General features: G+C 41.6%; 58 protein-coding genes (1 of these 58 only partly in view). 20 read left to right on the top strand and 38 right to left on the bottom strand.

The genetic code is table 11. The features are described from left to right. Window positions 1-132: 132 nt before the first annotated feature. From HII16_RS15490 to speB, 5 genes are all read right to left on the bottom strand, one after another. Window positions 133-483 carry a 5-carboxymethyl-2-hydroxymuconate Delta-isomerase gene (locus HII16_RS15490; protein WP_169131560.1) on the bottom strand — a complete coding sequence of 117 codons (351 nt, stop codon included), beginning with the start codon at window positions 481-483 and terminating at the stop codon, window positions 133-135. Between the two features lie 39 nt (window positions 484-522). Beyond that, the gene (locus tag HII16_RS15485; RefSeq protein ID WP_169131558.1) at window positions 523-1,269 is read right to left on the bottom strand and encodes an SIMPL domain-containing protein; all 747 of its coding nucleotides are present in this window, start codon (window positions 1,267-1,269) and stop codon (window positions 523-525) included. 291 nt (window positions 1,270-1,560) lie between these two features. After that, window positions 1,561-1,986: a TipAS antibiotic-recognition domain-containing protein gene (locus HII16_RS15480; RefSeq protein WP_169131556.1), complete on the bottom strand. Its 426-nt coding sequence runs from the start codon at window positions 1,984-1,986 to the stop codon at window positions 1,561-1,563. 18 nt (window positions 1,987-2,004) lie between these two features. Continuing rightward, window positions 2,005-3,933, bottom strand: a complete 1,929-nt coding sequence (gene speA, locus HII16_RS15475) for a biosynthetic arginine decarboxylase (protein ID WP_169131554.1) — start codon at window positions 3,931-3,933, stop codon at window positions 2,005-2,007. Window positions 3,934-3,936: 3 nt separating this feature from the next. Then, window positions 3,937-4,869, bottom strand: coding sequence for an agmatinase (gene speB / locus HII16_RS15470; protein WP_169131552.1), 933 nt, complete (start codon window positions 4,867-4,869; stop codon window positions 3,937-3,939). 319 nt (window positions 4,870-5,188) lie between these two features. On the opposite strand from speB, the gene HII16_RS15465 reads away from it, so the two are divergent. Genes HII16_RS15465 through HII16_RS15455 form a run of 3 tightly spaced genes read left to right on the top strand, consistent with a single transcriptional unit; the run spans window position 5,189 to window position 7,621 of the window. Beyond that, window positions 5,189-6,148, top strand: coding sequence for an adenosylmethionine decarboxylase (locus HII16_RS15465; RefSeq protein ID WP_169131550.1), 960 nt, complete (start codon window positions 5,189-5,191; stop codon window positions 6,146-6,148). Beyond that, on the top strand, window positions 6,138-6,998 hold the full coding sequence (speE, locus tag HII16_RS15460; protein ID WP_169131548.1) for a polyamine aminopropyltransferase: 861 nt from the start codon (window positions 6,138-6,140) through the stop codon (window positions 6,996-6,998). Before HII16_RS15465 ends, speE begins: the two co-directional genes overlap by 11 nt. Before the next feature lie 53 nt (window positions 6,999-7,051). Then, window positions 7,052-7,621 (top strand): glutathione S-transferase family protein, encoded by a 570-nt coding sequence (locus HII16_RS15455; protein WP_169131546.1) that lies wholly within the window; start codon window positions 7,052-7,054, stop codon window positions 7,619-7,621. A 125-nt stretch (window positions 7,622-7,746) separates the two neighbouring features. Here the strand turns inward: HII16_RS15455 and HII16_RS15450 are convergent, their stop codons facing one another. After that, the gene (locus HII16_RS15450; RefSeq protein ID WP_169131544.1) at window positions 7,747-8,928 is read right to left on the bottom strand and encodes a porin; all 1,182 of its coding nucleotides are present in this window, start codon (window positions 8,926-8,928) and stop codon (window positions 7,747-7,749) included. 257 nt (window positions 8,929-9,185) lie between these two features. On the opposite strand from HII16_RS15450, the gene HII16_RS15445 reads away from it, so the two are divergent. The 4 genes from HII16_RS15445 to HII16_RS15430 all read left to right on the top strand — a co-directional run bounded on the left by HII16_RS15445 (window position 9,186) and on the right by HII16_RS15430 (window position 15,225). Continuing rightward, complete coding sequence (locus HII16_RS15445) at window positions 9,186-11,498, top strand: aminotransferase class V-fold PLP-dependent enzyme (protein ID WP_169131542.1); 2,313 nt, start codon at window positions 9,186-9,188, stop codon at window positions 11,496-11,498. A gap of 144 nt (window positions 11,499-11,642) precedes the next feature. Continuing rightward, window positions 11,643-11,843, top strand: a complete 201-nt coding sequence (iscX, locus tag HII16_RS15440; RefSeq protein WP_169131540.1) for a Fe-S cluster assembly protein IscX — start codon at window positions 11,643-11,645, stop codon at window positions 11,841-11,843. Between the two features lie 110 nt (window positions 11,844-11,953). Then, window positions 11,954-13,648, top strand: coding sequence for an NAD-dependent malic enzyme (locus HII16_RS15435; RefSeq protein ID WP_169131538.1), 1,695 nt, complete (start codon window positions 11,954-11,956; stop codon window positions 13,646-13,648). A gap of 176 nt (window positions 13,649-13,824) precedes the next feature. Then, window positions 13,825-15,225: an amidohydrolase family protein gene (locus HII16_RS15430; RefSeq protein ID WP_169131536.1), complete on the top strand. Its 1,401-nt coding sequence runs from the start codon at window positions 13,825-13,827 to the stop codon at window positions 15,223-15,225. 90 nt (window positions 15,226-15,315) lie between these two features. On the opposite strand, the gene HII16_RS15425 is transcribed toward HII16_RS15430, so the two are convergent. Further along, window positions 15,316-18,153: a prolyl oligopeptidase family serine peptidase gene (locus HII16_RS15425; protein WP_169131534.1), complete on the bottom strand. Its 2,838-nt coding sequence runs from the start codon at window positions 18,151-18,153 to the stop codon at window positions 15,316-15,318. 140 nt (window positions 18,154-18,293) lie between these two features. Here HII16_RS15425 and HII16_RS15420 point away from each other — a divergent pair, with 140 nt between their 5' ends. The 5 genes from HII16_RS15420 (at window position 18,294) to HII16_RS15400 (ending at window position 20,762) form a co-directional block, all read left to right on the top strand. Next, window positions 18,294-18,656 (top strand): hypothetical protein, encoded by a 363-nt coding sequence (locus tag HII16_RS15420; protein WP_169131532.1) that lies wholly within the window; start codon window positions 18,294-18,296, stop codon window positions 18,654-18,656. Between the two features lie 81 nt (window positions 18,657-18,737). Next, entirely contained in the window at window positions 18,738-19,109 is a 372-nt protein-coding gene (locus tag HII16_RS15415; RefSeq protein WP_135439285.1) for a ribonuclease E inhibitor RraB, read from the top strand. A 27-nt stretch (window positions 19,110-19,136) separates the two neighbouring features. Beyond that, entirely contained in the window at window positions 19,137-19,355 is a 219-nt protein-coding gene (locus HII16_RS15410; protein ID WP_169131530.1) for a hypothetical protein, read from the top strand. A gap of 17 nt (window positions 19,356-19,372) precedes the next feature. Next, window positions 19,373-19,957, top strand: a complete 585-nt coding sequence (locus HII16_RS15405) for an acyl carrier protein phosphodiesterase (RefSeq protein ID WP_169131528.1) — start codon at window positions 19,373-19,375, stop codon at window positions 19,955-19,957. 139 nt (window positions 19,958-20,096) lie between these two features. Next, complete coding sequence (locus HII16_RS15400) at window positions 20,097-20,762, top strand: peptidylprolyl isomerase (RefSeq protein ID WP_169131526.1); 666 nt, start codon at window positions 20,097-20,099, stop codon at window positions 20,760-20,762. Window positions 20,763-20,832: 70 nt separating this feature from the next. Here the strand turns inward: HII16_RS15400 and HII16_RS15395 are convergent, their stop codons facing one another. Further along, the gene (locus tag HII16_RS15395) at window positions 20,833-21,507 is read right to left on the bottom strand and encodes a nitroreductase family protein (protein ID WP_169131524.1); all 675 of its coding nucleotides are present in this window, start codon (window positions 21,505-21,507) and stop codon (window positions 20,833-20,835) included. A 166-nt stretch (window positions 21,508-21,673) separates the two neighbouring features. On the opposite strand from HII16_RS15395, the gene HII16_RS15390 reads away from it, so the two are divergent. Beyond that, window positions 21,674-22,795, top strand: coding sequence for an MFS transporter (locus HII16_RS15390; protein ID WP_248289648.1), 1,122 nt, complete (start codon window positions 21,674-21,676; stop codon window positions 22,793-22,795). Window positions 22,796-22,798: 3 nt separating this feature from the next. Here the strand turns inward: HII16_RS15390 and HII16_RS15385 are convergent, their stop codons facing one another. The 14 genes from HII16_RS15385 to HII16_RS15320 form a co-directional block, all read right to left on the bottom strand. Beyond that, window positions 22,799-23,413 carry a LysE family translocator gene (locus HII16_RS15385; protein WP_169131520.1) on the bottom strand — a complete coding sequence of 205 codons (615 nt, stop codon included), beginning with the start codon at window positions 23,411-23,413 and terminating at the stop codon, window positions 22,799-22,801. A gap of 199 nt (window positions 23,414-23,612) precedes the next feature. Next, a complete protein-coding gene (locus tag HII16_RS15380) occupies window positions 23,613-24,158 on the bottom strand; it encodes a GNAT family protein (RefSeq protein WP_169131518.1) in 546 nt (181 codons plus the stop codon). Window positions 24,159-24,437: 279 nt separating this feature from the next. Beyond that, entirely contained in the window at window positions 24,438-24,800 is a 363-nt protein-coding gene (locus HII16_RS15375) for a hypothetical protein (protein ID WP_169131515.1), read from the bottom strand. 24 nt (window positions 24,801-24,824) lie between these two features. After that, window positions 24,825-25,313, bottom strand: coding sequence for a GNAT family N-acetyltransferase (locus HII16_RS15370; protein ID WP_169131513.1), 489 nt, complete (start codon window positions 25,311-25,313; stop codon window positions 24,825-24,827). 30 nt (window positions 25,314-25,343) lie between these two features. Then, window positions 25,344-25,700: a DOPA 4,5-dioxygenase family protein gene (locus tag HII16_RS15365; RefSeq protein ID WP_348981435.1), complete on the bottom strand. Its 357-nt coding sequence runs from the start codon at window positions 25,698-25,700 to the stop codon at window positions 25,344-25,346. A 42-nt stretch (window positions 25,701-25,742) separates the two neighbouring features. Continuing rightward, a complete protein-coding gene (locus HII16_RS15360) occupies window positions 25,743-26,351 on the bottom strand; it encodes an isoprenylcysteine carboxylmethyltransferase family protein (protein WP_248289647.1) in 609 nt (202 codons plus the stop codon). 74 nt (window positions 26,352-26,425) lie between these two features. After that, window positions 26,426-26,839: a GFA family protein gene (locus HII16_RS15355; protein ID WP_169131509.1), complete on the bottom strand. Its 414-nt coding sequence runs from the start codon at window positions 26,837-26,839 to the stop codon at window positions 26,426-26,428. Between the two features lie 24 nt (window positions 26,840-26,863). Beyond that, the gene (locus HII16_RS15350) at window positions 26,864-27,766 is read right to left on the bottom strand and encodes a PD40 domain-containing protein (protein ID WP_169131507.1); all 903 of its coding nucleotides are present in this window, start codon (window positions 27,764-27,766) and stop codon (window positions 26,864-26,866) included. 122 nt (window positions 27,767-27,888) lie between these two features. After that, window positions 27,889-28,503: a DsbA family protein gene (locus HII16_RS15345; protein WP_169131506.1), complete on the bottom strand. Its 615-nt coding sequence runs from the start codon at window positions 28,501-28,503 to the stop codon at window positions 27,889-27,891. An 8-nt stretch (window positions 28,504-28,511) separates the two neighbouring features. Next, window positions 28,512-28,865, bottom strand: a complete 354-nt coding sequence (locus HII16_RS15340) for a hypothetical protein (protein ID WP_169131504.1) — start codon at window positions 28,863-28,865, stop codon at window positions 28,512-28,514. 39 nt (window positions 28,866-28,904) lie between these two features. Continuing rightward, on the bottom strand, window positions 28,905-29,237 hold the full coding sequence (locus tag HII16_RS15335) for a hypothetical protein (RefSeq protein ID WP_169131502.1): 333 nt from the start codon (window positions 29,235-29,237) through the stop codon (window positions 28,905-28,907). 90 nt (window positions 29,238-29,327) lie between these two features. Beyond that, the gene (locus HII16_RS15330; protein ID WP_169131500.1) at window positions 29,328-29,669 is read right to left on the bottom strand and encodes a Fis family transcriptional regulator; all 342 of its coding nucleotides are present in this window, start codon (window positions 29,667-29,669) and stop codon (window positions 29,328-29,330) included. A 97-nt stretch (window positions 29,670-29,766) separates the two neighbouring features. Next, a complete protein-coding gene (locus tag HII16_RS15325) occupies window positions 29,767-30,111 on the bottom strand; it encodes a 5-carboxymethyl-2-hydroxymuconate Delta-isomerase (RefSeq protein ID WP_169131498.1) in 345 nt (114 codons plus the stop codon). Between the two features lie 56 nt (window positions 30,112-30,167). Continuing rightward, on the bottom strand, window positions 30,168-32,216 hold the full coding sequence (locus HII16_RS15320; protein WP_169131496.1) for a winged helix-turn-helix domain-containing protein: 2,049 nt from the start codon (window positions 32,214-32,216) through the stop codon (window positions 30,168-30,170). 215 nt (window positions 32,217-32,431) lie between these two features. Between HII16_RS15320 and HII16_RS15315 the strand changes: the two genes are divergently transcribed. After that, entirely contained in the window at window positions 32,432-34,426 is a 1,995-nt protein-coding gene (locus tag HII16_RS15315; RefSeq protein ID WP_169131494.1) for a serine hydrolase, read from the top strand. 193 nt (window positions 34,427-34,619) lie between these two features. On the opposite strand, the gene HII16_RS15310 is transcribed toward HII16_RS15315, so the two are convergent. From HII16_RS15310 to HII16_RS15275, 8 genes are all read right to left on the bottom strand, one after another. Then, a complete protein-coding gene (locus tag HII16_RS15310; protein ID WP_169131492.1) occupies window positions 34,620-35,957 on the bottom strand; it encodes a DUF4041 domain-containing protein in 1,338 nt (445 codons plus the stop codon). A 140-nt stretch (window positions 35,958-36,097) separates the two neighbouring features. Continuing rightward, window positions 36,098-36,565 (bottom strand): GNAT family N-acetyltransferase, encoded by a 468-nt coding sequence (locus HII16_RS15305; protein WP_169131490.1) that lies wholly within the window; start codon window positions 36,563-36,565, stop codon window positions 36,098-36,100. Between the two features lie 135 nt (window positions 36,566-36,700). Continuing rightward, a complete protein-coding gene (locus HII16_RS15300; protein ID WP_169131488.1) occupies window positions 36,701-37,087 on the bottom strand; it encodes a hypothetical protein in 387 nt (128 codons plus the stop codon). 161 nt (window positions 37,088-37,248) lie between these two features. Next, window positions 37,249-37,797 (bottom strand): hypothetical protein, encoded by a 549-nt coding sequence (locus tag HII16_RS15295; RefSeq protein ID WP_169131486.1) that lies wholly within the window; start codon window positions 37,795-37,797, stop codon window positions 37,249-37,251. Between the two features lie 153 nt (window positions 37,798-37,950). Next, a complete protein-coding gene (locus tag HII16_RS15290; protein WP_169131484.1) occupies window positions 37,951-38,304 on the bottom strand; it encodes a hypothetical protein in 354 nt (117 codons plus the stop codon). Between the two features lie 105 nt (window positions 38,305-38,409). Then, complete coding sequence (locus HII16_RS15285) at window positions 38,410-38,814, bottom strand: hypothetical protein (protein WP_169131482.1); 405 nt, start codon at window positions 38,812-38,814, stop codon at window positions 38,410-38,412. Window positions 38,815-38,932: 118 nt separating this feature from the next. After that, on the bottom strand, window positions 38,933-39,271 hold the full coding sequence (locus HII16_RS15280; RefSeq protein ID WP_169131480.1) for a hypothetical protein: 339 nt from the start codon (window positions 39,269-39,271) through the stop codon (window positions 38,933-38,935). A 132-nt stretch (window positions 39,272-39,403) separates the two neighbouring features. After that, entirely contained in the window at window positions 39,404-39,814 is a 411-nt protein-coding gene (locus HII16_RS15275) for a hypothetical protein (protein WP_169131478.1), read from the bottom strand. Window positions 39,815-40,174: 360 nt separating this feature from the next. Between HII16_RS15275 and HII16_RS15270 the strand changes: the two genes are divergently transcribed. Then, complete coding sequence (locus tag HII16_RS15270) at window positions 40,175-41,131, top strand: integron integrase (protein WP_169131476.1); 957 nt, start codon at window positions 40,175-40,177, stop codon at window positions 41,129-41,131. A 69-nt stretch (window positions 41,132-41,200) separates the two neighbouring features. Here HII16_RS15270 and purL read toward each other — a convergent pair whose 3' ends face one another. After that, entirely contained in the window at window positions 41,201-45,121 is a 3,921-nt protein-coding gene (purL, locus tag HII16_RS15265; RefSeq protein WP_169131474.1) for a phosphoribosylformylglycinamidine synthase, read from the bottom strand. A gap of 235 nt (window positions 45,122-45,356) precedes the next feature. Between purL and mltF the strand changes: the two genes are divergently transcribed. Next, window positions 45,357-46,757 (top strand): membrane-bound lytic murein transglycosylase MltF, encoded by a 1,401-nt coding sequence (gene mltF, locus HII16_RS15260; RefSeq protein WP_169131472.1) that lies wholly within the window; start codon window positions 45,357-45,359, stop codon window positions 46,755-46,757. A 106-nt stretch (window positions 46,758-46,863) separates the two neighbouring features. Further along, on the top strand, window positions 46,864-46,992 hold the full coding sequence (locus tag HII16_RS17095) for a hypothetical protein (RefSeq protein ID WP_282434753.1): 129 nt from the start codon (window positions 46,864-46,866) through the stop codon (window positions 46,990-46,992). On the opposite strand, the gene tadA is transcribed toward HII16_RS17095, so the two are convergent. Continuing rightward, the gene (gene tadA, locus HII16_RS15255; protein ID WP_169131470.1) at window positions 46,989-47,537 is read right to left on the bottom strand and encodes a tRNA adenosine(34) deaminase TadA; all 549 of its coding nucleotides are present in this window, start codon (window positions 47,535-47,537) and stop codon (window positions 46,989-46,991) included. The two genes, HII16_RS17095 and tadA, sit on opposite strands and share 4 nt — an antisense overlap. A gap of 170 nt (window positions 47,538-47,707) precedes the next feature. On the opposite strand from tadA, the gene HII16_RS15250 reads away from it, so the two are divergent. After that, window positions 47,708-47,926 (top strand): hypothetical protein, encoded by a 219-nt coding sequence (locus HII16_RS15250; RefSeq protein ID WP_169131469.1) that lies wholly within the window; start codon window positions 47,708-47,710, stop codon window positions 47,924-47,926. A 46-nt stretch (window positions 47,927-47,972) separates the two neighbouring features. Here the strand turns inward: HII16_RS15250 and hemW are convergent, their stop codons facing one another. The 6 genes from hemW to HII16_RS15220 all read right to left on the bottom strand — a co-directional run bounded on the left by hemW (window position 47,973) and on the right by HII16_RS15220 (window position 52,482). After that, a complete protein-coding gene (gene hemW, locus HII16_RS15245; RefSeq protein ID WP_169131467.1) occupies window positions 47,973-49,118 on the bottom strand; it encodes a radical SAM family heme chaperone HemW in 1,146 nt (381 codons plus the stop codon). A 9-nt stretch (window positions 49,119-49,127) separates the two neighbouring features. Then, window positions 49,128-49,718, bottom strand: coding sequence for an XTP/dITP diphosphatase (locus HII16_RS15240; protein ID WP_169131465.1), 591 nt, complete (start codon window positions 49,716-49,718; stop codon window positions 49,128-49,130). An 86-nt stretch (window positions 49,719-49,804) separates the two neighbouring features. Then, window positions 49,805-50,248, bottom strand: coding sequence for a DUF4426 domain-containing protein (locus HII16_RS15235; protein ID WP_169131463.1), 444 nt, complete (start codon window positions 50,246-50,248; stop codon window positions 49,805-49,807). 83 nt (window positions 50,249-50,331) lie between these two features. After that, window positions 50,332-50,889: a YggT family protein gene (locus tag HII16_RS15230; RefSeq protein WP_169131461.1), complete on the bottom strand. Its 558-nt coding sequence runs from the start codon at window positions 50,887-50,889 to the stop codon at window positions 50,332-50,334. Window positions 50,890-50,982: 93 nt separating this feature from the next. Continuing rightward, window positions 50,983-51,798: a pyrroline-5-carboxylate reductase gene (proC, locus tag HII16_RS15225; RefSeq protein WP_169131459.1), complete on the bottom strand. Its 816-nt coding sequence runs from the start codon at window positions 51,796-51,798 to the stop codon at window positions 50,983-50,985. Between the two features lie 3 nt (window positions 51,799-51,801). Further along, complete coding sequence (locus HII16_RS15220; RefSeq protein ID WP_169131458.1) at window positions 51,802-52,482, bottom strand: YggS family pyridoxal phosphate-dependent enzyme; 681 nt, start codon at window positions 52,480-52,482, stop codon at window positions 51,802-51,804. 39 nt (window positions 52,483-52,521) lie between these two features. Between HII16_RS15220 and HII16_RS15215 the strand changes: the two genes are divergently transcribed. Both HII16_RS15215 and HII16_RS15210 read left to right on the top strand, forming a co-directional pair. After that, window positions 52,522-53,565 (top strand): type IV pilus twitching motility protein PilT, encoded by a 1,044-nt coding sequence (locus tag HII16_RS15215; protein WP_135439318.1) that lies wholly within the window; start codon window positions 52,522-52,524, stop codon window positions 53,563-53,565. Between the two features lie 9 nt (window positions 53,566-53,574). Then, window positions 53,575-54,548 carry the 5' portion of a PilT/PilU family type 4a pilus ATPase gene (locus HII16_RS15210; protein WP_169131456.1) on the top strand. The gene runs 142 nt beyond the window's last position, so 974 of the gene's 1,116 nt are visible here — the first part of the coding sequence; it begins with the start codon at window positions 53,575-53,577; its stop codon lies beyond the right edge, outside the window.

Raw genomic sequence — 54,548 nt, 5'->3', positions numbered from 1 at the left:
GCCCATTGGCTGTCATGAGCATGACCGCCTCACACCAATGGGGGCACATTTGCCTTACGATTTCCTAGGTTTGGTATCTAACCGAATCATCAACGTGTATCAAGGGGTCAGAACACTTGAAACAGTGCTTATTTAGTTATTAAGCATTGCTTTATTGCAATATGTTGCTTGTTCAAAGTCGCTAATATTCATCGCAATATTGGCAATATCAGGAAACAAGGTGACAAGCTTAGCGACCATGTTTTTTGATAACTTGGCTTTTTGCTCTGTCGAACGCCCTTGCATGATATGAGCAAACACATGAATAAAATCGTCACGTTTATTACCTACCGAGTAGGTTTTAAACGTGGTTAGTCTTACTTTGATATCGCTCTCGTCAAATAAGCCTGTAGAGTTTGCGACTCGATGCAGTTGTTGCAGAATAAATTCTTCATCGTAAGATTTAAGGATGCTGTCAGAGCAGTCCATAACAAAATGTGGCATTAATTTTCCATTTTAAGATGTGTAGGAGTCAAGTCATCGCTATTGTACGACGAACGTCACGGTTACTTTTGCTGAGTAGGTGATCTTCTCAAAAGACGAGCCTACAGGTTGTTGCTGATATGAATCGGATAAGCTCACTTGTTTCATTCGGCTTCCGGTAACCTCTATTCTCTCAATATCATCTTCTTCATAAGAGGAACGATCATTAAACGATATAGCTTGTAAATCGATCCCCAATGATTGTACGTAAAAATCTTTTTGCGCTAACACTTTATTGAGGGCATTTTGTTTGGTTTTTTGTATATAAACGTCTTTTTCAGAGTGCTCATAATCAGTATTTATTAACGTGACTTCATCGTAAGCGTCGACTATTTTGGCAATACTTTGGAAGCCCAATTCATTGTCAATACGCACAGTGACGGTGTTCGCCACTTTATAGTTATCAGGCTTATCACCAAACCAACCGTAATCTGGAGACGTTGAAAACTTTGAGTTTTTAATCTGATCAGAATGAATACCATCAGCGGTTAAAGTGGCTGAAATGTCATTCCTCAGCTTGGTGTTTTTTTGTAAAGACATGGCTAATTTTTTATCTTCGGTTGTGATCAGCATGCTTATTACCGCCACATCTTTAAACGCTATTTCTTCAGCACTTTGTGTAATTGAAATGGTTTTAACGTCAGGATGAAAAAAACTCTTTAGCTCACTGGGGCTGCCTTTTAACTCTGGTTCCGCTATCGCAGAAAATGAACACAGTGCTGCTATCCCTATCAGTTTTAGATTCATATTAACTCCCTTAGCCCAATTATTATTTGATAATGTCGTGCAGTCTTATTTGAGTCGCAAGCTAACAAAGGCGCTAGCATACAACTATAAAACGTTATCGATTGGGCTGACCAATGAAATTATTCAACCCATATGCAATATAAGACCATAACGTTTTCAATAGGTTAACGTCAATTTATTATCCATGACAGACTGTGCTGTTGTCGTGCTTAAAAAGTAGAGTTGATTTAGGTATCTAAACAATTGAAGTACATCAAGCCCTGTTGTGTTCAGGGCCTGTATTGCGGCGGGTTATAGGTTGGCTTCAGCGTAAACTTTGATGGCGTTAGCGAAGTGTTCAGCGGTCCCGGCACCATGCTGTTCAAACGCCGCTTTTTGGTGTTCGTCGTTGGCAATTGAATCAGCCATTTTTAAGAAGCGCTCTTTATTAATCAACACTGACTTTCTCTGCAACTTGGTCAAGGCGAAGTTACTGTACATAAGGTACTCTCTAACAATTAATTGCATGTCTTCTGAGTCTATTGCAAGCGTCTGACAATCGCTGATTTTGCTCATCACTGATTCGGCTTTGTCCTTCAAAGCCATAGTGTCTTCGATGCTCATATTCGCCAGTTGCTCCATGCGTTCGTCAACTTTGTCATCACCAACACGCTCTCGTGCTAATTGTTCTTGTTTTTCTAATTCTGGGTTTTCTTGAAAATCTTTCTCATCTGTCATTTTTAGAGTCTCTATTATTTAAATTTTTAAATAGGTGTAGCCAGCTAAACATTCTTCATAGAAGTCGATAAGCTGCACCCCTTGACGTGGCTTTATTTTACCGCGCGCTATTTCATTATCTATTTCTTTTTTTACTGCTTGCGCCAAAATTTCAGGCGTATATTGCATGGTCGACAAAACCCCCTCAACTGAGTTGCCTTTTACCACCTCTTCAATGTAAAAGTCTTTGGGGTCATCATCATAGCTGACAATATGCACTTCATTTAAACGACCAAACAAGTTATGCATATCGCCCATCACGTCTTGATAGGCACCGGTAAGGAAAATACCGATAAAGTAATCTTCATCTTTGTTCAGTTGATGCATTGGCACATGGTTGGCGGTCACTTCATCACCGATAAACTGTTCAATTTTGCCATCGCTGTCACAGGTGATATCGACAAAAGTACACCGTTTGTTTGGCCGCTCATTAAGGCGTGAAATCGGAACAATAGGTAATACTTGATCAATGGCCCATGAATCCGCCGCAGATTGAAATACCGAAAAGTTCGCTAAATACTGCGACGATAGCGTCTCTTCAATTTCTTTTAATTCTTCTGAGATAAATTCTTGTTCAACAACAAAGTCATTAATGTTTTCTAATGTTTTCCAGTAAAGCGTCTCAACCTTTGCCATCTCTTCTAGGGTTAACACACCAAGTTTAAAGGCTTGCTGAGCTTGCTCTTTTAACTGGCTGATATCATTATAGGTTTCCTGAGCGTTATCTTTATCCAGACCTTGCTGATAGTCACGCATATTGGTTACTATAATATGTTCGCCGGTGGCTTTGCGGGTATTATAACCATTACCACCTGGAGTAATTTCACCGATGATTTTGGTCACTACGCAAGAGTGGTGGGCGGTAATCGAACGGCCACTTTCGCTTACTAAATTAGGATGCGGTACCGATTGTAAATCACAGGTTTGTTTAAAACCATAAACAATGTCCGATACATATTCGCTAATGCCATAATTACAGGACGAATCATTGGTTGATTGAGTTCCATCATAGTCAACCGCTAGACCACCGCCAACATCCACATACTCAAGTGGCACGCCCATTTGGTAGAGACGACTGTATATTAATGAGGCTTCCTGTACCGCTTCTTTGATTGCGCGAATATCAGTTAATTGACTGCCAATGTGAAAATGCAGCAGATTAACCATGTGCAACATGTCTTCGTCTTCTAACAGTTTTTTGGCGTTAAGCATTTCACTCAAGCTCAATCCAAATTTTGCGCGTTCGCCACTGGAACTCTCCCATTTGCCGCGGCCTTTAACCATCATCTTGGCGCGAAATCCTACCATCGGTACAACATTAAGCTGCTTCGATAGCTTTACTAAGGTCAGTAATTCTGAGTACTTTTCGATAACGATAATAATCTTGCGGCCAATTTGACTGCCTAATAATGCCAAACGTAAATACTCTTCATCTTTGTAGCCATTAAGAATGGTTAGGGCATTTTTGTTGGTGTTGTATGCAAGGGCTGCGATAAGCTCTGGCTTGCTACCAGCTTCGAGGCCATAATTGAATCGTTTTCCGGCACAAATAATTTCTTCGATGACCTCTCGCATTTGATTCACTTTTACCGGAAATACGCCTTGATAGTGCCCCTCGTAATTGGCGTCTTCAATGGTATAGCGAAAGGTTTTATTTAGTTGTTCAACTTGAGAACGCAAAATGTCATGAAAACGCACAACAGCAGGGAATTCGATGCCTTTTTGCTGAATCTCATTAATGACTTCTTGCATATTTATTTTTAAATCTGGCTGGTCGTAACGTGGCTTAACCATCAAGTTACCGGATTCGCCTACTTCAAAGTAACCATTACCCCAGCGCTTAACACGGTATGTGCGCTCGGCATCATCGATTGACCAAAATGACGTTTGTCGTTGTTCTTTAGGCACAACTTAACTTCCTGTCATACAGAGTAATAATTCACGTACTACTTTGGCAGCAAATACGTCGCTATTACCTGTACTATCTATGTTTGGTGATAACTCAACAACATCGCAACCCACTAAGTTTTTATTGCGTAAAATTTTACAAAGACTGACAAACGAGTGAAAGTCTTCCCCACCGGGCTCTGGGGTGCCTGTACCTGGAAAAAAGCTTGGATCGAAGTAATCTAAGTCAAGGGTCAAGTAGATAGGGCGGTCATTACCAATCGCTTCCACCCTATCCAAAAACTGCTGGCGTGATGTCGCTAGAGTTTTTTGCTCACGCATGTATTGATATTCTTCTTTGGTGCCTGACCGAATACCGTATTGTAATAACTGATGCCCTTTTGCAAAGTGGTCAAGGCAGCGACGAATGATCGAGGCATGTGAATAGTGATAACCTTCATAGCCGTCACGCAAGTCAGCATGAGCATCAAGATGAATAAGCAGTAAATCGTCAAATTGATGTAAATAAGTTTTGATTGGCGCATAAGATATGGAGTGCTCGCCACCCAAGGTCAATATTTTGACTTGGTGCTTTTTCAGGTCAATATCTGAAAATTGTTTCTCAAAATCATCGGTGGCTGATTGCCACTGCTGGTGTGTGTGTCTTTGATCGTCATAATCAATCGCGCCGGGCAATCGCAAATTACCTAGGTCATTAAACTGAATATCTTGGATATCGGCATTCAAATATGGAGAAAATGACTCTATGCCGTCAGAGGCGGCGCGCAAGGCGTTTGGGCCGTCTTTCGTGCCTTTACGAAAGCAGGCGGTGCCGTCAAAACCAAAACCAATAATATGAATACTGTTTTCATATATACCGGTTGCCGGCTTAGCAAAGTCGTACAAATAGTCAGGCGTGTTTAAATCAACACGAATATCAGCGATTTTGTTGTTCATGATGGTCATTAATAGCCAAAAAAATTGCCGCAATTATGCTTAATTTTGTCATAAAGTATAGTGTTTTTTTTCATCTATACTACTTATAAACAAACAGCCGTTGTTGGTATAGTAAAAGGGGAAAGCTTAGTTATACATCAAGTCGCTTGGTGTGAAAGGTAAAACAGCTTAAGTGACTAATTTAAAGTTACCTTTTTGCTAAATGATATTTTTTTAATAGTCATTTGTTCGTACAATACAGCGCAATTGTTTAAGTTGAATAAATACTTTGGGTTTCATTACAAGAAAATCATAAAGTAAAGTCTTTGAGGGTCCTCTATTGTTTTTCGAAGGTTCAGAAAAAAAAGCAGAAGTCATTGTCAGTGATAATATCTCCTTGCTTAATGATGTAAGCGATGATTTTTGGGCTGAGATGGTAAGTCGTTGTGAAGCTCAAATTTTGTCACACGTGAGCAATGGTGAATGCACTGCCTTTTTATTGTCAGAATCTAGCCTGTTTGTATGGGAGGATCGTATTTTGATTTTAACCTGTGGTGTTACCCGTTTGGTTAAATCGGTCGAGTATTTCATCCAACAATTTGGTATGGATAATATTCAACACGTGTTCTATCAACGCAAAAACGAATATTTCGCGCAGGCACAATTTAGCTCTTTTGGTGACGATATTAGCTTATTGTCAGACTATATGCCTGGTAAAGCTTATCGTTTTGGTGAACTCGACGGCCACCATAATTATGTGTTTCATCAAACCAGTGATTATAAGGCTGAGAATGAAGACAAAACCTATGAATTATTGGCTTATCAAATCAGTGATAAAGCCTCATCGATGTTAACGTTACCAGGCCTGAGAGCTGAACAAATTCGCAATTATTTGCAATTAGAGCAATTATTGCCCGGGTTTGAATTTGATGATTATGTGTTTGACCCTTATGGCTACTCAGTCAATGCGATTAAGGGCAGCGATTACTTTACTATTCACATCACTCCTCAAGCAGGCATTAGCTACGTAAGTTTTGAGTCTAATTTAAACTTGATCCGTTTAGCACCAAGCATTTTAACCGTATTAGAGCCAGCCTCATTTGATTTGCTGACCTTTAATGAACCTGACCTACAACAACTGATTACCCAATACATTCCGCAACATTATGTCTGCCAATCGAAAGTGGCAGAAACCATGTCAAACGGTTATCAACTAAGTTTTGTAAACTATATTGCCCCAAAACAACAATTTACCAAGCCTGCGGTGCTTGATGCAACAGGAGAAAACCATGCACTCTGAGTTATGGATAGAAGAGAAGTTTCAGGATTTTTTAAGCTTAAAAATTAAAGTCGAAAAAGTACTCTTTTCTGGAAAAAGTGACTTTCAAACGGTGGATGTTGTGGAAACTCGAGGGCACGGCAAAATGTTACTAAATGATGGGTTGATCATGGTGACGGAACGTGATGAGTTTGCCTATCACGACATGATTGCCCATGTGCCGCTATTTGTACACCCAAATCCTAAAAACGTATTGATTATTGGTGGCGGTGATGGTGGAACCGCGCGTGAAGTATTGCGTCACAGTGGTGTCGAGAAATGCACCATGGTTGAAATCGATGCGATGGTTGTTAAGGCGTGTCGAGAGCATATTCCACAAACATCATGTGAATTTGATAACCCGCGTCTTAATCTACTCATTGCCGATGGCGTTAAATTTGTCAAAGAAACAAATGAAAAGTTTGATGTTGTGATCATCGATAGTACTGATCCCATTGGCCCTGCAGCGCCACTATTTGGTCCTGAGTTTTACCAAGATGTATTTAATTGTATGGCAGATGATGGTGTGGTGGTATCACAAGGGGAATCATCGTGGTATGCAATGGATATTCAGCAATCATTGCTGCATGTACTAAACAGTGTCTTTCCACAATGCTTTTTGTATAACTTTAGCAATCTAACCTATCCAGGTGGCTTGTGGAGCTTTACGTTTGCATCGAAAAAATATCACCCGTTACAGGATTTCAATCGTTCTCGCGTGCATAATTCGGGCCTTGAGTTCGATTACTATAATTGTGCGGTACATAAAGCGGCGTTTAGCTTACCAAACTTTGCTCGTAAAGGTCTGGAAGGCTTAATCGCCAATGGGTAATCACAACAAGAATACAAGACACTACAAAGCTTGTCTCATATTTGGATAAATTAATGAAACTCTACGGTTCAACCACATCGCCCTATGCACGGCGTATTCGTATTTTTGCCCATAGTATTCCCCTCGAGTTTATCGCCATGGACATTTTTAGCGACGATGACCGCAACATGCTGATCGCTAAAAATCCAACCTTAAAAATTCCATTCTTAGTTGACGATGAACAATGTATTTTTGACTCTCGAGTTATTTTCCGTTATTTAACTCAAAAGTTTGAACTTACTCCGATTTCATGGCCGCAAGAAAATTTGCTAACTTTGATCGATTCAATTAATGACTCGCTAGTGAGTATGTTTTTATTATGTCGCAGTGATATTGATACCGACCAAGACGCGTTGTTCTTTAATTTGCAAAAACAACGCATAGATAAAGCGATGCACAGTTTAGAAGCGCATTGCAAGGCAGGGCAGTTTACCGACTGGCACTATCCAAGTATCTGTTTATATTGCCTACTCGATTGGATAAGCTTTCGAGAATTATTTGATGTCAGCATATTTCAGTCTTTATCAGCGTTTCATCAACAGCATCAACAGCGCGAGGATGTAATGACCACGGATCCGAGGTAATTGCGGTCAAGCAAAAAATTTTTCGCTTATGTTATAACCCCATCAACCTAAACAGAAATTAAAAAGGTCGGCACTAAGCCGACCTTTTATTCTATATCAACACTAAGTTTTGTCTAAAGTATCGCCTAGAGATTGACACGAATGCCAACCGCGACATCGGTATTATCATTACCATCGCTGCCATCTGCATTAACATTGTCATTCATTCTCACTTCGGCAAAGACAAAACCAATATCATCTATAAATACGTAATCGGCACCAAGAAATGGGTAGCTAACCTCATAATCATTATCGTCTTCGTCAGACTCTAATTGGTTCATACCACCATACAAACCAAAACCAGCATCAAAGTTATATCTGACTAACGCTTCATAACCAATGGTGTCTACAAAGTCGCCTTGGTTATCCAGTTCATGAAATTCTGATGTCGCAGCACCCAAGGCAACATATAAACCATCTAATAGGGTGCCGTAAGTTGCTGCCAATACTGATATCGTGTCATCTTCTGTGTTGCCCAAACCAATCGCATCCGCTGTAGTGCTACCTTCAATTTCAGTTACGTTGTGCGCCACACCAGCCCAAAATTTACCGAAACGATACGAAAGCGACGCACCATATCCATCGCCGATGGTACCTAAACTGACGCCATTGATTGATTCACATAAATCAAACTCTTCATCCGAATCCGTTATACTTTCACAATTTGGAATATCTAAAGTGATATCTTCATCTTGTGCTTGATATTGTATACCGACATTTAAGTTACCAAATGATTTACGCCAAGTAATAGCTTGCTCAGCACGACCTGTACCAGACAAACCACCATCGCCAGCGAAGTTATAGACGCCTAACGCACTACCACCGTAATAGTCGAGTAAATCGGTAACGCCTGCAACGTCATAATAGACGCTCCATTGCTTGCCGAATCCAAAGCTACCCCACGTATCGTGAGTCATATGTATATAACCAAGACGGGAAGACAGGGTATCACCTGAATCACCAGCAGCGACGTTCGAATCATTACCCGTGAATCGAACTGAAAAATCGGTGTTACTTTCAAAGTTCATCGCCCATTCGGTCGTGATACCGGCTGTCCATCCACCTTGTATCTTGCGGGTAAAATCCAACCCCCACCGAGAACCACCATCGGTAATTTCATCGCTACTGTTATTGCTTTCAAAGGTTAATCGTAAGTAACCACGAGTTGCCACTGATGTTTTGTCATCTTTATAAATTTCAATGGCTTGTGTTGTAGAAGAAAGGGCGCACGCGAGTGCAGCAACCGCTAAGGACAGCTTTGTTTTCATACCTGAACTCCTCTTCAATGAGTCTATTTTTTATGGTTATTAATAATCAAGTATATGCAAAGATCTTATTTTTTCTTGTTAATTAACGAAATATTAACTTAAATCAATGGCTAAGCAGGGGGCGTAAACATTTATTGTCGAAAAAAAGCACTATTTTATGCAATTAACAAATTTTTACGCCCTTATAACCTAGAGCTACAAGATATATTTGGTTAGAATATAGAGCATATTCAGGGTCATCAGAGAAGAAGTCGAATATGTTGAACTTAACAGATATCCAGGTAACTCAAAATGAGATCTATCTAGATAACAACGCAACAACGCCAGTATTGCCGCAAGCAGCCGAAGCTGCGATTCATACCATGAACATGTGTTACGGTAATCCGAGCTCATCGCATTCAACCGGGATCAAGGCAAAGTATATTCTTGAATCAACCCGTACTTTGACTCGTCAGGTGACCGGTGCAACGGATGGTGAAATTATTTTTACCTCTGGGGCGACAGAAGGTATTCAAACATCAATTATTTCTGCGTTAAACGCGGTCAAAGAAAAGGGCATTCATTCGGCAAATTCGGTGCTGCTCTATGGCGCAACCGAACACAAAGCGGTACCCGAAACATTAAAACATTGGAACAAAATGTTGGGGGTTGGCGCAGACGTTGTGGCGATTCCTGTTGATGAAAACGGCATTCTTGATTTTGAATTTATCGCCGAACATGCCAGCAATGCGCTAATGATTTGTACCATGGCTGCGAATAACGAAACCGGTGTGTTTCAAAATTTAGCCGCGCTCGAAAAAGTTATCCGTGATAATAACCCCGATGTGTTGTGGATGGTCGACTGTGTACAGGCGCTAGGTAAGATTGACTTAGAGCTGTCAAAAACAACCATTGATTACGCACCATTTAGTGGTCATAAATTATATGGTCCTAAAGGTATCGGCGTTTTGTACGTCCGTCATGGTGCGCCTTACACACCATTTATTGCTGGCGGTGGTCAAGAAAGCGGCTTGCGTTCAGGTACCGAAAACCTACCTGGCATTGCTGCTCTTAACGCGATTTTCAACCTATTGAGTGACGACAATGATGACACCTTTAAGTCACACCAAGTATTAGAGTCATACCGCGCACAATTGGCGAGTACGTTAAAAATCGCATTCCCGGCAATCGTTTATAACCATGACTTTGATTATTCATTACCAACCACATTAAATTTTGCGGTTAAAGGCTTAAGCAGCAAAGACATCATGGATGTGTTTGATGCCGGTAAGATTCGCGTAAGTGCGGGTTCTGCTTGTAGCTCGAAAGTCACCGGTAGTTTTGTCCTTGATGCTATGGGTAAACCAACTTGGCAAAGTGAAGGTGCGATTCGCATGTCATTTGGTCCGGCAACCACACAGCAAGAAATTGACAATGCTTGTGCCGCTATATTAAAAGCTGCGTCGGCGATGCGTAACAGTTGCCTAGTGATATCCGATACTCAGGAAGATATCGACAGTAAATTTGATGGCTTACAGCAATGGGTTTACGACTCGCAGTGCACCTGGTGCTATGTTGATAAACAGGCTAAACAAGTGATTTTAATTGATCCAGTCGCAGAGCTATCGGAAAAGTTTGAAACATTTATTCGTTGCCGTGATTACGAAATACGTGCCATTTTGACTACCCACGATCATAGCGAAAAAGAAAGCTGTGCCGGCATGTTGCGCGAAATTGTACGTGACAATATGGCATCAACGGCCGTTGATGAAAATGGCTGGCCAACCGAGATTGCACAAACCGTTGAGCTAAACGACGAATCACTGGCTAGCTGTATTACCTTGGGTGACAAGGTTTTGGTCAAGGTTGCGACACCAGGGCATACTAATAATAGTGTGACCTATTTATTGGGGGACGCCAAAGCGGGTAAATTGGCAGCGGATGATATCGATTACGTATTCGCAGGCGATACCATTCAAATTGGTGGTATTGGTCGTTCTGATTTCAATAACAGTAATGCTGAGAACTTGTACGATTCTATTCAACACTTGAATGCTTTGATAAATAAAGAGACCTTGCTTTGTCCGGCACACGACTACAAGCAGTTGTTCACAACCACCTTGGCTCTTGAACAAAGCAATAACACATTGTTGGCTGAGGTGTGCAAAAATACGGTGACTAAAGCGGCGTTTGTTATAGCTAAAGCCGAACTTGATAACACCATTGGTGAGGACTGTGAACCTAACTACTGCGGTAATATCAGACAAAATATAGAGCCAAGCATTGATGTTCATCCCGATCAGCTAAATGACTTTATCACCAAGCACCCTAACGTAATGGTGATTGATGTGCGTGAACCACAAGAATTTGAAGCGTTCCGTGAAGAGTATTTACGTCAACAAAAATTGGTCAATGTCCCTCTAACTCAGCTCACTAACTTTGTTCATAACCACGTCAAAGATAAAGAGCAGCAAGCCTTTATTTGTGTTTGCCGTAGTGGAAATCGCTCTGATGCTGCTGCGAAAACGTTAAAACGTATGCACTTTGAAAACGTATACCATGTGCCAGGTGGCTTTGCTTTGATGAACTAATCGCCTGTTGCTAAAAAGTAATGTTAAAGCCCTGTTGGTTATAGCCGTAGGGCTTTTTTGTATCTCAGCCTTTTGTTTTTAACGCCTTAGTGTCTAAAAATCATCTATATTTAGCTGTACAAAAGGTTAACTGGGTAGTGTGACATGTCATTGAAATGGACTGATTCTCTGGAAATTGCGTTGGACTTAATCGAGCAGCATCCCGATGTTGATCCCAAAACAATACGGTTTACCGATTTGATGCAGTGGGTTTTAGCGCTTGAGCGATTTGATGATGATGCCGATCATTGCGGCGAGCGCATTCTCGAAGCGATTCAATTAGCTTGGATTGATGAGGCGGATTAATTTCGCGCACCGATTATGATCTATTTTGTCATCAGCTGTAACTGACATTAGCCAAGTGTCTAAAAAGACTATACAATACGCGCCATTTTATTATTTTCGGACAACAAAAAATGAGCAACGAAAGCAGAAAACGACCTTTATATATTCCCTATGCAGGGCCAACATTATTGGAAACCCCTTTGTTGAATAAAGGCAGTGCTTTTAGTGCTCAAGAACGTGTTAATTTTAACTTAACCGGTTTGATCCCACCGCGTTTTGAAACCATTGAAGAACAAGTTGAGCGTGCCTACATGCAATACTCATGTTTTCGCAGTGGTCTGAACAAGCATATTTATTTACGCAATATTCAAGATAAAAATGAAACCTTGTTTCATGCCTTAGTACAGGCACATCTTGAAGAAATGATGCCGATTATTTACACCCCAACGGTCGGTGATGCCTGTGAAAAATTCTCTGACATTTATCGTTCAAATCGTGGTCTGTTTATCTCTTACTCCGAGCGTCATCAAATCGACGACATTCTGCAAAATGCCACCAAGCACAAAGTTAAAGTTATTGTTGTGACCGATGGTGAGCGTATTCTTGGCTTAGGTGACCAAGGTATCGGTGGTATGGGTATTCCTATTGGTAAGTTATCTTTATACACCGCATGTGGTGGTATTAGTCCAGCTTACACTATGCCTATTATGCTTGATGTTGGTACCAATAACGAAGCGTTGTTAAACGATCCTATGTACATGGGGGCTCGTCATAAACGTATTAGCCAGGAAGAATATGACGAGTTTGTTGAATTGTTTATTCAAGCCGTAAATCGTCGTTGGCCGGGCGTTTTATTGCAATGGGAAGATTTCGCTCAACCAAACGCAATGCCGTTATTGGAGCGTTACCGCAATGAGATCTGTTGTTTTAATGATGATATTCAAGGCACAGCATCGGTAACCGTCGGTACGTTGTTGGCCGCATGTCGTATTAAAGGCAAGAAGTTATCAGAAATGAACGTCGCCTTTGTTGGTGCTGGTTCCGCCGGTTGTGGTATCGCCGAGCAAATCATCGCGCAAATGATCAGCGAAGGGTTAAGTGATGAACAAGCTCGCCAGCACGTTTATATGATTGACCGTTTCGGTTTACTGACTGAAGGTATGGAAGATCTGCGTGATTTTCAACAAAAGCTGGTACAACAAAAATTATCACTTAAAGAGTGGACGTTCTCTGGTGAATTTGCCTCGTTACTTGACGTTATGCACTGTGCAAAACCTGATATTCTTATCGGTGTTTCTGGCCAAGCAGGGCTGTTTACTGAACAAGTCATTAAAGCCATGCACGCAGGGACAAAAACACCAATTGTTTTCCCACTGTCAAACCCATCAAAACAGGTTGAGGCACACCCACAACAAGTTATTGAATGGACTGATGGTGACGTGGTGATCGCCACTGGTAGCCCATTTGACCCGATTGAATATAAAGACGAGTCTTATCACATAGCGCAATGCAATAACTCGTATATCTTCCCAGGTATAGGTTTGGGTGTTGTTGCTGCGAACATCAAATTCATCAGTGATGAAATGCTAATGATCGCCAGTGAAACCTTAGCGGCTGAGTCACCATTAGCGAATACCGGTAAAGGTGGTTTGTTACCGCCATTGACGCAAATTTCAGATATCAGTAAAAAAATCGCCTTTAAAATTGGTAAATTGGCAATGCAACAAGGTTTGGCATTAGAGCTAAGCGATGAGCAATTGCTGGCTAATATTGAAAGTAACTTCTGGATGCCTGAGTATCGTCAATACAAACGCTCAACGATCTAAATTTATTCGCTTGTATCGATCAAAAACGCCTCGCTATTTAGTGAGGCGTTTTTTTTCTGCTACGCAAATATCGCAGCATCCCACCTTTAAATACATATTTGATAAAAACTTTTGTAAGAATTTCACCTCACCGCTGACTGACAAGTAACGCAACGACATTTTTATAGGAGACAACCATGTCGAAATGGCGAATGATAATAACCTTCACTGTATGCTTGCTTGGCAGTCCAATGTTGTGGGCAAAGAGCAGTTTATTTAGCAATGCGACGGTGCTTGATGTCGACACAGGGCAGCAGCACGGCAAGCAATACATATTGGTTGAAGGCCAACACATTGCCTATATTGGCTCGGACAAGCCAAAGCGAAACCAAGACACACAAGTTATCGACCTAGAGCATCGTTTCGTTATACCGGGGTTGATTGACAGTCATGCCCATATGTCATTAGGGGCAGTGAGCGCCACCGTTCGCGATAAACAAGTTCATTTAAGTGCTTATAACGGTGCCGACATAGCGGCCGTTAACGCCGATAGCATGTTGCGTTGGGGCATTACCACCATTCGCAATCCTGGGGGGGATAGTCAGGCCAATGTGAACTACAAGCAGAGTCAGGCGCAAGGTCAAGTCAAAGGGCCTAAAGCCTTTGTTGCGGGTCATTTACTTAATGATTTAGCCTTTGCCGGTTTGGTTACTGTGGTTGACGATGAGCTCTCTATTGCCAATAGCATTGAACAGCAAAGCAAGTTAGGCGTTGATTACGTAAAGTTGTATACCGGCTTAACAGAGCATCAATTAAAAAGCGCAGTGCGCCATGCCGACAGTTATGATCTGCAAGTTATCGCTCACCTTGAAAAAGTAAATTGGCAAACTGGCGCACAATTAGGCATTGATCATATCGTCCACGCCATGCCTTTATCAGCCGAGCTGCTAACTGAACCACACAAGCAAAGCTTTGACAAAAGCGCTCGGCCGGGCAGCTTTCGCTTTTTTGAATGGTACGAATTAGTTGATCTAAAAAGCGCGGAAGTCGCGCAAATGATCAACAGTTTACGCGAGCACAATGTCAGCGTAGATCCCACCTTGATTGTGTTTTATAACGCCTTTTTTGGCGATCAGGACTCGGTAACCAAGCACCCAGCCTTGAGTGAGGTACATCCCAGTTTGTTAACCAACTGGCAAACATTTTTCACCTTTAACCTAGGTTGGACGGATGCAGACTTTAAACGTGCTCAGGCGGTTTGGCCAAAAGTACTTGAGTTTGTTAAAATGCTTGATCAAGCAGGCGTGACATTAACTATAGGCACGGATGTGGGCAACCCATGGACCATTCCGGGCATTAGCTTACATCAAGAAATGGCACTTATGGTCGAGGCGGGCATTAGTGAGCAAACGGTATTGCAAATGGCGACGCGTAATGGCGCTTATGTAATAGATAAAAACGCGAAATTCGGTGTATTAAAAACCGGTTACATTGCTGATTTTATCGTTCTTGATAAAAATCCATTGCTCGATATCAAGCATACTCAATCGATTCACCGAGTGGTGCAAAATGGCACGACAGTCCATCTGCAGCAATAACTAAGCGCAGCTTTACATAAAAAAGCACGGCCTTAGTCGTGCTTTTTGCTGGTTGAATATCGCTTTTTATCGCGCTAATAATTCGACTGCTTAGTCTGCTTTTTTGTCACGATAGGCTTCGCCTTGCGTCATCCACTCAGCTGCCGGTTTACCTTTTAGATAATGATCAAAGTATTGCATCATTTTTATGGTGTAATCGACCTTATTAGGGTATTTCTTCAAGTGATGTGGTTCCCCTTCGTATTGCAGTAAGATAACCTCTTTATCAAGGCGACGCATCGCCAAGTACATTTCGACACCTTGTTGCCACGGTACCGCATCGTCAATATCACCAAACTGCATTAACAATGGTGTGGTGATTCGGTCAGCAAAAAATACCGGTGAGTTCTCAATATACAAATCACGGCGCTCAAACATCGAGGCACCAATGCGGCTTTGGCCCATTTCATATTGGAATTGACGCGCTAAACCAGTGCCTAGACGAATACCTGAGTAAGCGCTGGTCATATTGGCAACGGGTGCACCTGAGACAGCAGCGGCGAACATATTGGTTTCGGTGATAGAATGCAGAGTTTGATAACCACTCCAGCTATGTCCATGCAAACCAATGGCGTTTGGATCGGCAACACCCATATCAATGATCTTTTGCAAACCTGGCAAGATCGATTTGTTGGTTGAGTGACCTGGTGTGCCAACGTCAAAGTGTACGTCAGGTAAGAATATGGCGTAACCATTTGAGCTGTACAGAGGGAAGTTCGGTCTGTGGTTTACTTTCATTTGGTTGAACTCATACATGCGTTGTGAGAACAAACGGTAATAGTAAACAACAACGGGGTATTGCACGCCTTCAACATAATTTGCTGGCTTGATCAGAATGCCTTGGTGTCTTTCACCATTGCTCGAACGCCAATCAACCAGTTCAGGTTGACCCCATAAAAAGTCATCAACTTGTGGGTTTACATCGGTCAATTTCTTGCCGTTGGCAGGGTTTAAATCCGACACCCATAAATCCGGAAACTCTTGGAAATCTTCACGACTAAATATAATCTTGTCGGCATCTTTAGCTTTGCCAATAAACTTATATTTTTTATTGTCTTCAACAAGCTTTACAGGTGCTTTGTCTTGACCAAGGGAAAGCTGATAAAAACCAAAGTTTTTCTTATCATCGTTATAGCTGGTCAGCAATAACGTCGTGTCTTCATCGATAATGTCATTATCTTTATCAAGATCATTTATGCGAAATTGCAGGTTATTAGGACGACCAAGGCTACAGGTTAAACATTGGCTGTCATCGCCATCGGCGGCTAATAACCAGATATCGAATTTGTCATATACCAACACACCTTCATCGTCTGCTAACCAACCGGCAATGCCGTATCCTGGTGCTGCTGATGGGTAATCGTGATCTTCATTAGCAAAGCTGACATCAATGTTCTTTGTTAAGTTAACACGACGTTTTTTATCGCTGTCATACGCCCAGTAATGACCGTCTTGATAATACGCAGCGTAACGACCCGACTCACTGAGTTTAACCGGTGTGTATGAGCTGAGTTTTTCTACAACAAGGTGCTTTTCACCATCTTCAAGGTCAACAATGTAAAAGTCAGAGAAGAAACCTTCCCATGTGCGAATGCGACGATAGTTTAAATCCGTTTGACCTAATACCGCGTTTTTATTATTGCTAGCGACAACATTAAAAATGTCTTTGTTTGCTAGGCGAACAAGCTCGTTGTCATCAACATGGTAGACCGCGGTGTAAAACGCTTTTTTGTCGCGGTTGTACTGGAATTTTTCATTGGTTTTGATCAGCGGATCGTTACCATGCCAGATTTGGAGGTTGCGTTTTGCAACGATTTTGTCAACGTTATACAAGTCCGCTTGATCTTCAGGTTTGCTATCAATTTCTTCAGGTTTGGCGATAACCGGCTTGAATCCAAAGAATAGACGCTCATCATCCGCTGACCAAGTCAGCTTATTGGTACTGGAGATAAACCATTTTTGTTGTTGCTCAGTCGAAGTTTTTACGGTTTTAATCGAGTTCTTATCGCTGTTCCATATTTTTAATTTATGACGACGAGAATCATCTTTTTTACTAAAGTCGCCTTCAATAAATGCTAGCTTGTCGCCGTTGTGGCTCCAACTTAGATGATCAAAACTGCTGCTGCCTTGATTGACAATAGTGAATGACTTATTGCCATTTAGATTGATCGCTTTAAGGCTATTATTGCTGCCATCTTCAACACTGACGCTGTATACCAAAACCGCACGTTTGCCCGAAAAGCTAAAGTTGTCGACGTCTTCAATAATCTGGCTGCTGCTGTCTTGTAGGTTGACTACCGTTAGGTTGTATTTGATGCGCTTTTTATTGTGCAAAGCGACGTCGTTCTCATCATTTTTGGCTTCAGCCTTGCTGTCATCCGCTTTGTCTTTTGCTGCATCAGCATCTTCAGTTTTATCTTCTTGTTTTTGACTGAATGCAACAAACCCGCCGGTATCACTCAGCTGATAATCTTCGACAGCTTCAAATACTTGCTCGGCACCGGTACTGAGATTAATAACCGTTAGGTTACTTTTAAGGTCCTTTTTCTCTTTTTTACTCGCTTGTTCATTACTCAGTAGTGACGGCTTTACTAATACCGCAGCGTATTTGCCATCAGCTGAAACTTGACCACCATTGCCTAGCTCGACATCAAAGCGAGTCTTACCATCGGTATTGATGACGTGAAAGCTGCTATCGCCGCGATCCATTTGTGCGGTATAGGATAACCACTCACCATTGTCGGTTAGTGTTGGTTTTTTGATTTCTTTAAACTTCATCACATCCGTTACTTGTAACGGACGTTGTTCAGCAGCGAACGCTTGAGTGCTGAATGTCAGGGAAATGGCTAAAGCCATTTTTGACCATTTATTAAGGGGTAATGTTTTCATAGTCTTTATTGTTTTCCTGATGTTGATATTGATTATCCCTGTCAGCACATCTAAATCAACTAATTTCAAGCTAAGTTGCAGAATTTTGGCGACAAATAGGTTATCGTAGCGGCAAATATCACTGTTCAACGGTTACTGACATGTTTCACCGACAACAACTTATCGGAAATTGGCATCGTAGCGATAAAGATAGCGACGAGAATTACAGCGAGTTTGCACAAATGTTTGCTGACGGTAGCTTTTCTTTTACTTTCTATACATACAAAGCTGACGGCACGTTAATTGAAGAAATGACTGAGCGTGGCGACTGGGGCGTGGTGGGTAATATCCATTTTACCATTACCAAAGCTGAAATTATTGGCAACAATGAATACCCTGCAAACCTTGAAGACGAAGACAATTACCAGGCTTATAAAATTGTTAAATTAACGGATGATGAATTCACTTATCAACATGTGATTACAGGCGAAAGCTTTACCCTATCTAGGGTGCAGGGCGATTGAGTAGAATTTTAAATACATGCTAAACTTAACATTAATATCTTATTTGTTAGTAACTTAAGGCCAATCAGTTAGGTGCCCCCAATGGAACAAACGACAAAAATTTTCGAACAAAACAGAGATTTAGCCAAGTTTCCTAGCGATGCCAATGGTAATATGCTGTGGCATATGGCGCTAGAAGGGGACGACTTAAACAGACCGAGAGAAATACAATTTTCGGTTATCTTCCCTTCACAAGAGCAAGCAATAAAATTTGGTAATGTGTTGCTAGCAAATAATCAAAAATTGTCATTTTGTCCTTATTTAGAAAACCCTGAACACCCTTGGGAAATAACAGCCTACCCAGAAATGGCCGCCAGTTATGACAATGTCGTTGCTTATCAAACATTATTAGAAACACATGCCCGAAAGTTTGATGGCATTTACGATGGTTGGTATTGTCCTCCGCAAGGTTAACTTTAATTTTTCTGTCGGGAAAGTAGTATGTCCGATATCGATACATCTAGGCTGAAAAGCTTTAGCAAGCTTACCGCCAAATCTTATAATGACCAAAAAGCACTGATAAAAAAGGTGCTTCTTGGTCGTCCTATACAATGCAAATCCTGTCGAAAAGAGATTCAGTTTGTGGCGAAAACCGCAAATTCTGCCGCTCGTGTTCGTTGTAAAACAGGCTGTACTGATATTGAGCTTGATATAGGCTGACGGTTAACCGGTACGCGATGAATTATCTTGCCCATTTATATTTTGCCAAAGATAACAGCCACTCTGTGGTTGGCAATTTAATGGGCGATTTTATGAAAGGGGTCAATATTGTCAGCCTGCCAAAGGCTACTGCCAATGGTATTCACACCCACCGTATGATTGATAAGTTCACCGATAACCATCACTTAGTCAGACAGTTAAAACCCTTACTTAGCGACAAACGACGCCGTTTTTCCGGCCTTATCAGTGATGTGGCGTTCGATCATTTTCTTGCCAAGCATTGGCAACGATTTCATCATTTGAGCCTAGAGCAGTTTTGTCAGCAAGTGTATTTGCATCTGCGCAATTATCCGCACCCTTTACCGGGTCGTATGCCGCACGTGGTCAGATCAATGATCAATGATGATTGGCTTGGCGGTTATCATGATATGGTGCTTACCGGCAGGGCGATTGATTCAATGTCAAAACGCATCCGCTTTAAAAACACCTTGGCTGGCGCAATTGAAGAAGTTGAGCGGCACTATCAACAGTTCGAGCATAACTTTTTGGCATTTTTTCCCGAGCTATGTCGCCATGTTAATCAGCAAAATCAAGAACAGTAGAAAGGTGAAGCAATTATATGGCAAGTTTCTGATTTGCAATAAGCTAGCATGATTGTGGTGCTTTTTACTATTCTATATACTGGCGCGCATATAAGTTAAAAATCAGAAAATATTCTGGCGCCAATCATAGGAAGAATTAATGAATTCTTTTATCAAGAAAATTATCACTGTATACGTTGTCTGCATTACCGCATTGGTTATTGGCTTTCTCGCCGATGATGATCCAGCGTTGCATCATATCGAGCGCTTTATCGCTGAACAAAAAATAGACAAAAGCGATGCCGGCTGGAAACAAAAATTACCCAAACCAACGCAAGCGCCTTTTGCCGAAAGCAAACAATACATTTGGGAAATGGTCACCAGTAAAGGTCCTATCAGTATTGAGTTGTGGCCAGAATACGCGCCGATGCATGTCTCAAGCACTATGTATTTAACTAAGCTAGGGTTTTATGATGGTTTGATTTTCCATCGCGTCATTCCTGGTTTTATGGCGCAAGGCGGTGATCCAACAGGTACTGGCCGCGGCAATCCTGGTTACCGTTATGATGGCGAATTCCATGAAGATGCCAGCCATGATCAAGCTGGCATTTTGTCGATGGCAAATTCTGGCCCAGGTACAGATGGTGCTCAGTTTTTTATTACCTTTAAAGAAACTCGCTTTTTAGATGGTCGTCATACGGTATTTGGTAAAGTGATTGAAGGTTTGGAAACGCTGAGCGCGATAGAGCAAAGCGGAACTCGACGCGGTGCACCAACAGAGAAGCTTGAGATTTTAAAAGCAAGCATCAAGGTGAAAAGCAAATAATTGCTCACTCACCAATAGCACACAAAAAAGGCGGGATACCCCGCCTTTTTGCTATCTAATCGGAGCTGCTTTATAAAAACGTGGCGATGTCATCTATGTTCTTTTTGGTTTGCGCATGTGCTGGAATCGTGGCGTCATCGGCAGGATAACCGGCAATCAACAACATATAAGCCCGGTCATTGTCACCTCGGTTGCAGACCTTGTTTAAGAACGACATAGGTTTTGGCGTATGCGTTAAGGTTGCCAACCCCGCGTTATGCAGTGCGGTGATTAAAAAGCCTGTGGCAATGCCGACAGACTCATGCACGTAATAATTGGTATTGCGATCTTCAACATCTAAACCGCCTTTCTTTTGACTGAAAATGGCAATTAACCAAGGTGCAGTCTCTAGATAAGGTTTATCTGCATCGGTGCCTAATGGTTTTAATGCATCAAGCCATTCGTCACCGGCACGGCCATCATAAAAACCGCGCTCGTGCAGCTCTGCTTGTTCTCGAATTTGTTTTTTCACATCACTCGAGTGAATCGCGACAAAATGCCAAGGCTGATGGTTTGCGCCACTTGGCGCTCGACCTGCGGCTTTAATGCAGTTTTCAATGATTTCTTTTTCGACTTCGCGATCGCTGAACTTGCGAATCGAATGACGGCGTTTGATATCGGCTAAGAACTGTCTTGAACGCTGCAGCATTTCTTCTGGTGGGTATTCGATAAAATCGTCTAAAGGGGAACAATCATGTTGTTGCATTTTTCTATCTCGTTGTAATTCTAATATTTCGAATATTAGCCATACTAAACTCTAATATCGCTCAAGTAAAAATTTTGTTAATCTTAAAGGTATCTATCTTTGATGTATTAAATCCTTTATGTCCGCGCCTACGAGTTCTTTTAAATCCCCATTTGTTTTTCTAGCTATGTCTTCGGTTGTGATGACCTTGGCGTTTTCTGGATGGATGGCGTTATTAAATAATTTCACCATAGAAGCGGCTAATTTTACTGGGCGTGAAATAGGTATTTTGCAGTCATTACGTGAAGTGCCTGGCTTTTTGGCGTTTACCGCGGTGTTTGTGCTTCTGGTGTTAAAAGAGCAGACCTTTGCTTTGGTGTCATTATGTCTATTGACCATTGGCGTCGCTATTACCGGCTTGTTTCCATTCGAGTTGGGCTTGTATGCAACCACAGTATTGATGTCGACAGGTTTTCACTATTTTGAAACGGTCAATCAATCGTTATCGCTGCAATGGTTTTCCAAAGATGAAGCACCAAAACAATTAGGTCGATTATTATCAATAAAGTCCATTGCAGCATTGGTTGTTTATGGTTTTATTTGGTTAGCGTTTAGTGTTTATTCGATGCAGTTTTCCACAGCCTACCTGATTCTTGGTGGGCTTGGCTTTATGATCACCGTGTGGATGTGGCTAGTGATGCCGCAATTTGAACAAAAGGTGGTTCAGCATAAAAACCTGATATTGCGTAAACGCTATTGGCTCTATTACCTGTTGACCTTTTTAAGTGGCGCTCGACGACAGATTTTTGTGGTATTTGCTGGGTTTATGATGGTCGAAAAATTCGGCTACTCGGTTGCTGATATCACTTTACTGTATATGGTTAATCATCTTTTAAATATTTATCTGGCGCCAAAAATTGGTGAATGGATAGGGCAAATCGGCGAGCGTAAAGCCCTGACTATGGAGTACATAGGTCTTATTTTGGTGTTCAGTGGTTATGCTCTGGTTGAAAACGGCTACTTTGCCGCCGCCTTGTATGTGATTGACCACGTATTTTTCGCCATGGCAATTGCCATTAAAACTTACTTCCAGAAAATTGCCGATCCGAAGGACATTGCTTCTACCGCAGGTGTCAGCTTTACCATTAACCATATTGCTGCGGTGGTGATCCCAGCCTTATTTGGTTTGATTTGGTTATACAACCCATCGTTGGTGTTTTTCGCCGGTGCCGGCCTCGCCGCGTGCTCGCTTATTGCCAGCCAGTTTGTTGATAAAATTGGTTACCAATTACCAGCGTCGGTTAGGTAACTGTTACGATATCAACAATGATATTGAAAAGATGATAAAACTAGCGCCAAACAGTCGTTTGATAAATTGTTTGTGACGTTCATTAAATGGCAGTTGTGTCGATTTCTTACCTATCAAGGCGTACAGCATTGGAAAAGTGAATGCAGAGCACATACTGATCATCATCAAAGGCAAAAACTGCTCACCAATGGGCTGATTAGCATCGACAAATTGTGGTAACAGTGCGCTAAAAAACAATAACGCTTTTGGGTTAGTAATGGCTACCGTAAAGTGTTTTCGCCACATATGGCGGCGGCGAGCCGAGCGCGGTTGTATGTCACGACCTACCGCATTTGTATTGGCTGAACGAATGATGTTTATGCCCAAATAACAAAGATAGCCACAGCCCATCAATTTTACCGCATTAAACGCCAACGGTGAGGCAATCAGTAGACTGGTTAATCCCATCGCCGACATTACGGCTAAAACCAATAGCGCCGTCAAGTGACCGGTTATGGCGACACCTGATTTACGTAAACCAGCCATTGCGCCATTTTCGGCAGCAATAAAATTTGAAGGGCCTGGAAGTGCTGCAACAAGGGCAGACATGCTGGCATAGGTAAGGTATTCTGCGATCACGGTATTACATCTTAGGGGAAAATCAGCCGCGCATTATACCCATTTTCAAGTGAATGTCTTGTGATAAAGCGGTTAATGACACACTATCAGTGTCAACTTTGATTACCATCAGTGTTTGACAAGTAAATGCGACTGGTAAGGTGATGAAACCTTTTGGCTTTTTCGAATATACATGCCTGCCGTTGGCAAAAGAATGCTGTTATCTATCTGAACGCAACAAGGTAAATACCTTAAGGTCATGATATGCACCTTTCCATTTACCGTGCTGCCTTAATATACCGTCACATTGAAAGCCTAGTTTTTCCAGTACCACTTCCGATGCTCGGTTGCCAAGCATGACATAAGCTTCAATTTTATTTACATACTTCGGACATTGCTCTGAAAAACAGTAGTCAACAACTTTGCTAACAGCTTCTGTAGCAAAACCTTTGCCCCATGAGTTTTTATGAAATTCATAGCCAATTACGGCGACATCATTACTTTCTTCAAAACGGTTGATACCACAGCTGCCAACAAATTCCGAGGTGTCTTTTTCACGAATTGCCCAACGCACGGTTTTGCTTTTTATAAATCGCTCTGCATCCTTTTCAATGAGGGCTATGGCCTCATCTTTACTGGTGAAATATAAATCATAAAATTCAGTGACAGCCTCGTCAGAGAACATCGAAAATACCGACTCACTGTCCTCAATGGTTTGTTCATTGAGGATAAGCCTTGGGGTTTCTAATGTTGGAAATTTAGGCATGAGACTTCCTTGTATACATCACATTTTTTGGAATAGAAGGGTTTACTTACTTTCTGATTTTCGTTTTCTATCAAATAATTTAAACCAGAAAGCACCTTCAAATAAAAAGCCCAAGATTATGAAGATAAATGCACCTGTGGCATTGCCGTAACTATAAAAACTAATTGCTGTAAAAATTAATACTAAAAGAATTAACCATCTGTAGAGGCTTTTCATATTCCGTTCTAACCTTTTGTTTATTAATTGAAAGCAGCATACCTTAGAGCCAAGGGTTTGTCTTTACTGGCAAACAATATCATTTGTATTAACGGTAATAATCACCCGTTTGCCATATTCGTTATTGGTGACATAACCACATTCGCCACTGAGCGTGTCACCATCAGCTATGGTAAAAATATAGCGATATACACCATCTTTTTGTTCTAGTGAATATTGCAGGGTGTTGCTACGTGCGACATCTATTTCACCGAAGTCCAAGCGGTTATCGGCCAAATAGACTTTTGCTCCGGAAATGACGGAACCACTATTATTGACGATGGTAATGCTGGGCATGACATATATCGCGCCTTGATATAAGCATACATGAGTGCGGCGATAGCAATAATGATTATCCTGACGAGTTTCATGAGCGAACACGGCCATAGCAAATAATATAATTATAGGAGATTACAGCGTTAACTCGTATAAATGGTCTTTATGTATCTCGCTTTCCATATGAAAATCACATTCACCAACGTGTTTAAAACCGTACTTTTCGTAAAACGCTTTCGCTTTTAAATTTTCTGAAAACACCGACAGATTAAGCTGTTTAAAGCCTTTTGTTTTGCTCTGATTTATCGCTTCATCGACGAGTTTAGGTGCAAGCCCTTGTCCGTGAAACTGCGGAAGAATATAGAGCTTTGAAAGCATCGCTATCTCTTGGCATTCCGTTTCTATTACCGCCAAACCAGCGACTACGGTGTCTTTAGTAGCGACCAACACAATGCAATCATCAGAGTTTATAAACTTTAGAAAATCACTCTCGCTTAAGTGTTTGCTGATATACATACTCTGCAAGGCAGGATCTGAGTCTTCAGGGCAGGCAAGATGAAACGTAGATTTAACGATATTCGCCAGTGCACTGCTATGTGATTGCTGCGCTAGAGTAATATGCATTGTTTCCCCCTAGTAATATATTCGCTCAGCTCAAAAGCCGTTTAGATTGATTTTGACTGCTTCACCTAGCCAATATGCGTATTCGGTATGATCGATCGCATCATTTCCTGTATCGGCATGAACCAATACGCTCAAATCACCTCGATGTGCGTCGAGCCATGGAACAACCTCATCAAAGTCATTTTGGCCGAACAAGATTTGAAAGCTCCATTTGGTATGAGGGCCCACCGGTTTTTGATGAATTCGGCCAACGGGCAGGGCAAAGTTCTCTGCAACTTGTTTATGTAGATCGGATGCTAAATCTAATGAGGTTTCGTCAAAGTATACATGCGCGTGATACTTATCATGAATATTGATAGGGTACTTGCTGTTTGTCACGTTTGTCACGTTAGTCTCTGTAGATGATTTTAATAATGAAAAAGGAATGAATTAAATCCAGCGTCTTACCTGATTTGTATATTGAGGGTACTGGTTAGGAAATAGCTCTAATAAATGTTTTTCTTCCGCTTCGGCTTGGCTGTTTAGTGTGTACAGGCCAATTGCGAAGCAGGTTAACGAAAAGAATGACGGCAGAGCTAAGAAAAAGCCAAGTTGCGCTAACGCTACAAAACAAAACATGGGATTGCGTGTGTATCGGTAGATGCCGCTGGTTATGATCTTTGCAGGGCCACTGGGATCTATGCCTGAACGCCATTGTTCACCAAGGCGGTAATGAATGGTTGCGGTTGAGACAAACCCTAAGGTCAGAAGTATTAAGCCAGAAAAAATAATGAGAGGGTGATCAAAGCTGGAAAACATTCCTAAATAGTTATCGACTTCAGGAAAGAGTAAGCGAAATAGACACACCATCCAAATGGTAGCGCGAAAAAAGCGAAAGGCGATATGATTCCACCAAGTCGCACAAAAGCGCTCGCCTGGGAAAACAAGCTCCTCGGATGTTGTACGCTTCATCAGAATGATTCTAACGGTATAAAACGCAGCGACCAGCGAAAAGAATACCGCTAAATATACTCGGGTAAATTCTGTGATATCTGACATGTCGAAGCCTGTTCCCATTAACTCAGTATAATCTACTCAAGTCTTTTAATGCGTCGTTTAGAGAGCAAAACTAATTAGTTTTTTTGTCTCGCAGGTTCAAACTTATCATACCTTGGCAGATTTGCATCTAAATCATCCCAATTGGCTTTCGAAGAAACAAAGTTATGAGATATTGGTCGTTCGACAATATCGGAATCGAGTAGGCCGAGACGAATTCGCAGTTTACTTGGTTTATCGGCGTTTGAGCTGTAAATTGGTGAGGCGCAGACACGACAAAAATGTCGTTTTCTGCCTGGTTTAAACTCAAAAAAATTCAATTTACGGTCTGGATCTATCACTTTAAATTCATCCATATTGATAAACCCATTGGTTGCATAGGCGGTGCCGCTATTTTTGCGACACAGTGAGCAATGACAATGGATGATGTCGCTGATAGCGCCTGAGATCTCAACTTTTACAGCACCACATAAACATGAACCTTGATACATACTACAACTCTCTATATTCGCGGATTAGGTTTTCGGTCTGACGTTTTCAATAACCTCAGTGCTTACCCAATAGAAATTAGATATGCCACCTTGTTCATTGTAACGACCAAAAAATAAATACTTACCATCAGGGGTAACATAAGGTACCGTTTCACCATATTCTGAATTTACCGGCTCACCTAAGTTAATCGGCTTAGACCAAGAACCATCCTTGTTTTTGAAATACACATAAATGTCTCTATCTTTTCTATTTTCATCTTCTTGGTTTTTATCATCCACCAATAAATAGTCTTGGTCAGGTGAGATAAAGGCGTGCACGCCAAAGTCTATGTTAGCTTCCATAGCTTCAGGGTATTTACCGTCTACTATAGGTGCAACGTAGGTTTTCGATTTTAGAATATTGGTATAAAAAAGGTCGCCGTTTTTGGCTAATGTTGAATACATGACTTCATCTTTATTCAAAGGTGAGTCAATGATTACAGCATCGCTCCAACCAGTATCGGTGCGGTCAACGTACCAAATATTGGTGTTGGTGTAGTCTGACTTATAACCGGTAAAATAAATTCTCTTATTGTCATAAGTAACAAAAGGCTCCATTTCCGCATCGGCTTTTCCTTTTGTAAATGACAGTTTCTCAATCGGTGTCCATGTATCGCCATCTACTTTGGAATAATACATATCGGCAATATCACCTTCTTTATTGCCAGAAAAATACATTTCCTTTAAATCTGGCGAAAAGGCCATACCAAACTCATATCGACCTTCGATAGACACAAGACCAGGAGCGAACACTTCAGGCGTCAAACCCGGTGTTTTTTGGCCAAAATATGGGCCTTGTAAAACAGGAAACTCGTCTTTAGCCAAACTTGTAGCTGAGACAGCTGAGAGCATAGCAAGCAGAGCAATTGAAATACCGATGCGCTTCATGGTTCATCCTTTTAATCAGTAAGTTAATTAACTTTATCAATAACTTGATAGTGAAAATAATAACACTGATATCAATAGTCAAAAGCTAAGCAGGGGATTTTCTTTTGTAACAACTGATGAATCTATTTTGCTTGTAACTGATTCATTCGCTGCTCTAAGGTCGCGGCTTGGCAATAACCAAGCGTTAAAGGATAAGCGCGATTGTCATCATCAATATAAAACAAGGCTGGAAAGCCGGTGACCTGTAACTGACGACTGATGGCTAAATGCTGTTGCAAGCGCTGTTCGGTTTCCGCTGACTTTAACACCTCGGCAAACGTATTTTCATCTAATCCTATGGCGCTGGCGCAATCAACCAAGGTTTCCACTAACGACGGATTCTTAGCCTGCTGGTAATAGCCCGCTTGAATCGCCTTTACCATCGCCCCAGTACTGTTTTCCTGCAACGCCTCTGCTGCAATAACTGCACGACAAGCAGGGTATGTAGAACGATAGGGCGTGTTTAACTTCCAGAAATCGTGATTAAAGCTAACTTGCGTCTTCTGTTCTATCTGGTGCCAATACGAGGAAATGGTTTGCTTTAAGCCGTCATCCATTGGTTGATTGTTATCTGGTGCTAGACCACCCATGATCCAATCAACGTTAGCGGAAGAATACGTAGCTAAAAACGCTTCCAATTCTGGTTGGAAGGCAAAGCACCAGCTACACATTGGGTCCATAACGTAGATGAGTCGCATTAGTGCTCCTATTGGTTTGTTAGGTTACCTTTTCTAAACACAATACCTTTACTTGGTTGTTGTTTTCCATCTATTTCTGGGTGATTAAGCAAGTAACCATGGAACCCAAGAATAGAGTATTTTCTACGAACCATTTCTGCCCATACGAAGCCAGCCAAAGTGCCAACTCCCGCAATGATATAGATATAATCTAATGCTTCATCTAATGGTAGGTCTTTAAAAATAACAACAGAAAAGATGCTCATCAAAATAGGTGGAGCTAATACGATTTGTAAATAAAGGCTTATGTATATGCCGAGTGCCAGAATATAAATAAAAACGACAAACGGAAAAGCCAGAAGGCTTTTAATTAAATGGAACAATGCTCAAATCCTTTTGTTTAATATCCTAGTTATAGTTACCTATTCTGAAGCAGAAACAAAGTTCATTTCCATAATGCCAACGATAACGGCCTCTGATACTTCTTCAATGACGTATTCAGACGATGAGAGAATATCGCCATTCTTGTTACCTAAAGCAATGTCGACCATATCTGGTTTTGCATCGTGCAGCAGAAATACAATCTTTTTATCAACCGCGACGCAGTCAATGGTAATGGCATCAGCTTGCATGCCTTGCGCTCGCAATGTTTGGTTCATAATACCCATCAAGGTATCAACGTTTTCATGTTTGCTGTAAAACAAGTCATTAGCTTTTGCTACAACTTCAGCAAGATTATCTAATTTTTTATTCATTTGGAGTCCTAATTTGGCGCCCGAATTGATTAAGGAATGCGAATGCCCACAAACTCTATGTTAGGGCACTTATCGGTTTGAAGGTGACGGTTAGCCAAGTCTTTTAGCCCAATTACCATTATGCTGTTGTTCGCAATTTTCTTCGGTATCAAACAATACATGGTTCACAACATTTTTAAGCTTAATGCCTAAGTTATTTAGCTCGGCTTTTATTATTGACTGTAAATGATTATTGCGATCAGACTTAAGATAATTATCGAGGCTATCATTGGTATCGAATACGCACACAACTTTTAAGCTTTTTGGAAAGTCTGAATAATTCACCAAATGTGTTAACCATTGAAATCCATCGATTTGTTTCAAAGCGTTTGCACAAACGTCGGTTAAAACCAACCGCAGTTGATTATCCATTTTCTTATCAGATTTACGCATGACTTACATACTTCCTAAAGTGCGCATAAGTGCAGGGCTTACAATCATTATGAGCCAAGACATCGTGGCCACATTATATAAGTTGTGTGCCATACATTTAAAGCATTGCACGGTTACAATAAGTCGGCTTTTCAAATTCACTTATGTTCATAGCAATGTTTGGGGTGTCTGGAAACAAAGTAGTAAGTCTTGATACTAACAAGCGTGACAGGTTTGCTCTGTGCTCTGTTGTGCGCCCTTGCATGATATGAGCAAAAACGTGAATGAAGCTTTCTCGTTTATTGCCTACAGCGTATATTTTAAAAGGGTTTAAACGCACCTTAATATCACTCTCATCGAACAAGCCACTCGCATTCGCAGCTAGGTGAATTTGCTCAATGATAAATTCTTCATCATGTAAATTTAGGACGTCATCAGAGCAGTCCATAACAAAATGGGGCATTGATTTTCCTGATCTTATTTTATGGTCGTTTAATCGTTTGAGTTTTAGAAACCAAATTAATGCTGACTAAATTCAACAAGCTCTCTTCTACCGCCGATAAATTTAGTCGCAAGAATTTGCTCACCTTTTATGTCACTGATATACGTGGTGTCTTTATCTAAGGTGGCAACGGTTTGTAAATCATTTTGGCTTAAATCATAACGCCAAAGCTTGGCTTGTGAGTCCATTCCATAGAGCATGTCGTCTTTGACTACCACATAGTCACCATCGAGTTTTTTGCTTAATGCATCAATCGCCTGAGTGCCTTGGTTTGTATGCAACCAAAAGCTACCTTGTTGGTCGGCATAGACTACTTGATTAGAGCCGTCATACGTCGCCCATGCGACATCCAGGATATTCAAATCTGTTGTCTCACCGTTATTTAAATCTAGGCCAAACAAGCGGTATTGATTGGCCTGATTGCCAACGAACAGTAATTTGTCTGCAACCGTCCATGGCATCAGCAAATAAACCGAAATAGGGGATTCGAGCGTTTGATGCGTGCCATCTAAATTAACCAGAGTCACTTGATTATTGGCATTAACGACCAAGCGTTTTCCATCAGGTGCCCAGTCGAATCGAGTACTTTTAAGGCCTTGTTCAAACTTAGTCAGCTGATACGTTTTATTGCCATCTTTAAGCCATATTTGACGATTTCCAGAACGAAAAGAAACAAACGCAATCAAGTCGCCATTCGGTTGAAATTTGGCATTCACATCGGGGACGGTTGAGCGTGAAAATACATCAAAATTGGCCGACTCGTTTTGCAGTGTCAGGTAACCAACATCAAAGTCTTTGGTTCCGTAGGTTACCGCAAACCTGTTTTGTTCAGGATGATAGCTAGGCGTCCATAAGCCGGTATAACTTGCAGGGTGGATCAGTGTTAACTGACCATCTAAATCGAGTCGATAAATTTTTCCTTCAATATCGGTAAGGAAATGATTGCCATCGGGAGCAAAGTTTATTGAAAACCGCTCGTACAAAGAATGGCTTTGGTGGGGAATGATCACCGCTTCTGTTTTCACCTCACCAGATAAGGTCAAGGTTCTCAGCACAGTTTGCTCACCAGGAGTTAATGTTACCGTCGCTAGTAATCCTGTTTTACGAGAATAATCCAACGCATGTATATGGCCAGAATAGTCGTGAGGTACTTCGACCGTTTGGTCTGTGACCGCATCATATATCATCAGTTTAGGCGGATTGCTGTCTGACTCTGGGTATTGAATCAGAGCAATTCTGCCGTCATTTAACCAGGTTGGGTGCGTTGTTTTAATGTCAGCGCAGTCATAACGAAGCTTGTTTTGCGCATTACCATTCCAAGCTTCAGCAAAATCCAGTGTTTGTAATTGCCAGCAGCGTTGAACCTGTTTGGGGTCTTCAGAGCAATCAGATTGTAAGATAAAGGCCAATTGTGAGCCGTCTGCTGACCAACTTAATTGACTGTAATGACCGGGCTCGGTGCTTAAGCGCTGTTCTTGATTGTTATTTAAATCTTTCGCCCATAAATGACTTTCACACTGACCAACAAAACGATTAAACACCAAATACCTACCATCGGGTGAATAAGCGGCATTGTACTCTTGTTCGTCACTGGCCGTTAACGGCGTGAATTGATTAAAAATAATCGGTTTTGATGGCCATATAAAAAAAGCGAGTAGCACGGCTAGCGCCACAGCGGCGAATACATACAGGTAATTAGATTGCTTTATTGGCGCTGTTTTATGCTGTGTTATTGGCCTTGTGTCGTTATTTTCCCAACGAACATTGGCCTCTAGGCTATAACCTTTTTTAGCATGTGTTTTAATAAACGCTTGTTGTTTGCTGTCATCGCCAAAGGCTTTTCGCAGCTGTGCGATGGCGCGTTGCAGTGTATTAGGGCCAACCACACTATTTGCCCAAACGATATCCATCAATTCATCATGGCTGACGACATCACCCGCACGCGAAGCCAAAACCTCTAACACTTTAAGTGCCTTTGGTGGTATTGGCGTTGCTTGTTGTTGATGCTCGATTTGGTTACGAGACACATCAATGTAATAGTTATTAACCCAAAACGTTTTGGTCATATGAGATAACATCGTCCTTATTCGCTGTAGGCAAATCTTAACTCGCTCACAACCTCAAAATAAAGAAAAAAAGAAAAAATCAGCTAAACGTCAGGTTTTTTTCATGCACGTCAGCTCATCTAAGGGCAAGTTATACCTATGATTTTTAGGCTTCCACCAAAAAAGATAGAAACCGCCTAAATTGACCAACAGATAATGGGAAAGAGAGAGAAGCAATGAAATTACATGTTAAAAGTTTAATTACGTTTGTCGTGTTAGCCGGTTTTAGTGGCGCAGTGGTTTCACAAACAAACAAGGAAACAAAATTAAAAGGTCCATATTTAGGACAACCAGAACCAGGCCTAACCGCCGAAGTATTTGCACCAGATATTGTGTCAACCTCGGGGTGGGAATACGGGGTGGTTTTTGCACCAAGCATGAAAGAAATGTATATGGTTAGAGAAGTCAATGCCGACACTGAATCAGAACAAGAGTTTGTCGTTTATGAGCTAAACGACGAAAGCTGGAACGAGCGGGTGATCTCAAAACGTGTGGGTACACCAACCCTGTCACCTGACAACAAAATTATGTTTTTTGGCCGAGGCTACAAAGAGCGCACTAAAGACGGTTGGTCCGAGATGAAAAGACTCGGTAAAGACTTTGAGCAATACAGAATCATGAGAGTTACGTCTTCATTCAACGGCACCATTGCATTTGATGAAGCGATCAGTGAAGGCAAAGGCGTATTGCGCTATTCAACACTTAAAAACGGTAAGCGAACAACGCCTAAGCCTTTTCCAAAGCAAATAAATACAGGTACCTGGAATGCGCATCCATTTATTGCGCCAGATGAAAGTTATGTGATTTGGGATGGGCACCGTGGCGAAAACGCGGATAATTCCGATTTGTTTATCAGCTTTAAAGAGCCCGATGGTAGTTGGGGCGAGGCGATCAAATTTGGTGACAACATCAACACCCCAGACAATGACTTTGCTGCGCAATTATCACCTGATGGCAAGTACCTATTTTTTAATCGCAACGGTGAAGATCGCAACGTGGATACGTTTTGGGTCGATGCCAAGGTCATAGAGCAGTTAAAGCCGGCTCATATTAAAGCGTTTATGGCGAATAAAGCACCGAAGGGCACTGCCTATCAAGCGTCAGGTTCGTTTCGAGATATCCCTTTGCTCGACAAAGCGTTTACCGATACCTCACCAACGTCTGATGACAAAAGCTTATCTGCTGACGAACTGTCTTTAGCGAAAGACAAGACCGATGCAATCATCAAATTGGCTGAAGAAATAGGGCAAGGTGAGCACGGCCACTACGACAGCTTACTAATTGCCAAGAACAATAAGCTTGTGTTTGAAAGCTATCATCAACGCGGTCGATATGATCTTGCCCATGGACAAGCGTCAGCAACCAAGGGCTACACCAGCCTAATTGTGGGTCGTGCTATTCAGTTGGGGTATTTATCTATGGCTGATCTCGATAAACCCGTCATTCATTTTTTAAAGAAAATCGATACCCGTAAACTCGCCAAAGGCGCTGAAAAAATAACGCTGCACAAGGCGCTGACCATGCATGGTGGTCTAACGATTAATCGTGAAAAGTGGCTAGAAATTGAAAAGTCGCCTGAGAAAATTCATGGGCAAAAATTAGTGCAGACCTTGCTGGAAAATAGCGCAACCATTAGTGCCAAAACGCAGACTTATAACTATGGTAACTTCAACCCGATATTGGTTATGTCAGTCATTGATGCCGTTGTACCAGGCGGTGCCAAAGAATTCATTAAGTCTGAAATCTTAGATAAGTTGAACATTGCCAATTATAAGTGGGACACTCATCCAAGCGGCTTACCGCAAGCAGGTTATGGTGTTAATTTAACGTCACGCGACATGCTCAAACTTGGCAATATCGTGGTTAATGATGGTAAGTGGCAAGGCGAGCAATTTGTTTCTGCCGATTACCTTAGCAAAGCAACAAGCAGCATCACCGACCCGGTTGAAGATTGGATCCCTGAAGAATACCGCTATGGTTACTATTGGTATAACGCACCCGTTAAAGTTAACGATAAAACCTATAACGTCAGCTTCGCGTGGGGCGGCGGTGGCCAGCGCCTAATCGTGGTTGAAGAGCTTGAATTGGTGATTGCCATTACCGGGCACGACAGAGAAGACAAAATTATGGCGCAAATTTCCAGCATCGTGATCCCCGCATTTACCGGCTAATGCCTTATACAAAGAAGCAATACATAGCCAAACATAACAATACTTAGCAAAAGGGCTAGCCAAAGACGCTAGCCCTTTACTTCAATCAAGCCTTTAACTAAGGGGCTGATAATGCTTGGCTAAACTTGTGTAGTGAAGCGAAACCGAGCCAAACTTTAGCACAGTCCCGCTTTAAATTCTTGTTATGTTCCGGTTATATAGCTAGTGGTAGTTCATCTAAATTTTCTTGTTTAGATTTTAATTCACTCTGCTGGGCAAGAATACTTTGTGACTCTCTGTAATCTCTAGCCTCTGCTGTTTCAATAAATTCAGCATCAGGTGAAATATTAAGAACCTCTTCTTCTATTTCACTTAAATTAACACGAAAGAATTCTTTTCTACTATTAACAAGGTTTAACCTTTTGAGGTCAAACTTTTTATGAAGTGCACTTTCCAACGCAGGAGCATTTTCAGAGTGTATCATTGCATGAACATCAAAAATAAAAGGTACACTTGCATCACCTAACTCTTTTACCCTATCTAAAGGTTCCAAGCGCCTAGTCATTCCTATTTTATATACATCCTCACCAAATGACCCAACATTGGAAATAACATAAACATGACCAATTTTTGTTTGTTGAGCCATTGATTTTGCTCTTTCACTTTTTTCATGAGCCTCTTGTAACTCTTGGCTGAGTGACGCTATTTTTTCATTCAGTGCCTCTAATTTAGACCCTGCTGACTTTTCTGCTTCAAGTTGAGCTTTTTCAAGAAGCTTTTTGAATTTATCTTCATCTTTTTCTGCTTTATCCAATTCTTGTTGAAGCTTAGCTTCTTCTCTCATTTGCATTTTTATTTCTTGTTGTTCTTCTTTTTCTTGTTGCTTTTTATCCGCATATTCATATGCGAGCCTAAGCTCTTTAAGTTTTAGGTTAAAATAGTCATTAGATATGAATATTGCGTTAGATTGGTTCATTTTGTTAATTGCATCGAATGCTTTTTCTAGGCGTTGCGCCATGCGTTCAACATTATTCCAACGAGTATTAGAAATAGCAGCATCACATTCATTATTAAATGCTCTTGCTGTTAATTTTATACCTCGATTAGTCATGGTTCTGCCTTTAGCTTTACTGCCTTCAACTGTCCATTCGGTAGTACAATAAATAGCTTCTTTAGAAGAAACCATTTCCTTTTGTTCTTTTTTAACTCTGTAAATTTCTTCTTTATATTTTTCAGAAGTATCGAAATCAAAATGAGGCTTATAAAAACCTAATTCAGCAAGTTGTATTTCTTCATCATATATTGCTGCTTCTTGTACTAGCTTATCAAATACTACTCTCTTTTCTTTGTAGCTCTCACGAAGTTCTGCTATTTCGATATCAAGATCAGTTTTTTGTTTTTTTGATTTTTCGACTTCTGCATCTACATCGATAATTGCAGAATACTTATCTTCGATTTTTTTTAACTTAGCGCGAGATTTAATTAAAAAAGTAGCAAGAATAAAAACAGCAATGGCTAAAGCTGCTAAAAGTGCTTCTAAGGGAAATTCCATTTAATTGACTCCAAAGTTTCGAAAGGAACATAACGCCCATTTAAGGGGCAAAATTCAGTTGGCTAAAATAGGTGAACGGAGTGAACAAAAAGCCAACTGTATTTTGTCCCTCTTGAAATTCTTGTTATATGCAAATGATTCTATATGGGTTTAATCATATGAACCGTTTCAGGTTTAAAGCCCATATTTTGATAGAAGCCCTCTGCTTTTTCATTATTAGCGAAGACTTCTAGGTGTAGCAACCTACAGCCTAGATTTTTAGCCCACTTTTCAGCGTGTTCAATTAACAACTTACCTAAGCCCAAGCCTTGTGACTTAGGTGATACTGCAAGGAGTGGTATAGTTCCACAAGTTTCGTCTGAGATACTATCATTATGCGTACGCACATGAATAAAGCCCAATGGAACATTATTGCTTTCGGCAATCAAGGTAATACTCGGTTTCGATGTTTCAGCGAGCATTTCAGAAATATAATCATCTTGCATTTTTTGAATGGCATCATTTGTGTGCCACTCTAACTGAGCAACTTCTGCCAAGTACGGTGACAATGCAAAAATAAATGGATGATCCATTTCTTGAGCTTCTCTAATTACAACTAAATTTTCCATATTATCTTCTGAAGATTACTCTAAAGCCCGAATTGCATATAACGCCCTGTTAACGGGGCAATAATATAGTTGGCTATGATTAGTGAACGAAGTGAACAAAAAGCCAACTGTATTTTGTCCTTGTTTAACAGCTTGTTAGTTGCCGCTCTTTGGCCTAAGCAGTTTGAAACTAATATTACCTGCGCTCAATTCTTTTCCATTAACGAATACATTTACAAAAAATGTCATTTCATTCTCCGTAAACTTTGTAACCGTAAGAACTTCCTTCTTATTCGGATAAGTAACAACAATCTTATTTTCTTCCAGCGTATACGCAGCTTCCGACTCCTCACCTTGAGCGGAAGACAATAAAATGCCGTTTTCAAACTTGAAATAGTCATTTTTCCCTGCAGGCAGCTCCCCAAGAGAGCCCATAACAATTGCTGTTACATTCCACTTCCCAGAAATCGCCGATTCCGTTATGTCCATGGAGTAAACATAAAAAGGGAAAAGTAACAAAAAACTTAATGTAGCTTTGAACATAAAAAGTCCTCAAAAAAGCCGACGGCAACTAACGCCCCAATAAGGGGCTGATAATAGCTTGCTAAAATGTGTAGCGAAGCGGAACCGAGCAAGCTGTTAGCAGTCCCGTCTTAATTGGCTTGTTATAGTGCCCTACGTATAGGTTTAATAATTTACTATTACTAAAACCTGATGCCCAAGGTTGAAATTATTTCGTAATATCCAAAAAGTACAAGAAGAAAAAAAACAAATAATATCATTTCATGTTTAAAATGATGACGAAAATAAAACAAACGATCTTTATGGCTTAATACATCCATCAATTCATCACCAAAGCGAATAGAAAGAAATGTGCCTATTCCAGACAATAAAATAACGAACCAATATGGAAACGGTGTAGTTAATATTATTTTCATCGTTTGTGTGACGAATGTTGTTTCATAAAACTCGGGGAAGTACCCTAATGAAAATATATTAATTATTATCGCAATAAGCCAAACTACTATTTCTGAAAGTACCATACGAATACCAAATAAGACTCGAAGCGGAAAGTCTAGTATAAAGCCAGCATCTGCAATGGGAGTACAAAGTACAAAAAAACTCCACGTTATTAAGGATGCTATCCCTCCTGTCAAAAAGTCATACCGATAAGTTAAATACACAAAATATGATAATAAAATTAATAATAATATTATAAATTTTATCCATACTTGATGACTCGGTTGCTTCATCTTTCTTCCTTTAATTATCTAATTGAATGACAAGGAATTAATATTGCACTATAACGCCCTGTTAAGGGGCAAATTGTAGTTGGCTAAAATGTGAAGCGGAGCGGAACCAGCCAACTGTTATTTGTCCCGCTTGAACAGCTTGTTATATGCAACTTACTCTTTATTAAGTAGTTTACTTACCAAGTACTTTAAATTATCAGATGCGTTTATACCAGCTTGAATTAACTGCACAGAAATAATGCCATAAATTACAGCAACACCTGCTGTATAAATTAAACCGTCATTGATACCGTAACTAAAGCAGATATAAAAACTGGATGTCACAGTGACTACCAAGGAATAAAGATTAGCTTTATTAGTAAATTGAAGAACAGTAAATAAGCCAAATAAGGCACAAAGAAAAAGAGAAAAAATTAATCCAACAATTGAAGTATTAATACTTGATAGCCCAATTGCTATTCCTAAAATTGAACCTGAAATGATCGACTTAATTAGATTCTTACGCATAATTTCCGTTGCATATAACGCCCCAATAAGAGGCTAAAAATAGTTAGCTAAAATAGTGAGGCACGAACAAAAGCTAACTGTTTTTTGTTCTGCTTAATTGCCTTGTTAGGTATTGCCTTCCCTATACCCTAAATCTGGATATATGAAATAAGCGAATATAAAACCGAAACCAGCAGATCCCAAAAACACAATAGGCATCATAGAGTTTACTGGTAAACCAACTGCAAAGTGATATACAAGACCAACAGCACCTGTACTTAAGCCCATAGCTATAATCATAAAGATAATATTTCTAGGTACCTGTATAGATAGGTGAGCGGTTTTAAATAACTTATTAACGATCGCTAGTAGTGGTGGACCACCTAAACCAAATATAGCAATTGGAAATAATGATTCTGCTTGAACTGGAAAATCAAATTCTTTACCAATAAGAGTAAAAGTCTGAAAAATCCCGATAATAATACCAATTGCAATTCCGAACCAATCTCTACGGTGTAAGTTATTCTGCATAGATACCTAACGCCCCAATAAGGGGCTAAAAATTGTTTGCTAAAATGTGTAGCGAAGCGAAACCGAGCAAACTGTTTTTAGTCCCGCTTGATTGGCTTGTTATGTTTTTTGGGTAGATCTAATTAGCGTTGTTTTCATCATGAAATTTTTCTAGTACGTCTTGATTGCTATCAAAGAATTTTACTAGAGCTTCTTGTGCAATGATAATTTTCTCTTGATATCCAAACTTTTGTTGTAGAATATCTAACCCTTCAATTGCAGTTGGTATTAGGGTAATGGCTAGGAAACGATATGTATCATGCTCACCATGTGTTTTTGTTAGTATATTTTTTTGCGCCTTAACAAAACCATAGTTTACCTTTCTTTCGGTTAACGCAGTCCCAAATATTCTATGATCCACTCCTATTTCAACCGCAATTTTTTTAATTGTTTTGAATCCTCCGAACAGTCCAAACATATCATTTCCTTTTTCTATTAATTTGATTCAATTTATAAATGAGATAAAACATAACGCCCACAACAGCGGACGTGTTTTAAGTTGATGGAGCGAAGCGGAAGCAGCTTAAAACCGTTCCGCTGATTGTGTTTGTTAGCGGTGAAAGAAACGAGCATACTTTACTTTGTCAGCGCCTATAATAGATTCAATTTCATCAGCAAAGTCCTTCACTCCATCTATACCCTCTAGCTTCTCAAGTCCCCCGGAGTCAGGAAATAGAAGCACCGACAAGGCCTCACCCTTTTTGGTTTGTACGACCATTTTTTTAATGGATGACAATGAAACCTTGTTCTCGAAGGCACTACCAGAGAATACCAATTTGTCGTCTTCAACGCTAAATGTAAGGCTTGAAGCATGGCTTACCCAGCCAGAAATCCCTTTGTATGAATGCCAAGCCATATACAAAAACATTAAACCAATGAACATCCCGTAGTTTTCAGTGAAAACCCCGATTACAGCCAAGACAATACTTACAGTAAGGTACATCAGAGAGGCAATAATCATCCCCCTCTTCCTTTTAGCTATGTATGCGTGTGATAGGTGATATTTCATGGGTACCGCTAACAGTATATTATGTAGCCAGCTCAGTAATGTCGGCTACAGTTCGTTTAAATTTATGTCGTTAATATCACACAAATTCAAGGGCTTAGGAAGAGCTCTTACACTGTTTTTGTGATCCTTTATGGAATTACTATGCCGGCTCAGTAATCTCCTTTGGCACATTTTTCTTAAATCTATTAACTATCAGTCACTTATTATTGTTTTTCTTTTTTTGAGGGGATTTACTGAGCCGGCTCAGTAAGTTCTGCTTTTGGCTATTTATTAATTTTGCTTATACTGTTTATTTATACAGTTGAGGTGTCTATGGCAAAATCCCCATTTTTAGAATCAATCCGTTTAATCCTTAGGACAAAGCATTACAGTATTCAGACTGAAAAGTCCTATTTAGTATGGATAAAACGCTTTATTTTGTTTAACAATAAACGTCACCCAAAAGATATGGGAGAGCAAGAAGTCAGCCTTTTCTTAACACATTTAGCCGTGGAGAGAAGAGTCACGTCTTCTACTCAAAATTTGGCGTTGTGTGCCATTGTGTTTATGTATAAACATGCTTTTAACCGTGAGCTCACGTTGCTTGATGATACGGTGCGCGCAAAGCCACCGAAAAGGGTGCCAACGGTTTTGTCAAAAGAAGAAGCAACCTTAATTATTGATAAAATGAAATCTCCTTACGATTTAATGTTTCGCCTTTTATTTGGCTCTGGGATGCGCAAAGCAGAGCTGCTCCGATTGCGTATTAAAGATATCGATTTTGCTGCTCATTCAATTTACGTGTTTCGTGGTAAGGGCCGCAAAGACAGGATCACCGTGCTACCAAGATCGGTCGTTGATGATGTTAAACACCAAATAGAGAAAGTAAAACAAGTACACGACAAAGACTTGGCTGATGGGGAGGGGAAAACCAGTTTGCCGTCCGGTTTAGCGAGAAAATACCCGTATGCGATTACCGACTTCAAATGGCAATATTTATTTCCAGCGTCAGTTCGTTGTAAGCACCCTACCGATGGATATTATTGTCGTCATCATTTGCATTGGACGGCGTTATCAAAAGTACTTCGCGCTGCTGTCAGGGAAGTAGGAATAATGAAACATGTTACCGCCCATACGTTTCGCCATAGCTTTGCTACGCAATTATTACTCAATGGTGTTGATATTCGCACGGTACAAGAGTTACTTGGCCATTCTGATTTAAAAACAACACAAATATATACACATGTTATTGGTCAGCATTCGTCTGGCGTGAATAGCCCTGTTGATTAGTGTTCTGTTGTTTTTGTTATAAAAAAAAGCGCCTTGCGGCGCTTTCTCAAATTTTTGTTCGTTTAAGGCTTAGCCAATAAACTTACGGGCGTTGCGGAACATGCGAACCCATGGTGAGTCTTCTGACCAGCTGTCAGGGTGCCATGAGTTAGCGACGGTTCTAAATACACGCTCTGGGTGAGGCATCATGATGGTTACGCGACCGTCGGTGGTGGTTAGTGAGGTGATACCGTCTGGAGAACCGTTCGGGTTCGATGGGTATGTTTCAGTAACCTGACCGTAGTTGTCTACGTAACGCATTGAAACGGTGCCTGAATCGTTCGCTGCAGCAATGGCATCTTCCGATTTGAATTCAGCGCGACCTTCACCGTGAGATACAGCGATTGGCATACGGCTGCCTTCCATACCTTTGAAGAAGATAGACGGCGATTCTTGGATCTCAACCAATGAGAAACGGGCTTCAAAACGCTCTGAGCGGTTTTGAACGAAGTGTGGCCAGTTCTCGGTGCCTGGAATGATTTCTTTCAGGTTCGATAGCATCTGACACCCGTTACACACACCTAGTGAGAAGGTGTCTTCGCGGTGGAAGAAAGTTTTGAACATTTCACGTGCTTTGTCGTTAAACAAGATTGATTTTGCCCAACCTTCACCAGCGCCTAGTACGTCACCGTACGAGAAGCCACCACAAGCAACCAGACCGTTAAAGTCAGCTAGGTCTACGCGACCACCAAGTACGTCAGACATGTGAACGTCAACAGTGATGAAACCAGCACGATCAAATGCCGCGGCCATTTCAACATGTGAGTTAACACCTTGCTCACGCAAGATAGCAACACGTGGGTTGGTTTCTTCTTGTGCGTCGTTGGCGATTAGGTCAGCAACGATGTCTTCGTTGATGTCGAAGGTAAGTTCAGCGTTTAGACCTGGATCTTCAGTATCAAACTTCAGGGTGTGTTCTTGTTCAGCACACTCTGGGTTGTCACGCATTGATTGCATCTTGAAGGTAGTTTCTGCCCAAACAGTGCGGAAGTAAGTACGGGTGTTTGCTAGTACTTCTTCACCGTCACGGCTAAAGCGGATCATGTCTTCGTTGTTGATGCGACCAATATCAGTGAAGCATTCCATCAAACCGTATTGTTCGATGATGGCGTGAACAGCGTCAACGTCTTCTTCACGGATTTGCACAACCGCACCTAGCTCTTCACTAAATAGAACGCTTAGGTTGTCGCCTTCAAGCTTGCTGATGTCGATATCAACACCGGTGTGACCAGCGAATGCCATTTCAGCAACGGTTGTGAATAAACCACCGTCTGAACGGTCATGGTAAGCAAGAAGTTTTTCGTCACGTACAAGGTGTTGAATTAGGTTGAAGAAGTTCTTCAGATCATCGCTACTATCAACATCTGGCGTTTCTTTACCAAGTTGCTTGTAAACCTGAGCGATACACGAACCACCTAAACGGTTCTTACCTTTTGACAGGTCGATAGCAACGATGCGGCTGTCGCCTTTGTCAGTGCGAAGCTGTGGCGTAACAGTCTTACGTACGTCTTCAACACGACCAAATGCAGTAATTACTAGAGATAGAGGCGCGGTTACTGATTTCTCAACACCGTCGTCTTCCCACTTGGTCTTCATACTCATTGAGTCTTTACCAACTGGGATAGTCAAACCTAGAGTAGGACATAGCTCTTCACCAACGGCTTTAACCGCTTCGTAAAGACCAGCGTCTTCACCTGGGTGACCTGCTGCGGCCATCCAGTTTGCTGATAGCTTGATGTTGTTCAAATCACCAATGTCAGCACTTGCTATGTTGGTTAGTGATTCAGCTACCGCTAGACGAGCAGATGCACCGTAGTTAAGTAGTGCAACTGGTGTGCGCTCACCCATAGACATCGCTTCACCGTGGTAGCTGTCTAGTGCTGCCGTTGTTACCGCACAATCTGCTACTGGTACCTGCCAAGGACCAACCATTTGGTCACGCGCAACCATACCGGTTACCGTACGGTCACCAATGGTGATAAGGAAAGTTTTTTCAGCGATAGTTGGTAGACGTAATAAACGATCAGCAGCGTCTGCTAAATCAACGTCGGCCAACTCAAGTTCTTTACCGGTGTCACGTTTTGACACAACGTCACGGTGCATTTTAGGAGCTTTACCTAAAAGTACATCCAATGGTAAATCGATAGGTTTTGCTAACTCTTCGTTGTCAGCGAAGTGGCTATCAGTCAGTGTTAGGTGCTCTTCTTCTGTGGCATAACCAACAACCGCAAATGGTGCACGCTCACGCTCACATAGAGCACGGAATTCTTCAACACGCTCTGGTGCTACGGCAAGAACGTAACGTTCTTGAGATTCGTTACACCAGATTTCTAGTGGTGACATGCTACGCTCGTCGTTTGGTACGTTGCGAAGCTCAAAGTTACCACCACGGCCACCGTCAGATACAAGCTCAGGGAAGGCGTTAGACAAACCACCAGCACCCACATCGTGAATGAATAGGATTGGGTTGTCGTCACCCATTTGCCAACAACGGTCGATGACTTCCTGACAACGACGTTCCATTTCTGGGTTGTCACGTTGTACCGAGGCAAAGTCTAGGTCTTCGTCAGACTGACCAGATGCCATTGATGAGGCAGCACCACCACCAAGACCGATGTTCATTGCTGGACCACCTAGCGCGATAAGGGCTGCGCCTACAACGATTTCACCTTTTTCAACGTGCTCGCTGCGAATGTTACCTAAACCACCGGCAAGCATGATTGGCTTGTGGTAACCACGTACTTCTTCACCGTTGAACGAGTTAACTTGCTCTTCGTAGGTACGGAAGTAACCAAGAATGTTTGGACGACCAAATTCGTTGTTAAACGCAGCGCCACCTAATGGGCCTTCCATCATAATGTCTAAGGCAGTAACGATACGGCTTGGCTTACCAAAATTAGTTTCCCATGGTTGTTCGAAACCTGGGATGCGAAGGTTAGATACAGAGAAACCAACCAAACCTGCTTTTGGTTTTGAACCAATACCGGTGGCACCTTCGTCACGAATCTCACCACCAGAACCGGTAGCAGCACCTGGGAATGGCGAAATCGCGGTAGGGTGGTTGTGAGTTTCAACCTTCATTAGAATGTTGATGTCTTCAACATTGTAAGCGTATTCTTTGCTGTCAGGGTCTGGGAAGAAACGACCGGCTTCAGAACCCACCATAACCGCGGCGTTATCTTTATAAGCGCTTAATACATTGTCTGGGTTGGTTTCAAAAGTGTTCTTGATCATTTTGAACAGCGACTTAGGCTGTTTTTGACCATCGATTGTCCAATCGGCGTTAAAAATCTTGTGACGACAATGTTCTGAGTTTGCTTGAGCAAACATGTATAACTCAATGTCGTGTGGGTTGCGGCCAAGGGCGTTGAAATTCTCGACTAAGTAGTCAATTTCATCTTCAGCAAGCGCCAGACCCAAATCAAGGTTTGCTTTAACTAGGGCGTCACGGCCACCGGCTAAAACGTCAACAGATTTCAATTCACCTGGTTCTGCTGTTGCAAATAACACGTCAACGTCGTTGGTGTCGGTGAAGATGGTTTCCATCATGCGGTCGTGAATCAATGCAGCAAGTTGAGCACTTTGCTGTTCGCTTAATTCAGCCGATGATTGCACGTAGAATGCTAAACCACGTTCAAGGCGAATGATTTTATCTAGGCCACAGTTGTGAGCGATGTCAGTCGCTTTAGATGACCAAGGTGAGATAGTGCCTGGACGTGGAGTTACTAGCAAAAATGTGCCAGCAGGAGTGTGCTCTTCAATGGTTGGGCCGTAAGTCAGTAGCTTTTCAAGCTTGCTTAACTCATCAGCAGAAAGCGCTGCTGTTTGATGGCTAAAGTGCATGAATTCTGCGTAGATGTCAGTCACAGGCAGATCTAGCTGGGCGCACTGCTTCAACAGCTTGTTAATTCTGAAATCGGAAAGCGCAGGAGCGCCACGTAAGATTTCCATAGTTTGTCTCACCATAGTTATTAATTAAATACCAATTCGATTGCAATTTTCGGTAAATCGCAATGGAATAAATACTTATCATGCTAAAGGCGAAATATTCGTGTAAAGGTGCTGTTTTTTCGCGCGCATTATAAAAGAAAACGCGCCATTTAGTAAGAGCAAAACAGATGGATTACATACTTATTGAAAAAAAAAGCTGTAAAATTTGTATAAATGCATTCACAATGAAATCGTTATGATAAGAATAATTAACAAAAATCAGAACTTATTTACATTGTCGCGCCTGTTTTTTATTGTCATGTTGAGCCTTATATCCGGCTGCCAACAAGATCAACAACAGGTAAGCTTGCAGCAAATAATCGAACGTGAACAGGTCAATGTTGGTACCCTGTTTGGCCCGAACAGTTATTACCTTGGTGCCGAAGGCGCAAAAGGCTTCGAATACGAGCTGGCTAAGGCGTATGCCGACAGCATAGGCGTATCACTTCATATCGTGCCAACTTATTCTTTAGATGAACTATTTCTCAAACTTGAGTTCGGTGAAGTAGACTTTCTTGCCGCTGGCTTATCGGTCACTGAAGAGCGACTGCAAAATTACCGTTTTGCACCAAGCTACAAAAACATCAGCCAAAAAATGGTGTTCAAACAGGGGCGTGAATGGCCTCGCAAAATAGAAGATGTGCAAGGCAGTTTGCAAGTCATTAAAAATTCCAGCCATGAAGAAAACTTAATCCGCTTAAAGCAACAACATGCCGATTTAACTTGGACGGTAACTGAAGCAATGGATGCCGATGAATTGCTCTTAGAAGTGGTCGAAGGGCGTCTCGATTTTACCGTTGCTGACAGTAATACCTTGGCTTTAAATCGTCGTTATTATCCGGATATTTCAGTGGCCTTTACCGTCGAAGAGCCACAGCCAATAGCGTGGATGGTAAGCAAGCAAAGTCATGATTCATTGTTAGCGTCTTTGGTTGAGTTTTTTGGTAATACTCACACCGACGGCACCATATTAACCCTTGATGACAAATACTATGGTCATATCCAAGAGTTCAATTATGTCAATACGCGTACCTTTATTCAGGCCATCGACGAAAAACTGCCGAAATATCAGCACTTGTTCCAACGTTATGGCAAAACATTAGATTGGCGTTTTCTTGCCGCAGTAAGCTACCAAGAATCACATTGGGAACCTCATGCACGCTCATATACCGGTGTGCGAGGCATGATGATGCTGACTTTGCCTACCGCCAAACAAATGGGTATTGAAAGCCGCCTTGACGCTGAGCAAAGTATTCGTGGTGGCGCCAAGTATTTAAATCAGTTAATCGAGCGCATTCCAGCGCGCATTCCTAATCCTGATCGTCGTTGGTTTGCGTTAGCCGCATACAATATCGGTTGGGGTCATATGGAAGATGCGCGGGTATTGACCCAAAAACAAGGCGGCGATCCGGATCGCTGGGTTGATGTCAAACAGCGCCTGCCGTTGCTAAAACAACAGAAGTATTATAAAAATACTAAATACGGATATGCCAGAGGCGATGAGCCGGTTCGATACGTCGAAAATATTCGCGCGTATTTCGATACCCTGGTGTTTATGGACGAAAAAAAAGTGATTGTTAACGCCGACGCAGAGTAAGCTCTTAGCCGGTGTTGCTGTATTGATAATAATAATAAAAATAACGAGGACAGTGTCATTAAAGTGTCATAAACACACTTTAAGCTATGGCAAACTGTATTAATCAATGGCAAAAATGAGAACTCGAACCTGTAAAAACAATCAACGTCGCCGTATGATGCGTGTCAATCAGCGTAAGGTAAATGGTCGTTATCGCGTATATTATCGCGTGGTCTTATCTAACAAAGACGATTAACTGTCGTTATCGTCATTCTGTAAAGCGTGTTGCTGAGCTTCTTTTAAGGCTTTCTTCAAGGCTTTTTTTTCGGCACGACGTCGTTTAAAAAAGTTCGACAGCTTGCTCGCACATTGCGCTTCAAGTACCCCAGAAACTACCTCTAGTTGGTGGTTTAAGCGTTCATCCTGAACTAAATTAAATAGGCTACCACACGCCCCAGTTTTTAAATCATTCGCACCAAATACCACTCTATTTACACGACTGTGAACGAGCAAGCCCGCGCACATTGGGCAAGGCTCTAAGGTCACATACAAGGTCGTATCTAACATGCGATAGTTAGCAATATTTGGCCCAGCTTGACGCACCGCCTGCATTTCAGCATGCGCTGACGGGTCATTGAGCTGAATGGATTGATTCCAACCTTCGCCAATGATTTGTCCATCACGCACAATGACCGCACCAACAGGGATTTCACCTTGCTGCTCGGCCTTATCGGCTAACTGCAAAGCATGTTGCATGTACCATTGATCTAACTCGGCTTGTGATTGGCTATCTTGGCTCATAATAAATTGTGAATTTTACTAATAAATCGTCAAAAAAAATCAGTGCTTAATAGATGCAATTATACAAGTTATTGAAAATCTTTGCCTTTATTATATGGTCTGTAACTTGCTTAATTTAGGTTAGGTGATATAAAAAGTTAATGATAGCTAAGCGTGAGAGGAAGTAAATAGTGCGGGTATTTGAATTTATTATTGTTATTACTGTGGTCTATGGCATTTTTGAGTATTTAAAACAACGTCAAAAGTTTCAGCAAGAACGCATTAAACATGAAAAAGTGACCGGTGACTTAGAAAGCGAGCTGACCAATATTAAACAGCGATTGGTGGTACTGGAAAAAATTGTTACCGATAAAGGCTATGACTTAAAGCAAGAAATAGACGACCTATAGCCTGTCTCTATAGGCGTTTTATTGGCCTCGAACATACGCTGTGACCCTATAAAAACAGGGTCAACAAGTCATTGAGGTAACGTCGACCTAAGTCGGTTATTTGCCAGCCATCATCCTGTTGCTGCAATAACCGCTTGTTAACGGCAGTTGCTAGTGCGCCGTCAATATGAGAGATGGGCAGGCCAGTGGCTGCTTCAAAGTCGGCTTGGCTAAAGGCACTAAATAAGCGTAAGCGATTCATCATATATTCAAACGACCGCTCACTTTGCGCAACGTGATGTATCTGGTCAAGATAGTCGCGTCCCTCTTGCATGTATCCTTTCGGGTGTTTGACTTTAACGGTGCGGGTAATACGGTCGCTTTCACCATGGGTTATTTTGCCGTGCGCACCACAGCCAATACCAAGGTAATCACCATTTTGCCAATAATTTAAGTTGTGACGACAGCGAACTTGCTCATGTTTGGCAAAGGCTGACACTTCATATTGCTGATAACCCGCCGCTTGCAACAAGGCAAAACCTTGCTCTTGTATATCCCAAAGCACGTCATCTTCAGGCAAGGTGGGTGGTTTTGAATAGAACGACGTATTAGGCTCAATGGTTAATTGGTACCAAGATAAATGATCCGGTGATAAAGCGATGGCTTGTTTTAAATCATCGAGCGCACCGGCGACACTTTGTTGTTCTAGGCCGTGCATTAAGTCCAGATTAAAGCTGTTGATACCGCATTGCTTGGCAATTTTGGCGGCACGGATAGCTTGTTGGCTGTCATGAATACGGCCAAGCTTTAGCAATTTATCCGAGGCAAAGCTTTGCACACCAATCGACAAACGATTTACGCCTGCTTCAGCAAAGCCCGCAAATTTTTTTGCTTCAACGGTACCAGGATTCGCCTCCATGGTAACTTCCATATCATCACCGTGACGAAAGCGTTGTTTTATGCCGCGCAATAAGCTGTCAATTGCCTCACTTGAGAACAAACTTGGTGTGCCACCACCAATGAAAATCGAATACAGTGGGCGATCAATAGCAAAGCGTTGCATATCGCTATCTAAGTCGGCCAACAAATGTTGCACATACGCAACTTCATCTATGTCGGCCTTTAGCGCGTGCGAATTAAAGTCACAATAAGGGCACTTTTGTACACACCATGGGATATGCACATATAACGATAATGGGGGCGTTTTTAACACGAGTTTTCTCTACGCCTGTAAGGCTTTGACCAATTGTTGTAACGCTTTAGCGCGGTGGCTCAACGTATTTTTTATCTCGCGCGGTAATTGCGCTGAGGTTTGTTGGTGTTGCGCAACCCAAAATAGTGGGTCGTAACCAAAACCTTGCTCGCCGTGTGCTTCGCTGGTGATTTCACCTTCCCAAGTGCCTTGGCAAATTATTGGTGTCGGATCATCGCCATGGCGCATAAACACCAAAACGCATTGAAAACGTGCTGTTCTTTGTTCGCTAGGCACGCCATGTAATGCCTGCAGTAACTTGGCATTGTTGTCTTGGTCATTAGCGCCTTCGCCAGCATAGCGGGCAGAGTAGATGCCAGGTGCGCCCTGTAAATAGTCGACTTCTAAACCTGAGTCGTCAGCGATTGCCGGCAGGCCAGTTATTTTTGCCGCATGACGTGCTTTGATGATAGCGTTTTCAATAAACGTGGTGCCGGTTTCAGCAACATCAGCGACGTTAAAATCACTTTGTGGTAATACCTCAATATGTTGTTTGGCTAATAACTCGGCCAACTCTTTTACTTTACCTTTATTACCGGTAGCTAAAACGATTTTTTGCATAGGGATTTATCAATAATCTTTCGGGTTAATTAAATGAAAAAGTGCGACTAAGCGCACTTTTGTTACCTAGTTATAGAATTCAAACTCTACTGTTCTACATAAAACTTTTGAGTGAATTTTAAGTTGTGTTGCTGACCATTGTCATTAATTAAAATGTCGAACTTATAGGTTTCGTCATTGGGATAATCAACGATAGCAATATAATAAATTGCATCACCTTCTTTAATTTGCTGAAATTCAAGGTTCATTGACTGGCCAACTAAGTTGATTGCTTTACCGGAAATACCAACCGCTTTTGCCGGCTTACCGTCGGCACTGCCATCGAGCACAGAAATATTAACAAAACCTTTGTAACGGCTGCGTTCAATACCATAACTCTTGGCGATTTCAGGCTGTAAAATTGACGTTGATAAGCCAATATAGTGTACTTCTAAATCACCAAGCTTCTTCATTTGTTCGGCGTGGACAGCAACGCTCATTAAACAAAAACACAGAACTGTTGCAACAACTTGGGTTATTCGTTTAAGCATAATTGCCTCTCTATTTTGTACATTGATGTACAAGTGATACTAAGTATAGACGTTTGTTGTCGGTAACGATGATTGCTTGCGCGTTAGAACATGCGTAACACAGACCAATAAGGCACTGTGGTATTTAAAAACGCATTGAGCATGCTCAGCGCCAAAAACGCGATGACGACCGATAAATCAATACCACCTAGATCAGGCAATATACGTCGAATAGGGCGTAAAAATGGTTCCGTCAGTTGGTGAAACACTAAACGAATTGGGGTTGGATGTTGTACGACCCAACTCATCAGCGCCATGATCAACATCACCATAAACAGCAAGTAGCCGCTTTCTTTGATCAGATACAATAAGCCAAGATACAACAATAAGCCGAATTCAATAATGCCGCCTTGTAGGCTAGACATGGTATACAGCTTCAGCGTACCGACTATATAAGCGACCAAAATGGTGGCCACATCAACACCAGCAAAACCTGGAATAAAGCGCCTAAAAGGCACCACAACCGGGTTACTTACCTTGACCACAAATTGACTTAACGGGTTATAAAAATCAGCGCGAACCGCTTGCAACCAAACTCGTAAAATTAACACCATAAAAAAGGCGTCAAATAAAAAGTTCAGTAAAATCAGCAATGCTTCCATTATTACTCCATGTGCAAATGCATTGTTTTTTAGTTTTTGTTAAAAGCTATTGTTAAAAAGCTTATTTTTTAATCTTATACCATGGCGGCAAAATTAGTTGTTACTTTCTGTCATTTCTTCTGCACGTTTTTTACAGTTAATCATCGCCTTAGCGACTAAATCTGTTAAACCACCGTCAAAAAATGTGTTTAGTGCCGCTTGCGTGGTGCCGCCCTTGGAGGTGACATTTTCGCGCAAGGTGGCGATAGATTCAGGATTTTCGATGACCATTTGAGCCGCACCTAATGCGGTTTGTTGTACCATCTCACGTGCGGTTTGTTGATCAAAACCAAACGCCATCGCTTGTTTTTGCATGGCTTCCATAAAGGCAAAAAAGTAAGCTGGACCTGATCCCGATACCGTAATCAGATTATCAATCTCTGCTTCATTGGCAAGCCATAATGTCTTACCTACCGCGACAAACATGGCATCGATAAAAGCTTTGCTCTCATCACTTACACTGTCGTCAGCGAATAAGCCTGCCATACCGACACCAAGTTGCGAAGGTGTGTTTGGCATGCAGCGGACAAGACCTGCTTGCTCACCAAGTACACTGCGCATTTGCGCCATAGACACCCCAGCAGCGACAGAAACAAAACATTTGTCGCTGATATCCATCGCATCGGCCAGTTGTTGGCACACGGTTTTGATTAAATGCGGCTTCACGCCAAGAATGATGATATCTGCTTGCTTGGCAGCCTCAATATTGTCGGCACTTTGATTGACACCATAGTCATTTGCCAACGCAACACGCTTTTCTGGACTTGGGTTGGTTACGGTGATTAATGCCGCATCAAAACCCGCTTTAACCATACCAATTAATATGCAGCGGTTCATGTTACCAGCACCAATAAAAGCTACTTTTTTCATTATTTAATCTCTACTTCCAAATATCGCGGTACCGACTCGCACCATAGTTGAACCACATTCTACAGCAATATCCATATCACCGCTCATGCCCATAGATAATGTATCGACACTGCTATATGTTTGTTTTAATTGCGCAAATAACTCAGCCATTTTTAAAAAGCTTTGTTTGGTTTGCTCAACATCGCCTTTTGCTGGGATGCACATTAAGCCGCGCAATACTAAATTAGGGCAAGAATCGACAAAAGCGGCAAGGGCGTTTAATTGTTCGACACTTGCACCCGATTTGCTGTCCTCTGCACTAATATTCACTTGTAAACAAACTTGCAGCGGGGTAATGTTAATATCACGTTGTTCGTTAAGGCGTTTTGCCGTTTTTTCTCGGTCAATAGAGTGCACCCAATCGGCATGCTCTGCTATCAAACGAGTTTTATTACTCTGAATAGGACCGATAAAATGCCAGATGATATCCAAATCGGATAACTCATCGGCTTTACTCGCAAGCTCCTGAACGTAGTTTTCGCCGAAATGGCGTTGCCCCGCATAATAAGCCGCGGCGATGCTTTCAGCAGGTTTGGTTTTACTTACTGCCAACAAATTTACAGAATTAACCTGGCGGTTAGACTGGCAGCATGACTGCTCAATAGATGTCAAAACCTTGCGCAGATTATCAGCGATTAGACTCATAGTTTTTATTCTGGATAACAATAATTAATTAGGAATATTATGGATATTACCGAACTTTTAGCGTTTAGTGTTGAACACAACGCATCAGATTTACACCTTTCCACCGGTATGCCACCCGCTATTCGTGTTGATGGCGATGTACGTAAGATTAACATTCCACCGCTAGAAGACAAAGATGTAAATGCTCTAGTGTATGACATCATGACCGATCGTCAGCGCAAAGAATACGAAGAAAACCTTGAAGTGGATTTCTCCTTTGAAGTGCCAAACCTAGCTCGTTTTAGGGTAAATGCGTTCAATCAGAACCGAGGCCCTGCTGCTGTATTTCGTACCATCCCAAGTAAAATTTTATCATTGGATGAGTTGGGTTGCCCAGATATTTTCCGCCAAATCTCTGAAAACCCTCGTGGTTTAGTATTGGTAACCGGTCCTACGGGTTCGGGTAAATCAACAACCTTGGCAGCGATGGTGGATTACATCAACGAATCTAAGCGCGATCACATTCTAACAATCGAAGACCCAATCGAATTCGTTCACGACAACAAACAATGTCTAATTAACCAACGTGAAGTGCACCGTGATACGTTAAGCTTTAGCAACGCTTTGCGTAGTGCGCTACGTGAAGATCCCGATGTTATTCTGGTTGGTGAGATGCGTGACCTTGAAACCATTCGTCTTGCGATGACCGCGGCAGAAACCGGTCACTTAGTATTTGGTACCTTGCATACCACCTCTGCACCGAAAACCATTGACCGTATTGTTGATGTATTCCCTGGTGAAGAAAAAGACATGGTTCGCTCTATGTTGTCTGAATCATTGCGTGCGGTAATCTCGCAAACACTGATTAAGAAAGTCGGTGGTGGCCGTGTTGCTGCACACGAAATCATGGTCGGTATCCCAGCGATTCGTAACCTGATTCGTGAAGATAAGATTGCGCAAATGTACTCGGCAATTCAAACCGGCATGTCACATGGTATGCAAACCATGGATCAATGTTTACAAGGCTTATTGAGTCGTGGCCTGATCACCCGTGAAGACGCGATGGCAAAAGCAGCTGATAAGAATCAGTTTAAAGTTTACTAAGGTTGAGAGATGTATTTACACGAACTGTTAAGCAATATGGTCAGCCAAGATGCATCGGATTTATTTATCACCGTAAACCTTGCTGCCAGTGCCAAAATCAATGGCGAGCTAGTCGCCATTGATGAAAAGGTTCTCAGTTATGATGAGGCACTTGATCTTGTCTTAAGCTCGATGAATGACAAGAACAAAGCTGAATATGAAGCGACCAAAGAATGTAACTACGCTATCGCCGTAGATGGCATTGGCCGTTTTCGTATTTCAGCGTTTTGGCAACGCGAAATGCCGGGCATGGTTATTCGTCGCATCGTTACCGATATACCGGATGTCGACAAGCTAGGCTTGCCACAGGTATTGAAAGACTTGGTGATGTCAAAACGTGGCTTGGTATTGTTTGTCGGTGGTACCGGTACGGGTAAGTCAACGTCAATGGCGTCGTTAATTGGTTATCGTAACCGTAATGCGCGTGGTCACATATTAACCATCGAAGATCCGGTGGAATTTGTTCATGATCATGCCCGTTCAATGATCACTCAACGCGAAGTCGGCATGGATACTGAATCCTTTGATGCTGCTTTGAAGAGCTCATTGCGTCAAGCGCCAGATGTTATTCTGATTGGTGAGATTCGCTCGCAAGAAATCATGGAGCATGCACTAAGCTTTGCTGAAACCGGCCATTTATGTATTGCTACACTGCATGCTAACAATGCCAACCAAGCAATTGACCGAATCATGCACTTGGTACCCGCCGAGCAACATCAAAAATTACAGTTTGATTTAGCCTTGAATTTACGCGGTATTGTCGCCCAGCAGTTGGTACCGACCCGTGACGGTCATGGTCGCCGCGCTGCTATCGAGATTCTATTGAACTCACCTTATATCGCTGAGTTAATCAAAAAAGGCGATGTCGGTCAGATCAAAGAGGTAATGACTAAATCTCGTGAATTGGGCATGCAAACTTTCGATCAGGCGCTGTTTGATTTGTA

This window comes from Thalassotalea sp. Y01 (genome assembly GCF_012932945.1).
In the GTDB taxonomy this organism is placed as follows: domain Bacteria; phylum Pseudomonadota; class Gammaproteobacteria; order Enterobacterales; family Alteromonadaceae; genus Thalassotalea_A.
The sequence above is the reverse complement of the archived record's forward strand: the minus strand, read 5'-3'. Positions and strand labels throughout refer to the sequence as shown.

Coding starts and splice junctions, on each gene's coding strand:
- HII16_RS15490 (WP_169131560.1), bottom strand. CDS start 483: ATGCCACATTTTGTTATGGACTGCTCTGACAGCATCCTTAAATCTTAC.
- HII16_RS15485 (WP_169131558.1), bottom strand. CDS start 1,269: ATGAATCTAAAACTGATAGGGATAGCAGCACTGTGTTCATTTTCTGCG.
- HII16_RS15480 (WP_169131556.1), bottom strand. CDS start 1,986: ATGACAGATGAGAAAGATTTTCAAGAAAACCCAGAATTAGAAAAACAA.
- speB (WP_169131552.1), bottom strand. CDS start 4,869: ATGAACAACAAAATCGCTGATATTCGTGTTGATTTAAACACGCCTGAC.
- speE (WP_169131548.1), top strand. CDS start 6,138: ATGCACTCTGAGTTATGGATAGAAGAGAAGTTTCAGGATTTTTTAAGC.
- HII16_RS15455 (WP_169131546.1), top strand. CDS start 7,052: ATGAAACTCTACGGTTCAACCACATCGCCCTATGCACGGCGTATTCGT.
- HII16_RS15450 (WP_169131544.1), bottom strand. CDS start 8,928: ATGAAAACAAAGCTGTCCTTAGCGGTTGCTGCACTCGCGTGCGCCCTT.
- HII16_RS15445 (WP_169131542.1), top strand. CDS start 9,186: ATGTTGAACTTAACAGATATCCAGGTAACTCAAAATGAGATCTATCTA.
- iscX (WP_169131540.1), top strand. CDS start 11,643: ATGTCATTGAAATGGACTGATTCTCTGGAAATTGCGTTGGACTTAATC.
- HII16_RS15435 (WP_169131538.1), top strand. CDS start 11,954: ATGAGCAACGAAAGCAGAAAACGACCTTTATATATTCCCTATGCAGGG.
- HII16_RS15430 (WP_169131536.1), top strand. CDS start 13,825: ATGTCGAAATGGCGAATGATAATAACCTTCACTGTATGCTTGCTTGGC.
- HII16_RS15425 (WP_169131534.1), bottom strand. CDS start 18,153: ATGAAAACATTACCCCTTAATAAATGGTCAAAAATGGCTTTAGCCATT.
- HII16_RS15420 (WP_169131532.1), top strand. CDS start 18,294: ATGTTTCACCGACAACAACTTATCGGAAATTGGCATCGTAGCGATAAA.
- HII16_RS15415 (WP_135439285.1), top strand. CDS start 18,738: ATGGAACAAACGACAAAAATTTTCGAACAAAACAGAGATTTAGCCAAG.
- HII16_RS15410 (WP_169131530.1), top strand. CDS start 19,137: ATGTCCGATATCGATACATCTAGGCTGAAAAGCTTTAGCAAGCTTACC.
- HII16_RS15405 (WP_169131528.1), top strand. CDS start 19,373: ATGAATTATCTTGCCCATTTATATTTTGCCAAAGATAACAGCCACTCT.
- HII16_RS15400 (WP_169131526.1), top strand. CDS start 20,097: ATGAATTCTTTTATCAAGAAAATTATCACTGTATACGTTGTCTGCATT.
- HII16_RS15395 (WP_169131524.1), bottom strand. CDS start 21,507: ATGCAACAACATGATTGTTCCCCTTTAGACGATTTTATCGAATACCCA.
- HII16_RS15390 (WP_248289648.1), top strand. CDS start 21,674: ATGTCTTCGGTTGTGATGACCTTGGCGTTTTCTGGATGGATGGCGTTA.
- HII16_RS15380 (WP_169131518.1), bottom strand. CDS start 24,158: ATGCCTAAATTTCCAACATTAGAAACCCCAAGGCTTATCCTCAATGAA.
- HII16_RS15375 (WP_169131515.1), bottom strand. CDS start 24,800: ATGGCCGTGTTCGCTCATGAAACTCGTCAGGATAATCATTATTGCTAT.
- HII16_RS15370 (WP_169131513.1), bottom strand. CDS start 25,313: ATGCATATTACTCTAGCGCAGCAATCACATAGCAGTGCACTGGCGAAT.
- HII16_RS15360 (WP_248289647.1), bottom strand. CDS start 26,351: ATGTCAGATATCACAGAATTTACCCGAGTATATTTAGCGGTATTCTTT.
- HII16_RS15355 (WP_169131509.1), bottom strand. CDS start 26,839: ATGTATCAAGGTTCATGTTTATGTGGTGCTGTAAAAGTTGAGATCTCA.
- HII16_RS15350 (WP_169131507.1), bottom strand. CDS start 27,766: ATGAAGCGCATCGGTATTTCAATTGCTCTGCTTGCTATGCTCTCAGCT.
- HII16_RS15345 (WP_169131506.1), bottom strand. CDS start 28,503: ATGCGACTCATCTACGTTATGGACCCAATGTGTAGCTGGTGCTTTGCC.
- HII16_RS15335 (WP_169131502.1), bottom strand. CDS start 29,237: ATGAATAAAAAATTAGATAATCTTGCTGAAGTTGTAGCAAAAGCTAAT.
- HII16_RS15330 (WP_169131500.1), bottom strand. CDS start 29,669: ATGCGTAAATCTGATAAGAAAATGGATAATCAACTGCGGTTGGTTTTA.
- HII16_RS15325 (WP_169131498.1), bottom strand. CDS start 30,111: ATGCCCCATTTTGTTATGGACTGCTCTGATGACGTCCTAAATTTACAT.
- HII16_RS15320 (WP_169131496.1), bottom strand. CDS start 32,216: ATGACCAAAACGTTTTGGGTTAATAACTATTACATTGATGTGTCTCGT.
- HII16_RS15315 (WP_169131494.1), top strand. CDS start 32,432: ATGAAATTACATGTTAAAAGTTTAATTACGTTTGTCGTGTTAGCCGGT.
- HII16_RS15310 (WP_169131492.1), bottom strand. CDS start 35,957: ATGGAATTTCCCTTAGAAGCACTTTTAGCAGCTTTAGCCATTGCTGTT.
- HII16_RS15305 (WP_169131490.1), bottom strand. CDS start 36,565: ATGGAAAATTTAGTTGTAATTAGAGAAGCTCAAGAAATGGATCATCCA.
- HII16_RS15300 (WP_169131488.1), bottom strand. CDS start 37,087: ATGTTCAAAGCTACATTAAGTTTTTTGTTACTTTTCCCTTTTTATGTT.
- HII16_RS15295 (WP_169131486.1), bottom strand. CDS start 37,797: ATGAAGCAACCGAGTCATCAAGTATGGATAAAATTTATAATATTATTA.
- HII16_RS15290 (WP_169131484.1), bottom strand. CDS start 38,304: ATGCGTAAGAATCTAATTAAGTCGATCATTTCAGGTTCAATTTTAGGA.
- HII16_RS15285 (WP_169131482.1), bottom strand. CDS start 38,814: ATGCAGAATAACTTACACCGTAGAGATTGGTTCGGAATTGCAATTGGT.
- HII16_RS15280 (WP_169131480.1), bottom strand. CDS start 39,271: ATGTTTGGACTGTTCGGAGGATTCAAAACAATTAAAAAAATTGCGGTT.
- HII16_RS15275 (WP_169131478.1), bottom strand. CDS start 39,814: ATGATTATTGCCTCTCTGATGTACCTTACTGTAAGTATTGTCTTGGCT.
- HII16_RS15270 (WP_169131476.1), top strand. CDS start 40,175: ATGGCAAAATCCCCATTTTTAGAATCAATCCGTTTAATCCTTAGGACA.
- purL (WP_169131474.1), bottom strand. CDS start 45,121: ATGGAAATCTTACGTGGCGCTCCTGCGCTTTCCGATTTCAGAATTAAC.
- mltF (WP_169131472.1), top strand. CDS start 45,357: ATGATAAGAATAATTAACAAAAATCAGAACTTATTTACATTGTCGCGC.
- HII16_RS17095 (WP_282434753.1), top strand. CDS start 46,864: ATGGCAAAAATGAGAACTCGAACCTGTAAAAACAATCAACGTCGCCGT.
- tadA (WP_169131470.1), bottom strand. CDS start 47,537: ATGAGCCAAGATAGCCAATCACAAGCCGAGTTAGATCAATGGTACATG.
- HII16_RS15240 (WP_169131465.1), bottom strand. CDS start 49,718: ATGCAAAAAATCGTTTTAGCTACCGGTAATAAAGGTAAAGTAAAAGAG.
- HII16_RS15235 (WP_169131463.1), bottom strand. CDS start 50,248: ATGCTTAAACGAATAACCCAAGTTGTTGCAACAGTTCTGTGTTTTTGT.
- HII16_RS15230 (WP_169131461.1), bottom strand. CDS start 50,889: ATGGAAGCATTGCTGATTTTACTGAACTTTTTATTTGACGCCTTTTTT.
- proC (WP_169131459.1), bottom strand. CDS start 51,798: ATGAAAAAAGTAGCTTTTATTGGTGCTGGTAACATGAACCGCTGCATA.
- HII16_RS15220 (WP_169131458.1), bottom strand. CDS start 52,482: ATGAGTCTAATCGCTGATAATCTGCGCAAGGTTTTGACATCTATTGAG.
- HII16_RS15215 (WP_135439318.1), top strand. CDS start 52,522: ATGGATATTACCGAACTTTTAGCGTTTAGTGTTGAACACAACGCATCA.